The sequence below is a fragment of the Thiomonas sp. UBA7699 genome (assembly GCF_002482605.1).
Taxonomy (GTDB): Bacteria; Pseudomonadota; Gammaproteobacteria; order Burkholderiales; family Burkholderiaceae_C; genus Thiomonas; species Thiomonas arsenitoxydans.
Genome location: NZ_DLGH01000005.1, coordinates 168,674 through 216,018, shown reverse-complemented (window position 1 = coordinate 216,018; position 47,345 = coordinate 168,674). Strand labels below are relative to the sequence as shown.

The 47,345-nt window shown below is 63.6% G+C and carries 46 protein-coding genes, 1 tRNA gene, 1 pseudogene and 1 riboswitch (1 of these 49 cut by a window edge); of the genes and pseudogenes, 15 read left to right on the top strand and 33 right to left on the bottom strand.

What is annotated here, in order from left to right:
- Positions 1–19: 19 nt before the first annotated feature.
- Positions 20–610, bottom strand: a pseudogene (locus B3H47_RS02690) (MFS transporter); the annotation flags it as partial.
- 196 nt (positions 611–806) lie between these two features.
- Positions 807–1,835 (bottom strand): peptidoglycan-binding protein, encoded by a 1,029-nt coding sequence (locus tag B3H47_RS02685; RefSeq protein WP_041608707.1) that lies wholly within the window; start codon positions 1,833–1,835, stop codon positions 807–809.
- Between the two features lie 275 nt (positions 1,836–2,110).
- Between B3H47_RS02685 and B3H47_RS02680 the strand changes: the two genes are divergently transcribed.
- Both B3H47_RS02680 and B3H47_RS02675 read left to right on the top strand, forming a co-directional pair.
- On the top strand, positions 2,111–4,111 hold the full coding sequence (locus B3H47_RS02680; protein WP_286985904.1) for a DEAD/DEAH box helicase: 2,001 nt from the start codon (positions 2,111–2,113) through the stop codon (positions 4,109–4,111).
- Positions 4,112–4,159: 48 nt separating this feature from the next.
- Positions 4,160–5,392: a nucleoside recognition domain-containing protein gene (locus B3H47_RS02675; RefSeq protein ID WP_286985903.1), complete on the top strand. Its 1,233-nt coding sequence runs from the start codon at positions 4,160–4,162 to the stop codon at positions 5,390–5,392.
- Positions 5,393–5,404: 12 nt separating this feature from the next.
- Here B3H47_RS02675 and B3H47_RS02670 read toward each other — a convergent pair whose 3' ends face one another.
- From B3H47_RS02670 to B3H47_RS02650, 5 genes are all read right to left on the bottom strand, one after another.
- The gene (locus B3H47_RS02670; protein WP_286985902.1) at positions 5,405–5,926 is read right to left on the bottom strand and encodes a hypothetical protein; all 522 of its coding nucleotides are present in this window, start codon (positions 5,924–5,926) and stop codon (positions 5,405–5,407) included.
- An 81-nt stretch (positions 5,927–6,007) separates the two neighbouring features.
- Complete coding sequence (locus B3H47_RS02665) at positions 6,008–7,255, bottom strand: M20/M25/M40 family metallo-hydrolase (protein WP_286985901.1); 1,248 nt, start codon at positions 7,253–7,255, stop codon at positions 6,008–6,010.
- Positions 7,252–9,024 (bottom strand): 2-oxo-4-hydroxy-4-carboxy-5-ureidoimidazoline decarboxylase, encoded by a 1,773-nt coding sequence (gene uraD / locus B3H47_RS02660; protein ID WP_286985900.1) that lies wholly within the window; start codon positions 9,022–9,024, stop codon positions 7,252–7,254. Before uraD ends, B3H47_RS02665 begins: the two co-directional genes overlap by 4 nt.
- A 2-nt stretch (positions 9,025–9,026) precedes the next feature.
- Complete coding sequence (puuE, locus tag B3H47_RS02655; RefSeq protein WP_286985898.1) at positions 9,027–9,974, bottom strand: allantoinase PuuE; 948 nt, start codon at positions 9,972–9,974, stop codon at positions 9,027–9,029.
- Between the two features lie 9 nt (positions 9,975–9,983).
- On the bottom strand, positions 9,984–10,745 hold the full coding sequence (locus B3H47_RS02650; RefSeq protein WP_414718219.1) for a GntR family transcriptional regulator: 762 nt from the start codon (positions 10,743–10,745) through the stop codon (positions 9,984–9,986).
- 171 nt (positions 10,746–10,916) lie between these two features.
- On the opposite strand from B3H47_RS02650, the gene uraH reads away from it, so the two are divergent.
- The 3 genes from uraH (at position 10,917) to B3H47_RS02635 (ending at position 13,516) form a co-directional block, all read left to right on the top strand.
- A complete protein-coding gene (gene uraH / locus B3H47_RS02645) occupies positions 10,917–11,270 on the top strand; it encodes a hydroxyisourate hydrolase (RefSeq protein ID WP_156055311.1) in 354 nt (117 codons plus the stop codon).
- Between the two features lie 128 nt (positions 11,271–11,398).
- The gene (locus B3H47_RS02640) at positions 11,399–12,604 is read left to right on the top strand and encodes a urate hydroxylase PuuD (protein ID WP_156054706.1); all 1,206 of its coding nucleotides are present in this window, start codon (positions 11,399–11,401) and stop codon (positions 12,602–12,604) included.
- Positions 12,605–12,748: 144 nt separating this feature from the next.
- Positions 12,749–13,516: a type III pantothenate kinase gene (locus B3H47_RS02635; protein WP_156054707.1), complete on the top strand. Its 768-nt coding sequence runs from the start codon at positions 12,749–12,751 to the stop codon at positions 13,514–13,516.
- Here B3H47_RS02635 and hslU read toward each other — a convergent pair.
- The 11 genes from hslU to B3H47_RS02580 all read right to left on the bottom strand — a co-directional run bounded on the left by hslU (position 13,504) and on the right by B3H47_RS02580 (position 25,430).
- The gene (hslU, locus tag B3H47_RS02630) at positions 13,504–14,832 is read right to left on the bottom strand and encodes an ATP-dependent protease ATPase subunit HslU (RefSeq protein ID WP_172979004.1); all 1,329 of its coding nucleotides are present in this window, start codon (positions 14,830–14,832) and stop codon (positions 13,504–13,506) included. The two genes, B3H47_RS02635 and hslU, sit on opposite strands and share 13 nt — an antisense overlap.
- A gap of 4 nt (positions 14,833–14,836) precedes the next feature.
- Positions 14,837–15,376, bottom strand: coding sequence for an ATP-dependent protease subunit HslV (hslV, locus tag B3H47_RS02625; RefSeq protein ID WP_013106488.1), 540 nt, complete (start codon positions 15,374–15,376; stop codon positions 14,837–14,839).
- Positions 15,377–15,479: 103 nt separating this feature from the next.
- Positions 15,480–17,444 carry an STAS domain-containing protein gene (locus tag B3H47_RS02620; RefSeq protein WP_286985897.1) on the bottom strand — a complete coding sequence of 655 codons (1,965 nt, stop codon included), beginning with the start codon at positions 17,442–17,444 and terminating at the stop codon, positions 15,480–15,482.
- 52 nt (positions 17,445–17,496) lie between these two features.
- Positions 17,497–17,985, bottom strand: a complete 489-nt coding sequence (gene dksA, locus B3H47_RS02615; protein ID WP_013106486.1) for an RNA polymerase-binding protein DksA — start codon at positions 17,983–17,985, stop codon at positions 17,497–17,499.
- Positions 17,986–18,719: 734 nt separating this feature from the next.
- The gene (locus B3H47_RS02610) at positions 18,720–19,781 is read right to left on the bottom strand and encodes a CobW family GTP-binding protein (protein ID WP_013106485.1); all 1,062 of its coding nucleotides are present in this window, start codon (positions 19,779–19,781) and stop codon (positions 18,720–18,722) included.
- 68 nt (positions 19,782–19,849) lie between these two features.
- Complete coding sequence (locus B3H47_RS02605) at positions 19,850–21,031, bottom strand: class I SAM-dependent rRNA methyltransferase (RefSeq protein ID WP_286985896.1); 1,182 nt, start codon at positions 21,029–21,031, stop codon at positions 19,850–19,852.
- 9 nt (positions 21,032–21,040) lie between these two features.
- Positions 21,041–22,051, bottom strand: a complete 1,011-nt coding sequence (locus B3H47_RS02600; RefSeq protein ID WP_286985895.1) for a tyrosine recombinase XerC — start codon at positions 22,049–22,051, stop codon at positions 21,041–21,043.
- 49 nt (positions 22,052–22,100) lie between these two features.
- Complete coding sequence (locus B3H47_RS02595) at positions 22,101–22,772, bottom strand: DUF484 family protein (RefSeq protein WP_286985894.1); 672 nt, start codon at positions 22,770–22,772, stop codon at positions 22,101–22,103.
- Between the two features lie 13 nt (positions 22,773–22,785).
- Positions 22,786–23,649, bottom strand: a complete 864-nt coding sequence (gene dapF / locus B3H47_RS02590) for a diaminopimelate epimerase (protein WP_286985893.1) — start codon at positions 23,647–23,649, stop codon at positions 22,786–22,788.
- Between the two features lie 3 nt (positions 23,650–23,652).
- On the bottom strand, positions 23,653–24,558 hold the full coding sequence (locus B3H47_RS02585) for a lipid A biosynthesis acyltransferase (RefSeq protein ID WP_013106480.1): 906 nt from the start codon (positions 24,556–24,558) through the stop codon (positions 23,653–23,655).
- On the bottom strand, positions 24,555–25,430 hold the full coding sequence (locus tag B3H47_RS02580; protein WP_286985892.1) for a lysophospholipid acyltransferase family protein: 876 nt from the start codon (positions 25,428–25,430) through the stop codon (positions 24,555–24,557). The genes B3H47_RS02585 and B3H47_RS02580 overlap by 4 nt, the downstream gene beginning before the upstream one ends.
- A 219-nt stretch (positions 25,431–25,649) precedes the next feature.
- Between B3H47_RS02580 and metK the strand changes: the two genes are divergently transcribed.
- Positions 25,650–26,843 (top strand): methionine adenosyltransferase, encoded by a 1,194-nt coding sequence (gene metK / locus B3H47_RS02575; protein ID WP_286985891.1) that lies wholly within the window; start codon positions 25,650–25,652, stop codon positions 26,841–26,843.
- A gap of 35 nt (positions 26,844–26,878) precedes the next feature.
- Here the strand turns inward: metK and pip are convergent, their stop codons facing one another.
- Positions 26,879–27,829 carry a prolyl aminopeptidase gene (pip, locus tag B3H47_RS02570; protein ID WP_276705960.1) on the bottom strand — a complete coding sequence of 317 codons (951 nt, stop codon included), beginning with the start codon at positions 27,827–27,829 and terminating at the stop codon, positions 26,879–26,881.
- Between the two features lie 48 nt (positions 27,830–27,877).
- Between pip and B3H47_RS02565 the strand changes: the two genes are divergently transcribed.
- From B3H47_RS02565 to metF, 9 genes are all read left to right on the top strand, one after another.
- Positions 27,878–28,204 carry a pyrimidine/purine nucleoside phosphorylase gene (locus B3H47_RS02565; RefSeq protein ID WP_013123777.1) on the top strand — a complete coding sequence of 109 codons (327 nt, stop codon included), beginning with the start codon at positions 27,878–27,880 and terminating at the stop codon, positions 28,202–28,204.
- 16 nt (positions 28,205–28,220) lie between these two features.
- The gene (gene argG, locus B3H47_RS02560; protein WP_286985890.1) at positions 28,221–29,561 is read left to right on the top strand and encodes an argininosuccinate synthase; all 1,341 of its coding nucleotides are present in this window, start codon (positions 28,221–28,223) and stop codon (positions 29,559–29,561) included.
- Positions 29,562–29,655: 94 nt separating this feature from the next.
- Positions 29,656–30,432, top strand: coding sequence for an EAL domain-containing protein (locus B3H47_RS02555; RefSeq protein WP_013106473.1), 777 nt, complete (start codon positions 29,656–29,658; stop codon positions 30,430–30,432).
- A 228-nt stretch (positions 30,433–30,660) separates the two neighbouring features.
- The gene (locus B3H47_RS02550) at positions 30,661–30,912 is read left to right on the top strand and encodes a type II toxin-antitoxin system Phd/YefM family antitoxin (protein ID WP_156054721.1); all 252 of its coding nucleotides are present in this window, start codon (positions 30,661–30,663) and stop codon (positions 30,910–30,912) included.
- Entirely contained in the window at positions 30,902–31,345 is a 444-nt protein-coding gene (locus tag B3H47_RS02545) for a putative toxin-antitoxin system toxin component, PIN family (RefSeq protein WP_156054722.1), read from the top strand. The genes B3H47_RS02550 and B3H47_RS02545 overlap by 11 nt, the downstream gene beginning before the upstream one ends.
- A gap of 136 nt (positions 31,346–31,481) precedes the next feature.
- Positions 31,482–32,483 carry a magnesium/cobalt transporter CorA gene (corA, locus tag B3H47_RS02540; protein WP_286985889.1) on the top strand — a complete coding sequence of 334 codons (1,002 nt, stop codon included), beginning with the start codon at positions 31,482–31,484 and terminating at the stop codon, positions 32,481–32,483.
- A 61-nt stretch (positions 32,484–32,544) separates the two neighbouring features.
- Positions 32,545–33,174 carry a LysE family translocator gene (locus B3H47_RS02535; RefSeq protein ID WP_156054724.1) on the top strand — a complete coding sequence of 210 codons (630 nt, stop codon included), beginning with the start codon at positions 32,545–32,547 and terminating at the stop codon, positions 33,172–33,174.
- Between the two features lie 126 nt (positions 33,175–33,300).
- Positions 33,301–33,420, top strand: a riboswitch (S-adenosyl-L-homocysteine riboswitch).
- Between the two features lie 59 nt (positions 33,421–33,479).
- Entirely contained in the window at positions 33,480–34,898 is a 1,419-nt protein-coding gene (gene ahcY, locus B3H47_RS02530) for an adenosylhomocysteinase (RefSeq protein WP_286985888.1), read from the top strand.
- A 5-nt stretch (positions 34,899–34,903) separates the two neighbouring features.
- Entirely contained in the window at positions 34,904–35,755 is an 852-nt protein-coding gene (gene metF / locus B3H47_RS02525) for a methylenetetrahydrofolate reductase [NAD(P)H] (protein ID WP_414718218.1), read from the top strand.
- Here the strand turns inward: metF and B3H47_RS02520 are convergent.
- From B3H47_RS02520 to petA, 14 genes are all read right to left on the bottom strand, one after another.
- On the bottom strand, positions 35,752–36,987 hold the full coding sequence (locus B3H47_RS02520) for an MFS transporter (protein WP_286985886.1): 1,236 nt from the start codon (positions 36,985–36,987) through the stop codon (positions 35,752–35,754). The two genes, metF and B3H47_RS02520, sit on opposite strands and share 4 nt — an antisense overlap.
- A gap of 137 nt (positions 36,988–37,124) precedes the next feature.
- Positions 37,125–37,400 carry a DUF4404 family protein gene (locus B3H47_RS02515; RefSeq protein WP_013123769.1) on the bottom strand — a complete coding sequence of 92 codons (276 nt, stop codon included), beginning with the start codon at positions 37,398–37,400 and terminating at the stop codon, positions 37,125–37,127.
- Positions 37,401–37,479: 79 nt separating this feature from the next.
- Positions 37,480–38,340, bottom strand: a complete 861-nt coding sequence (locus tag B3H47_RS02510; RefSeq protein ID WP_286985885.1) for an aldo/keto reductase — start codon at positions 38,338–38,340, stop codon at positions 37,480–37,482.
- A 12-nt stretch (positions 38,341–38,352) separates the two neighbouring features.
- On the bottom strand, positions 38,353–39,924 hold the full coding sequence (ubiB, locus tag B3H47_RS02505) for a ubiquinone biosynthesis regulatory protein kinase UbiB (RefSeq protein WP_286985884.1): 1,572 nt from the start codon (positions 39,922–39,924) through the stop codon (positions 38,353–38,355).
- A gap of 7 nt (positions 39,925–39,931) precedes the next feature.
- On the bottom strand, positions 39,932–40,591 hold the full coding sequence (locus B3H47_RS02500) for a ubiquinone biosynthesis accessory factor UbiJ (protein ID WP_286985883.1): 660 nt from the start codon (positions 40,589–40,591) through the stop codon (positions 39,932–39,934).
- Positions 40,592–40,730: 139 nt separating this feature from the next.
- The gene (locus B3H47_RS02495) at positions 40,731–41,645 is read right to left on the bottom strand and encodes a Tim44 domain-containing protein (RefSeq protein WP_286729882.1); all 915 of its coding nucleotides are present in this window, start codon (positions 41,643–41,645) and stop codon (positions 40,731–40,733) included.
- 86 nt (positions 41,646–41,731) lie between these two features.
- Positions 41,732–42,481 carry a bifunctional demethylmenaquinone methyltransferase/2-methoxy-6-polyprenyl-1,4-benzoquinol methylase UbiE gene (gene ubiE, locus B3H47_RS02490; RefSeq protein ID WP_286985882.1) on the bottom strand — a complete coding sequence of 250 codons (750 nt, stop codon included), beginning with the start codon at positions 42,479–42,481 and terminating at the stop codon, positions 41,732–41,734.
- 29 nt (positions 42,482–42,510) lie between these two features.
- Positions 42,511–42,930 (bottom strand): DUF971 domain-containing protein, encoded by a 420-nt coding sequence (locus tag B3H47_RS02485; RefSeq protein ID WP_286985880.1) that lies wholly within the window; start codon positions 42,928–42,930, stop codon positions 42,511–42,513.
- 328 nt (positions 42,931–43,258) lie between these two features.
- Positions 43,259–43,334 (bottom strand) — tRNA-Thr (locus B3H47_RS02480).
- A gap of 62 nt (positions 43,335–43,396) precedes the next feature.
- Positions 43,397–43,918: a ClpXP protease specificity-enhancing factor gene (locus B3H47_RS02475; protein ID WP_286985879.1), complete on the bottom strand. Its 522-nt coding sequence runs from the start codon at positions 43,916–43,918 to the stop codon at positions 43,397–43,399.
- An 18-nt stretch (positions 43,919–43,936) separates the two neighbouring features.
- Positions 43,937–44,548 (bottom strand): glutathione S-transferase N-terminal domain-containing protein, encoded by a 612-nt coding sequence (locus B3H47_RS02470; protein ID WP_013106447.1) that lies wholly within the window; start codon positions 44,546–44,548, stop codon positions 43,937–43,939.
- A gap of 93 nt (positions 44,549–44,641) precedes the next feature.
- Positions 44,642–45,448 (bottom strand): cytochrome c1, encoded by an 807-nt coding sequence (locus B3H47_RS02465; protein WP_013123749.1) that lies wholly within the window; start codon positions 45,446–45,448, stop codon positions 44,642–44,644.
- Positions 45,448–46,851 carry a cytochrome b gene (locus B3H47_RS02460; protein ID WP_013106445.1) on the bottom strand — a complete coding sequence of 468 codons (1,404 nt, stop codon included), beginning with the start codon at positions 46,849–46,851 and terminating at the stop codon, positions 45,448–45,450. The genes B3H47_RS02465 and B3H47_RS02460 overlap by 1 nt, the downstream gene beginning before the upstream one ends.
- Before the next feature lie 68 nt (positions 46,852–46,919).
- Positions 46,920–47,345 carry the 3' portion of a ubiquinol-cytochrome c reductase iron-sulfur subunit gene (gene petA / locus B3H47_RS02455; protein ID WP_172979002.1) on the bottom strand. The gene runs 156 nt beyond the window's last position, so the window shows 426 of its 582 coding nt (coding positions 157–582); the start codon falls outside the window, past its right edge; its stop codon occupies positions 46,920–46,922.

Below are 47,345 nucleotides of genomic sequence, written 5' to 3'. Positions count from 1 at the left end.
CTCAAGTCCGACGGTCTCCTAGCGGTGCGCCGATCATCGCGCCACCGCCAAATCCCATGATGGCAAAGCCGGTGGCCAGACCGCGACGATCCGGGAACCATTTGATGAGGGTCGAGACGGGCGTGATATAGCCCAGCCCCAGACCAATGCCTCCCAGTACGCCGGCCCCGAGAATCACCAGCCAGAGCTGATGGATGTAAATGCCGATGCCGCCGAGCACCAGGCCGCCGCCCCAGCACAGCGCGGCGATGAAACCGGCCTTGCGCGGGCCCGCATGTTCCAGCCAGGCGCCCCAGATGGCGGCCGAAATACCCAGAAAGGCGATGAATACTTCAAAGATGTGCGTCACCGACGGCACCGTCCAGTTGCAAGTCGTGGTGGTGAGATGGCCCCAGAAACCCATCGAGCCGCATACGGCAGGATCGGTGCCTCCAAGCAGCTTGCTCATCGGCAGCCAGAACACGGAGAAGCCATAGGCCATGCCGATACACAGGTGAATCGCAAGCGCGGCGGTAGGCACCAGCCAGCGGTTGAAATTGGGACCTGCAACCGTGCTTTCGCGGTCGAGCAAGCCCGGTTTAGAGAGGGGTGTGCTAAGAGAAGATGCCATTCATGACTCCAAGTTTGTCGTTGTTCCCCGGGATGCGGCGGCAGGAACTTTTGCCGCTGCAGGCCGCTTTATAGTGAAGTTCCGTGACTTTGTTGGCAAAGTTTGTCTGACATGTTGCGTTTTGTGCATATTAAAAAAAGCCGACAAGCGTCGGCTTTTGGTGGAGGTCTGCCCTCACAGGCAGACTACCCTGAAATTACTGATTGAACGCCGCGATCGTGGCCTGGTCGAGCACGCCCGATTCAGGCAGGCCGCGCGAATTCTGGAAGCGCTTGAGCTCAGCGCGGGTTCGCGGTCCCATGACGCCGTCGGGCGTACCGACCGGAAAGCCCTGCGCGTTGAGCTTTTCCTGCGCCTGTTTGAGCGTCATGGTGGCGGGGGCGGTCTGCGTTGCGGCCACAGGCTGTGCGGCCGGGGTCGATCCGCCCTGCACGCCGAGCTGGCCGCCGGTGCCCAGTCCGCCTTTGACTTCCTGCGCTTTGTAGTTCTCGACGGCCTTGACGACACCGTTATACGAATCCATGAACGCCGCCACAATGACTTTGCCCTGCGCCGTGTTGGCATAACCGCCGCCGATGCCGCCCGCTGCGCCGCCAAACAAGCCGCCAATGGCGCCAAAATCCCAATTTTTCGCACTACCCTCGGCAGCAGCAAGCTGCACGCCTGAACGGTTGTCCACCAGCGTGAGCAGGGTGCTGGCTTCCTTGGCGCTGACGCTGCCGCCCACAATGGCCCCAACCGGGCCGAGCAGACCGCCCACTAAGCCGCCAATGCCGCCAGCGTTATTGTTCGAGAAGGTGATGGTCGGGCTCAGGGTGTAGTCCGCCGAAACCATTTGCCCCTTACCGAAGTTCGAGTTCTGCCGCAGCTCGCCCGATTGGGCCAGCGCGCGCTCTTGCATCATGTTGTTCATGGCGCGGCCACGATCGACCACCACAAAGCAGTTCGACTGCTGGATCATGAGCTTGAGCACCGGCGTGGTCGGGCCGAGCTGGTATTGGCTGGTGAGAATGCCGTACCAAGGTGTATTGGTGTCTTCCACCACGGCAATCGTGCCCAGCGGCGCGTTGCAGCGAGCGAGTTTGCTGTTCGCGTTCTGGCTGTTGGCGCCGCCAGCCGATCCTGTGGCTTCGGTTTTTGCAGCTTTTGATCCCATGTCCATGCTGGAACATGCGGCGAGGGAAAGGACCGCAGCTAGGGCTGTCAGGCGCTTGAATGGATGCATCATTGATCTGGACTCCAAGTTGTTATCGATGAAAAAGCGGGCCTGCCCGACTATCAGACGGCGCAGCCGCCAGATACTAGAAGTTTTTTATGGTGTTTTTCGGTCATAAACGCTTTCTGAGTGCGCAATCTTGACGAATTGTGGCTTTTTAAGCATTTCGATAGGCCGATATGCAAGGTTTGAGCCTGAAGCGACGCCATCGCATGAACGATGCGCATCAGGTTTCGGTGTCGCGCGCACAATAGAGGTTTAGCCGTCTTCAAGGCCCACAATCCATGACTTCACAACAAATCTCCCCCTTTGCCGAACTCGGCTTGCCCGAACCGTTGCTGCAAGCCCTGCGCGATGTGGGATATGAAACCCCGTCGCCCATTCAGGCGGCCACCATTCCGCCGCTGCTGGCTGGGCGCGACGTGCTCGGCCAGGCGCAGACCGGCACGGGCAAGACGGCGGCGTTTGCGCTGCCCATCCTGGCCAAGATCGATTGCAATGCACGCCACACCCAGGCGTTGGTGCTGGCGCCTACGCGCGAACTGGCCATTCAGGTGGCCGAAGCCTTTGCGCGCTATGCCGCGCATCTGCCGGGTTTCAACGTGCTGCCGATCTATGGCGGGCAAAGCTACGTGCCGCAGCTCGCCTCGCTCAAGCGGGGCGCGCATGTGGTGGTGGGCACGCCAGGGCGCATCATCGATCACCTGGAGCGGGGCACGCTCAAGCTCGACCAACTCGCGCACATGGTGCTCGACGAGGCCGATGAGATGCTGCGCATGGGCTTCATCGACGATGTCGAGTCCATCCTGAAAAAGACCCCGCCGCAGCGTCAGGTGGCGCTGTTTTCGGCCACCATGCCCTCGGCCATCCGCCGAATTGCACAAACCTATTTACGCGATCCGCAGGAGATCACCATCAAGGCGGCCACGACCACCGCCACGCACATTCAGCAGCGCTACTGGATGGTCAGCGGTCTGCACAAGCTCGATGCGCTCACCCGCATTCTGGAGGTCGAGCCGTTCGAAGGCATGATCATCTTCGCCCGCACCAAGCAGGCCACCGAGGAATTGGCCGAGAAGCTGGCAGCGCGTGGATTCACCGCAGCGGCGCTCAATGGCGACGTGCCGCAGGCGCTGCGCGAGCGCATGGTGCAGCGGCTCAAGGACGGGCAGCTCGACATCCTTGTCGCCACTGACGTGGCGGCGCGCGGGCTGGATGTGGAGCGCATCAGCCATGTGGTGAACTACGACATTCCGACGGATACCGAAAGCTACGTACACCGCATCGGCCGCACCGGTCGTGCGGGGCGCAGCGGCGACGCCATTCTGTTCGTTACCCCGCGCGAGCGGCATTTGCTGCGCGCCATCGAGCGGGCCACGCGCCAGCCCATCACGCAGATGCAGTTGCCCAGCACCGAAGCGGTGAATGACAGCCGCATCAGCCGCTTCATGGAGCGCATCACCGAGGCACGCGAGCAGGAAGGGTTGGAAGATTACCAGCGCCTGGTCGAGCGCTACGAGCAAGAGTTCGACATTCCGGCCATCGAGATTGCCGCCGCGCTGGCACGTATGGTGCAAGGCAACAAGCCGCTGCTCATGCGCCCGGGCAGTGAACCGTCCTACAACGCTGATACCCGCGAGGAGAGCCGCGCGCCACGCCGCGAGCGCGAACCGCGTGAGGGCCGCGAACCGCGCACGCCCCGCCCCGCGCGGGCCACACGCGAGGAGGGCCCTGCGGCGCGTGCGCCGCGTGAGCGCGCCAAGCCCCGCGATCTCGACGATTTCACCCAAACCCTGATGCAGGCGCGTGAAGCGGCCGATGCGGCGCCGCATTCGGCGCCGCGCGAGGCCGCGTCGGCCGAACATCCGGCGTACAGCGAGCGCACCGCGCGAGGCCCGCATACCGCCAGCGATGTGCGCTTCGAGACCTACCGGGTGGAAGTCGGACGCGATCATGGCGTGGAAGTGCGCAATCTGGTCGGCGCCATCGCAAACGAGGCCGGGCTTGAAAACAAGCACATCGGCAATATCGCCATTCGCGGCGACCACAGCTTTGTCGAGCTGCCCGAAGGCATGCCCAAGGATGTGTTCCGCACCCTGCAAAAAACCTGGGTGTGCGGGCGTCAACTGCAGCTCACCAAAGCCGAGCCGGTGCGCGATACCGCCCGGGAACGTCCGGCGGCCCGAGCGCCCGTACGACGTTTCGATTCGGGCGACACGTCGCCCGCGCCCAAGCGCCGCGCCGCGCCGATGCCCGGTGGCAAGTCGTTCAAGCGCAAGCCTTGACGCGGCGGGACGAAGCAGGGGTCTGAAAGCGCGGCGTCGGCAAAACGGATGCTCAACCGACTCTGGCTCGGCTTCTTTCTGGTGGCCGCCGTTGCGGCTCTGACGCGCTGGGCACTGGGCGATGCGGCGGTGTTCGCCGCGATCACCGACAGCCTGTTCGCCATGGCCAAGCTGTCGGTCGAGGTGATGGTGCTGCTGTTCGGCACGCTCACCTTGTGGCTGGGGCTGCTGCGCATCGCCGAGCGCGCGGGGCTGGTGGAGGTGCTGGCGCGGGCGCTGGGCCCGCTGTTCCGGCGGCTGATGCCGGAAGTGCCGCAAGGCCATCCGGCCATCGGCCTGATCACCCTGAACTTCGCCGCCAATGTGCTGGGGCTGGACAATGCCGCCACGCCCATCGGCCTGCGCGCCATGCGCGAATTGCAAACGCTCAACCCCAGTCAGGACACGGCGAGCAATGCGCAAATCCTGTTCCTGGTGCTCAATGCCTCGTCGCTGACGCTGCTGCCAGTGAGCATTTTCATGTACCGCGCGCAGCAGGGTGCGCCCGACCCGACGCTGGTGTTTCTGCCCATTCTCATCGCCACCAGCGCGTCTACGCTGACGGGGCTGCTCAGCGTGGCGTGGATGCAGCGGCTCAAACTCTGGGACCCGGTGGCGCTGGCCTATCTGGGCGGCGGTGCGCTGCTGTTGGGCGCGCTGCTCGCGGGGCTGGCGACGCTCAGCGCGGCGGCGCTGGCCAGCGTTTCGGCGCTGGTTGGCAACCTGGTGTTGTTCGGCGTCATCCTCGCCTTCCTGTTGGCGGGCGCGATCAAACGGGTGCCGGTGTACGAGGCCTTCATCGAAGGCGCCAAGGACGGCTTTGGTGTGGCGCGCGACCTGCTGCCCTATCTGGTAGCCATGCTGTGCGCTGTGGGGGTGTTGCGCGCCTCGGGCGCGCTGGGCTATGCGCTGGAGGGCATCCGCTGGGTGGTGCACGCGCTGGGCATGAACACCGACTTCGTCGCGGCGTTGCCCACGGCGCTGGTCAAGCCGTTTTCCGGCAGCGCCGCGCGCGCCATGCTGATCGAGACCATGCAGCATTACGGCGTGGACAGCTACCCGGCGCTGCTGGCCGCGACGATGCAGGGCAGCACCGAGACGACGTTCTACGTGGTGGCGGTGTACTTCGGCGCGGTGGGCATCAAACGCGTGCGCTACACCGTGGGTTGCGCACTGGCGGCCGATCTGGCCGGAGTGGTGGCCTCGATCGCGGTATGCGCGTGGTTCTTCGCGCCGCATTGATCGCTTGCAGCGCTACCGTCCGAGTTGGCGCAGCAGGTTGATGGCCTTGGGCTCTCCATGTTTGGCGACCAGTGCGGCCTTGATTTCCGGGAGCAAAGCGAGCAACTGGTCGGGCGTCTGGCATTGCTCGATCCTGAGTTGCAGTCCGTAGGCCTTGATCATGCCCAGATGGCTGCTCACCAGGCCGTTGATTTGCTCGTAAAGACTGGAAAAGTCGGCAGTGGTGTTGACCTTTGCGGACTGCACGTCGAGGGGCTCCAGCGCCAGTTCGGAGGGCAGTTCATCGTCATCGTGCAGAAATGAGTCTGCCTCATCCTCAACTTTGGGTGCTGCGATCAGTTCGAGGGCGAGCAGTTGCTCCAGCGCGTCTTCGGGAGCGGAGATGGCCTGCATCAACTCCCGCAGGGTTTGTACGTTGCGTTTGCAGTCCACCAGAAGCAGCACATTGCGCAACACACGCGATTGCAGAACCGCCCGCTTGGCGATCTCGTCCTGGCCCTTTTCGGTTTTGAATAACACGCTGTCTTGGCGCATGGCGGCGTCCTTCAGGCGAATACGAAACTACGCGGACTATATAGGGCTCGGCGTCGATTCGGTCGCCTGCGGCAGGCAGACTCAGTGCAGCAGATCGAACAAGGTGCGCGCTACCACTTTGGTCGCGCGGCGCAGATCTTCGAGCACGATGTGTTCGTCGGCGCGCTTGGCATTGCTCTCGCGCACGGTGCGCGGGCCCGCGCCGTAGATCACGGCGGGAATGCCGTGTTCGGCGTAAAGCCGCACATCGGTGTAGAGCGGGGTGCCGATGACCGGGACGGGTTCGCCGAACACGGTTTGCGCATGACGCTGCAGCGGCGTGGCCAGGCGCTCGAAACCGGGAATGGGTTTGAGCGCACGCGCCAGCAGCATGCGGCGAATGTTCACGGTGATGCCGGAAACCGTGGCGGCGGCCTGTTCGATCACGCGTCGCAACTCGGCTTCGACCATGGCCGGGTCTTCTTCGGGAATCATGCGGCGGTCAAGCTTGAGCACCACCTTGCCCGGCACCACGTTGGTGTTGGTGCCGCCTTCGATCAGCCCGACGTTGAGATACGGGTGGTCGATGCCTTGCACCTGCGAATGTACCTTGCGGTAGATCGCGTTTTGGGCATAGAGGGCATTCAGAATGGCCACCGCGCCCTGCAGTGCGTCTACGCCGGTATGCGCAATGGCGGCGTGCGCCATGACGCCGTGCACCGTCACTTCGAGTTGCAGGCAGCCGTTGTGGGCGTTGACCACCTGATAGCTGAAACCGGCGGCGATTTCCAGGTCGGGCTTGGTGAGGCCATGCCCCAGCAGCCAGCCGGGGCCGAGCGCGCCGCCGAATTCTTCGTCGTAAGTGAAGTGCAGTTCGACGCCACCCTTGAGCGGCACGCCCAGCGCTTCAAGGGCGCGCACGGCAAAGGTGTAGGTGGTGAAGTCGCATTTGCTTACGGCGGCGGCGCGGCCGTAGAGCTTGCCGTCTTCGATCTCGCCGCCGTAGGGGGGGTGCGTCCAGCCTTCGCCCGGTGGCACCACGTCGCCGTGGGCATTGAGCGCGATGACCGGGCCGCCCGCGCCATAGTTGCGCCGCACGATGAGGTTGGTGATGGACTCCAGGCCCTGTTCCTTGCAGGCTTCGGCGGGAATGGCGATTTTTTCGGCCATCAGGCCGAAGTCGGCAAGCAGCTCGGCGGTGCGTTCGGCGTGCGGGGCGTTGTTGCCCGGCGGGGTGTCGGTGGGCACGCGAACCAGTTCCTGCAGCATGCGGGTCTGTTCGTCGAAGTGGGTATCGACCCATCGGTCGAGGGCGGCGTAGGTCGTTGAGTCGCGAGTGGTGTCGGTCATGATGCGGCGAGGGTGTCGAGGAGATGTTGGAAGGCGGCGCAGGCGAGGTCGAGATCGTCGGCCGTGCTGGATTCGAGCGGGTTGTGGCTGATGCCGGCGTTTTCGCCGCGCACGAACAGCATGGCCTGCGGCATGACGGTGTGCAGCATCATGGCGTCGTGTCCGGCGCCGCTGGGCAGGTGATGCAGCGGCAGGCCGAGTGCGGCGACTGCGCGTTCCCAGTGTTGTTGCAGTGCCGGGTCGCTGGTGGCGGCCTGCTCGCGCATGGTTTGTTCGAGGGTGAAGCGCAGCTTGCGGCGGGCGCAAATGGCGGCCAGCTCGGTGCGGGTGTCGACCATTACGGCGTCGCGCTGGGTATTGTTGGGCGCGCGGATGTCGAGGCTGAAGCGGCAGCGGCCGGGCACCACATTGATCGACCCGCCGGGCACTTCAAGCAGGCCGACGGTGCCGACGCTGTTGCCATCGGCGGCGGCGCGGCGCTCAAGAAACAGCGCCAGTTCGGCGGCGGCGCAGGCGGCATCGCGGCGCGCGTTCATCGGCGTGGTGCCGGCGTGGCTGGCCATGCCGATGATCTCGCCGACGCAGCGTACGCTGGCGTTAATCGAGGTAACGATGCCCAGCGGCAGATCGAGCGCATTCAGCACCGGGCCCTGTTCGATGTGCACTTCGACGAAGCCGAGGTAACGCGCCGGATCGCGGCGCAGCGCCGCAATGGCGGGCAAGTCTGCGGGTAGCCCGGCGTGTCGCATGGCGTCGCGCATGGAGATGCCGTCGCGGTCTTGCTGGTCGAGCCAGGCCGGATTGAAAGCGCCGGTGAGCGCGCCCGATCCGAGGAAGGTGGCCTTGTAGCGCTGTCCTTCCTCTTCGGCGAAGGCCACGACTTCGAGGCCGAAGGGCAGGCGCCGACCCGCGCGGTGCATGGCGCGCACGCAGGCCATGGGAATGAAGTGACCGATGCGGCCGTCGTACTTGCCGGCGTTGCGCACGGTGTCGTAGTGGCTGCCGGTGAGCAGGCGCGGGGCTGCGGCGTTGCTGCCCTGGTAGACGCCGACCACATTGCCCACGGCGTCGATGTCTACCGTGTCGAAGCCGCATTCGCGCATGGTGGCGGCAATCTCGGCGGCCGCGGCGCGGTGCGCGTCGGTGAGGTAGGTGGTGGTGAGTTCGCCGCGTTCTTTCCACGCCGGTTCGCTGTGCGTGGCGAGGTGTTCACACCAGTCCCACACGCGGTTGCCTTGTTCCGGCACGAAGCCGAATTTATCGTTCAGTCGCAGTTCGGCAATGCGGTGGATCTGGCGCAGTGCTTCGGCAAACTCGAAGTCCGGCGGGTTGTCGGTGCGGCGCTCCAGCGTGGCGATGATCTGTGCCCGGCTCAGCCCGGCGCCGCGCGGACCGCGCACTGCGAGGATGAAGGGCCAGCCAAAGCGCGCGGTGTATTCGGTGTTGAGCGCGTTGATGCGGGCGAACTCATCGGGAGTGCAATGCGACAGCCCGGCGCGCGATTGTTCATCCGTGGACTCGGCTGTGAGCTGGCCCGCCACGGCCGCCTTGCCCGCCAGCTCGGGGTGAGCGCGAATCAGGCTGAGGTGTTCATCGCGGCTGGCCTGGTGCACCGTCTGCACCAGCGCCGCCTTGAGAGCGGCCAGGGTGGCAAAGGGGCGGGCCGCCCAGGTGCGCGCGGCAATCCAGGGCGAGTGTTCATAAACGCCGTCGAGCAGGTCGGTGAAAGCCGGCGCCGACGCGGCGTTGAGTTCAGCCAGAGTGGGCATGATCACTCCCAGACAAAAGCGGTGGCCGCATCGAAGGGATGCTCGGCCTGCCAGTGACGCGCTATGTCGATGCGGCGCGCGATCCACACCCGGTCGTGGCGCTGCACATGGTCGAGAAAGCGCTGCAGCGCGCGGATGCGGCCGGGCCTGCCGAGCAGGCGCGCGTGCATGCCGATGCTGAGCATTTTCGGCTGATCTTCACCCTCGGCGTAGAGCGCGTCGAAACTGTCGCGCAGGTAGATGTAGAAGTCTTCGGCCTGCGCGAAACCCTGGGGCAGCGCGAAGCGCATGTCGTTGCTGTCGAGGGTGTAGGGCACGACCAGATGGGGCGCAAGGCTGCCGTCGGTCTTGCGCACCTGCAGCCAGAAGGGCAGGTCGTCACCGTAATAGTCGCTGTCGTAGGCGAAGCCGCCGAAGTCGGCCACCAGACGCCGGGTGTTGGGGCTGTCGCGGCCGGTGTACCAGCCCAGCGGGCGCACGCCGCAGAGGGCTTCAATCGCCTCCATGCCCAGCCGCATGTGCTCGCGCTCGGTGGCTTCGTCGAGGTTTTGATAGTGAATCCAGCGCCAGCCGTGACAGGCGATTTCATGACCCAGTTCCACGCAGGCGCGGGCCAGATCGGGTGTGCGTTGCAAGGCCATGCCCACGCCGAAGACCGTGAGCGGCAAGCCGCGGCGCTCGAACTCGCGCAGGATGCGCCACACACCGGCGCGCGAGCCGTATTCATAAATGCTCTCCATGCTGAGGTGCCGCGCCGGGTAGGCGGCGGGATTGAACAGTTCGGAGAGGAACTGCTCGCTGCCCGCGTCGCCATGCAGCACGCAGTTCTCGCCGCCTTCTTCGACATTGAGCACGAACTGCAGCGCCACGCGGGCCTTGCCCAGCCAGTTGGCCTGTGGCGGGTTGCGGCCGTAGCCGACTAGGTCGCGGGGATAGGGATGGGTCGACATAGTTAACTCTCAGGCCGCGTAGCTGCCCAACGCCTGCGCGAGATCGGAGCTGCTGGTTCTCGGGTGATAGAGCAGACTGTTTTCGGTGGCCAGAAGATGGGCCTCCATCAAAGCCTTGGCCTTGGCAACGTCGCGTGCTTCCAGGGCTTTGAGGATGTCGACGTGTTCGTCTGACGAATGCTGCGCCGCGCGCGACGACTGGTACATCAGCGTAATGAGGGCGCAGCGCGAGATCAGTTCCGACAGAATCTGCGCCAGCACATGGTTGCCGATGCGCTCGGCCATCAGCACATGAAAATCGCCCAAGAGCCGCGTGCGGCCCGTCACATCCACCCGGCCGACCACGGCCTGCTCCTGCTTGAGGTGGGCACGCAGGGCGCGGAAATCGCTCGCCACGGCCTTGTCGCAAAACTCCTCGATCAGATGCTGCTCGAGCATGCGTCGCACCGCGAACACCTGCTGCGCTTCCTCCACCGAAGGCTGCGAGACAAAGGCGCCCCGCGCGGGCTCCAGCGTGACCAGATGATCGCGCGCGAGCTGAAACAAGGCTTGCCGCACGATGGTGCGCGATACCCCGTAGATCGCCGCAATCTTTTGCTCGGTGAGCTTGGCGCCGGGCGCCAGACGGTGTTCGATGATGGCTGCGGTGATGGCTGCGACGATGATCTGCGTCGAGTCAGGCAGCGAGCTTTCGGCAGCGGCCACCGCACTCACGATCGTTCCAGCTGGGGTTTGTTGGGCCTTCGAGGTTTTTTTGCGGCTTGCTGTCATGGTTTCACTCCTTGCGATGTTTTCCGGGACGGTGTTTGCTGTCTCCAGGGCGTGTTCACTTGCAGCGTCTGCATTGTTGTGATTCCGTTTGACATGCAATAGCATACAACTTAAATTGCGATTGTATGCAAAAAATGTAGACCGAAATCAACGAATGGATCGATGACCACAATGGGCGCCTTGACCACACACATTCTCGACACCGCGCATGGACGGCCGGCCGCTGCCGTGCAGATCGATCTGTATGCCGAGCAAGGCGCAGAGTGGGTGCTGTTGCGTTCGGTGCAGACCAATGCCGACGGTCGTTGCGATGGGCCGCTGCTGCAAGGTGCCGATCTGCAGCCCGGAAGATACCGGCTGGTGTTCCAGATCGGCGCCTATTTCAGGGCGCTCGGGCTGACCCTGCTAGAGCCGCCTTTTCTCGATCAGATTCCCCTGGAGTTCGGCGTGGCCGATGCGCAGCAGCACTATCACGTGCCCTTGCTGGTGTCGCCCTGGAGTTATTCGACTTATCGCGGCAGTTGAGACAGCTTGCCGCTTGAACCAGGATCGCCGCAGCGCGGTGCGCCATTGCAGATGGCACGCGATCCGACAGACTTTCGCAGAGCCTGCCGTGGCGGAAGTCGACTTCATATGACCTTTTAGGAGACGTCATGATGAGCGACTTGATGACCACCATCCTGCCCTACGCCATGAACTGGGCCGATCTGCTGCTGCGTTGGCTGCACGTCATTGTGGCGATTGCTTGGATTGGTTCTTCGTTTTATTTCGTCTGGCTCGACAACAGCCTTGAAAAACCTACCGACCCGGAGTTGAAGGCCAGGGGAGTGGATGGGGAACTGTGGGCGGTGCATGGCGGGGGTTTCTACAACCCGCAGAAATACAGGGTCGCGCCGAAGAACCTGCCGCAGCATCTGCACTGGTTTTATTGGGAGAGCTATTCCACCTGGCTGTCGGGATTTGCTCTGCTCTGCGTGCTGTACTTCTATCACGCTGGCATTTTCATCGTCGATCCGCGGGTGTTTGCCTGGAGTTCGCCGGGGTACGCGGTGGCGGCCATGCTGGGCTTTCTCGTCGTCGGCTGGTTGGTCTATGACGGCATCTGCCGCGTGTTCGGCCAAGGCAAGAAGGGCGACCTCACCGTGGGCATTCTGGTCGCGGTGTATGTGCTCATTGCGGCCTGGCTGGCCTGCCATTTGTTTGCCGGGCGGGCGGCGTTTCTGATCATCGGCGCCATGCTCGGTTCCTCGATGAGTGCCAATGTGTTTTTCTGGATCATCCCCGGTCAGCGCCGGGTAGTGGCGGCCATGCGCGCTGGCCAAACGCCCGACCCGATGGATGGCAAGCGCGGCAAGCAGCGCAGTGTGCACAACACCTACTTCACCCTGCCGGTGCTGTTCGCCATGCTGTCCAACCATTACAGCTTCGTGTATGACGCGCCGAACAACTGGCTGGTGCTGGTGCTGATGATGTTGGCCGGCGCGCTTATCCGCCAGTTCTTCGTGCTCAAACAAAAAGGCGCCTGGAAGTGGCAATACTGGATCGTGGGTGGCGGCCTCATTCTGGCCGTGGCCGTAGCGCTCGCGCCCAAGCCGCAGCCGGTTTTGGCATCGAGCAAACCCGTGACGTTCGCGCAGGTGCAGCACATCGTGCAGGAACGCTGCTTGCTCTGCCATGCCGGAGCCGCAGCTAGCAAAGGCGTGCGTCTGGATTCGGCGCCAGACATCGTCAGCCACGTGCAGGCGATTTATCAGCAGGTGGTGGTGCTCAAGGCCATGCCGCTGAACAACGCTACGCAGATGACCGATCTGGAGCGCGCCGAAATCGGGCAGTGGATCAAAGACGGCGCCAAGCCCTGATCGCTGGATGCGCATGGGACATACGCCCCGCCCAGGCGCCTGTCTGACTTGGCAAGCCTGCGAGGCAAAAAGACAGTGCGCAGCGCTCTTGCCAGGCCGGTCTGTTATGGTTCCCAGCCGATCAATCCATGACGTGAAACTCGCATGCCCCTTCTCGTTCTCGACGTTGGCAATACCCGGCTGAAATGGGGCCTCTATGCGCGCCCGCAACGCAACGCGGAGTTGCTCGCCGGCGGGGCCATGCTGCTGGAAGAGGTCGATCAACTCAGCCGTGTGCTGGCCGCACAGCCTCGTGCCGAGCGGGTGATCGGTTGTGCCGTGGCCGGTGCGGTGGTCACCGCGCGAGTGTGTGCCGAACTCGATGCGCTTGGGCTGCGCTGCAACTGGATCAGCGCGCAGGCCGCGCAATGCGGGCTGCGCAACAGCTATGCCGTGCCCTCATTGCTGGGTGCGGATCGATGGGCGGCGCAACTGGGCGCGCGTCAGCGCGTGCCCGATCAGGCAGCGATGGTCATCAGCGTGGGGACGGCCGTCACTGTCGATTGCCTCAGCCGCGAAGGGGTGTTCATCGGCGGCATCATCCTGCCCGGCTTTGGGTTGATGCTCAAGGCGCTGGAGATGGGCACGGCCGGGCTGCGCGTGCCCGAAGGCGACATCGCGGAATTTCCCACCAATACCAGCGATGCCTTGATGACCGGAGGCGCCTTGGCCATTGCGGGCGCGGCGCGGCAGATGCATGCGCGTCTGCAGGCGAAGGAAGCGGGCGAGGTGGTTGTGCTGCTGACCGGCGGCGCGGCGCCCAAGCTGCGCGACGCTCTGGGGCTGCCGCATCAGCATGTCGAACATCTGGTGTTCGAAGGCCTGCTGTGCATTGCGGGGAACGCGCAGCCGCAGACGGATCAAAGCACGTAGCGCGACAGGTCTTCGTCGCGGGCGATGTCGCCCAGACGTTCGTTGACCATCGCCGCATCGACTTTCACGGTGCTGTGCTGCGCGCCATCGGCATGAAACGACACCTCTTCGAGCAGCCGCTCCATCACCGTGTGCAGCCGCCGCGCGCCGATGTTCTCGGTCTTTTCGTTGACCTGAAAGGCCACTTCTGCCATGCGGCGAATACCGTCTGCGGTGAATTCGACTTGCACGCCGTCGGTGGCGAGCAACGCGGCGTACTGCTTGGTGAGGCTGGCGTCGGTGCTGGTGAGAATGGCCTCGAAATCCGCGACCGAGAGCGACTCCAGTTCCACCCGGATGGGAAAGCGCCCCTGTAGCTCGGGAATCAGGTCGGAAGGCTTGGCGACGTGAAACGCGCCGCTGGCGATGAACAGAATGTGATCGGTGCGCACCATGCCGTATTTGGTGCTGACCGTGGTGCCTTCCACCAGCGGCAGCAGATCGCGCTGCACGCCCTGGCGCGACACATCGGCGCCCTGGGTGTCGCTGCGCGAGGCGACCTTGTCGATCTCGTCGAGGAACACAATGCCGTTTTGCTCCACCGCGCGCAGCGCGCCGGCCTTGATCTCGTCTTCGTTCACCAGTTTGGCGGCCTCTTCGTCGATCAGCAGCTTCTGCGCTTCGCGCACCGTCACCTTGCGCGTCTTGCGGCGCGTTTGGCCCATATTGGCGAACATTGAGCGGATCTGCTCGGTCATGTCCTCCATACCGGGCGGGCCCATGATGTCCACGCTGGCCGGATGCACGGCGAGGTCGATCTCGATTTCCTTGTCATCGAGCTGGCCCTCGCGCAAGCGCTTGCGCAGCATTTGGCGCGTGGGATTGGTCTCGGTGACCGATGGGGTATGCCCGCTGGAGTCTGCCGGCGCGGGCAGCAGCACGTCGAGAATGCGGTCTTCCGCGCGGTCTTCGGCGCGGGTGCGTTGCTGGCGCATGGCGGTTTCGCGCGCCAGCTTCACGGCAGCCTCCATCAGGTCGCGGATGATGGTGTCCACATCGCGGCCGACGTAGCCCACTTCGGTGAACTTGGTGGCCTCGACCTTGATGAACGGCGCGTCGGCCAGCTTGGCCAGTCGGCGCGCAATCTCTGTTTTGCCCACGCCGGTGGGGCCGATCATCAGAATGTTTTTTGGGGTGATTTCGTGCCGCAGCGGCTCGGCGACCTGCTGACGGCGCCAGCGGTTGCGCAGGGCGATGGCCACCGCCTGCTTGGCCTTGGCCTGGCCGATGACAAAGCGGTCGAGCTCGGAGACGATTTCTCGGGGAGTCATATTCATGGTCTTACTCACCCAGGGTTTCGATGGTGTGCGACTGGTTGGTGTAGATGCAGATGTCGCCCGCAATCTTCAGCGATTGGGCGACGATCTCGCGCGGGCTCAGCGCGGTGTGTTCCAGCAGGGCTCGAGCGGCCGACTGGGCGTAGGCCCCGCCGGAGCCAATGGCGACGATGCCGTACTCGGGTTCGAGTACATCGCCATTGCCGGTGATGATGAGCGAGTGCTCGGCATCGGCCACCGAGAGCATCGCTTCCAGGCGGCGCAGCATGCGGTCGGTGCGCCAGTCCTTGGCCAGTTCGACCGCGCTGCGCAACAACTGTCCCTGGTGCTTCTCCAGCTTGGCTTCGAAGCGCTCGAACAGCGTAAAGGCATCGGCCGTTCCCCCGGCGAAGCCAGCCAGAATCTGGTTGTTGTAGAGCCTGCGCACCTTGCGCGCAGTGGATTTGACGACGATATTGCCAAGCGTCACTTGCCCGTCGCCGCCCAGGGCCACGGTAGCGCCGCGGCGCACGCTGAGGATGGTGGTGCCGTGATATTGATCCATGCCGGGATGTAAGGGTGGGAGTAGAAAACTCAAGAGGCGGCAGTGTGGCAACCCGGCAGTACAACCGCCGCTTTGCCGCAGCCGATCGGCGCCGAGCAGAACCTCAGTCGCGACGCAGCTGAATGAGGGCGTGCTCGTGCAGGCCGAGGATGCTGAACAGACCGGCGATCAGCCGGTGTACGCCGGTGAACTGCAGGGTCTTGCCCTGATCGTGTTGCATCATGGCCCAGTTGAGCAGGGCGCCTGCGCTCGAAAAATCGATACGGCGCAACTGACGCAGGGAAATGCTCATCTGTTCATGCGTTTTGGCCGCCTGCTCCAGCGGGTTCAGAAAGTCGCTTGAACTGCCGAGAATCTCGCCGCTGAGATGCAACTGTGCCGAGCGCGAGCCGCCATTGCCCAAAACGGAATTCGGGCTGATCCCCGAGTTCTGAAACGCAACTGGCTGTGTGGATGCCTCAGGCGCCGCGTTGCCGTCCACGCCGACGAGCTCGACTCTGGCGCGGCTGGCTTCCCAGGTCGGAGGAGAGATTTCGTAGGTCACGCAGTAGTCGAGCGCGATGGCGTCGAAATCGTCCTGCTGGTTGACCAAGCGCAGCAACTCCAGACGCAAGGCCCACCATTGCGGATCGGCCTCGCGCTGCATGGCGGGCGCCTGCACTTGGCAAAGAGACAGCAGGGTATTCGCGCCGTTCAGGGTGACGGTGCAGGCGGTGTTGTTGATCTTTTTCAGCGACTCAACCAGTGCGGACAAGGCGGTTGGCGTGATGGTGCGCACCTCCTCGAAGCTCAATTCAAGCGCCGACGGCGCATTGAGCAGCAGCTTGCGCAAACGCTCGGTCTGGACGGCATCGACCGATGCAGAAAAAACCAGCGAGGGCTTGAAGTGGTTTGACGCTGGCGCGGGCGCCGCAGCGGGCGCAGGCAGGCCGTCTTCGGCCATCGGCGCCGAGGTCTGGAAGCGGCTGACGAAATCGGTCACCAGGGCTTCGAACTTGTCGATCTGCCCCGAGGCGCGGAATAGGTCAAACAGCGCCAGCCAGAGCTCTTTCTCCGAATCCAGATCCTGCGAGTTGGAAATCGCGTCGCGCAAGGCCGACTCGGCGGCGACATCATCGCCATTGGCGAAGTCCATCACCGCCTGATCGAACAAGGGATTGGAGCTCAAAGCCTCGTGCACTTCCACGGCGAAGAAGGCGCTAGGCATGAAGTCATTGCTCGATCGCAGCCAACTGTCGCCCGAGGGCGCCGAGGTGTGCGGCGGCAGAGCGTCGGCGCTCAGGCGGGTGGCTGCCGCCAGCGTAGGCTGCTCGTCGAACGACACGGCAGCCGGTTGCGACTTGCGCACCTGCGCTGGCGGCGCGCTGGGCACGAAGGGGACGGTGGGGGCGTAGCCGACAGGCGGCAGCGTAGGCGGCTCACCCGGCGCCGTGGTCGGGCCGGACTGCGACGGCACACCGGTTGCGGGTTGCGTTGTCAGACCGCCCGGCTTAGTGATCAGAGTGGTATCGGCATAGGCCGTATTCACCTTGAAGTGCATCGTTCCAGTCGTCTGCGACTCGGGCGATAGCGTCCCCGCCGTCAGGGATGGGGGCGCGAAGGTGAGTGGCGGTTTGGCCTGTGATAGCTGGTGGCTTTGGGGGGGCAGACTTTGGGGAAGGGATCGGGTCGTGGGCGCAGGCATCTGCCGCGTGACCGGCGCGCGACTGCGGGTTGCGGCAGAGGCGTGATCACCCGCCATCGACTTTTCGATCTCGTTGATTTTTCGCAGGGTTTCGTCCCGATCGTGTACCGGGGTGGGCTGGGACGTCAGATCCGGAACATTGGTCTGCAGGCTGTCATCCATGCCCAGATCGGTGGCCTCGCGCCTGCGTAGCTTGCGCAGGCCGTCGAGTTCGCGCTTGCGGATGAAATCGTCCTGACGCTTCTGGTCCTCGCGGGCCTTGACCCGGGCGAGGTTTTCATGCTCCTGAAGGGCCTGTTCGTCGGTTAGCGACCAGTCGCGGGTCGGGTTCTTGACAAAAGAACCCACTCGCTTCCAGAAACCGCCTGAATCAGAACTGCTCATGCCTGAGTTGCCCGCAAATCGCGCCTGCCGCAGGGAGGCGACAGATCTTCAATCAATCGTTGAACATCTTCTGCTTGAGCTCGCGGCGTTGCTGCGCTTCGAGCGACAGGGTGGCCGTCGGCCGGGCCAGCAGACGGCCGATGCCAATGGGCTCGCCTGTTTCTTCGCACCAGCCATATTCGCCGCTTTCGATACGCTGCAGCGACTGGTCAATTTTTTTCAGCAGCTTGCGCTCACGGTCGCGGGTGCGCAACTCCAGCGCGTGCTCTTCTTCGATGGTGGCGCGATCGGCCGGGTCGGGGACCAGCAGCGTGTCTTCGCGCAGATGCTCGGTAGTTTCGCCCGCGCTCTTGATCAGATCGTCGCGCATGGTGCTGAGCAGACGCTTGAAGTAGTCGAGCTGGACTTCGTTCATGTATTCCGACTCGGGCATGGCCAGCAATTCTTGCTCGGTCAGTTCGGAGGCAGTCTTGTGCTTCCAGGCATTGGCATGCTTGGGATCGGATTTTCTGGGGGTGGGTTCGATGGTTGTGCTGCTCATGGAACTTCTGTCGAGTCGGATAGGTTCCGGCGACCCCATGGCCGCCGACAAGGGTTTTGAGGCGTGGAGTTTACTCACGCCAGACGAAGATGAGCGCCGAAGCGCCGGGGAAGCGGTGACTTTTTTGGCAGGTGCGGCAGAGACGGCTGGCGCGGTTTGCGCCGCTGTAGCTTTAGCGGCTGACTTGGCGGGCACAACTTTGTCGGGCACTACTGGCGTCGCCTGAACGGCTGGCGCCGCCTTGGTCTTGGCTGCAACTGGTTTGACTGCGGGTATTTTGTCTGCCGCCGCAGGCTTGCTCTTGCCTGGGGCTGCGACCGCTTTTTGAGACGACTTGACCACGAAAATCCTCCCGAACTTTCCCATCCGACGGCCCATTGCCGCCTGATTTGCTGCGTAGCCCGGCACGGACGAAGTGAATTCGTCGTGCGCTGACCGCGCGCTGATTTGAACGTGTGGAGCCGCCCATCGCTGGACTCGCCCCCGGACTTTCCACCCCTTGACTTTCCACCCCTCTTGACCGCGCTCTTTGCCGTACTCTTGGCATCATGCCTTTGCTGTGCCGAGGTGCAGGTCAGCCCCACTGCAACCCAACCCAACCCAACCCAACCGCTCCTCAATTCCACCATGACTGCGGTTTATCGGGCGAGCTGTCATTCTGGATAGCCTCTGCCCGGGCTGGCCACTGCCAAAACCGCCCGATTCTATTCATTTCGGGTGGCAAGGCAAATGCATCATCCGATCAAGCATTGCTGCAGGCCTTTTTCGAGGATGTCGCGCGGCAGATCGATGCCGATAAACACCATCTTGCTCTGCCGCTGCTCTTGCGGCCCCCAGGGGGCGGCGAGATCGCTGCCCATGAGCTGGTGTACGCCCTGGAACACCACTTTGCGGTCGATGCCCTGCATGTTCAGCACGCCCTTGTAGCGCAGCATGCGCGGGCCGTAGACCTGCACGATGGCGCCGAGAAAGTCTTCGAGCTTGGCCGGATCGAAGGGTTTGTCGGCGCGGTAAACGAAGGATTTCACATCATCGTCGTGGTGGTGATGGTGCGGGTGATTGCAGTGTTCGCCATGCTCGTGATCATGGTCATGGTGGTCGTGATCATGGTCGTGGTCGTGATGATCGTGATCATCGGCCTTGAGGAAGTCGGGGTCGATATCGAGCTTGGCGTTGAGGTTGAAACCCTTGAGGTCGAGCACCTGCGACAGCGGCACCTCGCCGAAATGCACCACGCTTTGCTTGGCGCGCGGATTCATGTGGGCGAGTCGGTGTTGCAGGGCGGCGAGTTCGTCGGCACTGACCAGATCGGCCTTGCTGATAAAAATCTGGTCGGCGAAACCCACCTGGCGGCGCGCTTCCTGCCGACTGTCGAGCTGCTGGTTGGCGTGTTTGGCATCGACCAGGGTGAGGATGGCGTCGAGCATGTACTGGCTGGCGACCTCGTCGTCCATGAAAAAGGTCTGCGCCACCGGGCCAGGGTCGGCGATGCCGGTGGTCTCGATGACCACGCGGTCGAACACCAGCTCGCCCTTGCGGCGCTTGGCGGCCAGATCGGCCAGCGTGGCGCGCAGATCGTCGCGAATGGTGCAGCAGATGCAGCCATTCGACATCTGCACGATCTGCTCTCCCGCTTCCTGCACCAGGATGTCGCTGTCGATGTTCTCTTCGCCGAACTCGTTTTCGATCACGGCAATCTTGGAGCCATGCGCTTCGTGCAGCACGCGCTTGAGCAAGGTGGTTTTGCCGCTGCCGAGAAAACCGGTGACGATGGTGGCGGGAATGAGGGAGGCCATGGTGGGATTCCTTGAAAGAAGCAACGCCCATTCAGATCGGGGCGATCAACGAAAAATCAACCGGAAGTTCAACTGCGGCGCAGCAGCAGCCCCTTGAGATACTCGCCTTCGGGGAAATGCAGGCTCAAGGGGTGGTCGAGCCCGGCGCCGGTGCGGGCGACGATCTGAGCGTCTGCGCCCGCGTCGAGGGCGGCGCCAGCGACGATTTTCTGGAACAGCTCGGCACTGACGCCGCCCGAGCACGAAAAGGTGAACAGCCAGCCGCCCGGTGGCAGCAGATGGAAGGCCAGGCGATTGATGTCTTTGTAGGCGCGCGCGGCGCGTTCGACCTGTTGCGGGCTGGCGGCGAATTTGGGCGGATCGAGCACGATGGCGTCGAACTGCGCGCCTTCTTCGCGCAGGCGGCGCAGAGTGGCGTTGACGTCGGCGTCGATGAATTGCGCTCGCGCCGGATCGAAGCCATTGAGCGCGACATGCTCGGCCGCTAGCGCCAGCGCGGGCGCGGAGGAATCGACCGAGGTGACTTGCGGCGCCCCGCCGGCCAGGGCGGCCAGGGAGAAGCCTCCGGTGTAGCTGAAGCAGTTGAGCACGCGCTGCAGGCCGTGCGCGCGCACCGTGTCGGCAAAGCGGGCGCGGGCGTCGCGCTGATCGAGGTAGAAGCCGGTCTTGTGGCCGGTGGCGACATCGACCTGCAGCCGCAGCCCGTTTTCATGGATCTCGACCTGCGTTTGCCCTTCGCCCAGCAGCCAGCCGGTGGCCGCGGGCAGGCCTTCGCGTTCGCGCAGCGTGGCGTCCGAGCGTTCGTAAACGCGGGTTTCGGGCGTGAGGGCGTGCAGGGCGCTGACGATCACCGATTTCCAGCGCTCAATCCCCGCGCTGCCCGCTTGCAGCACCACGATGTCGGCGTAGCGATCGACGATGCAACCGGGCAGACCATCGCTCTCGCCGTGTACCAGGCGGCAGGCGGTGAGATCCAGCCCGAGCGCTTGGCGGCGGGCGATGGCCGCGCGCAGTTGCTCGGTGAAAAAGCGGGCGTCGATGCGCTGCGTGGCCTCGAAGCTCCAGACCCGCAAGCGGATTTGCGAAGCGGGGCTGAACGCGGCCCAGGCGAGAAACTGGCCGTCGTGCGATTCCACGCGGACGGTCTCGCCGCTGTCGGCGCTGCCTTTGGCGATCGAGCTGGCGAACACCCAGGGGTGGCGGCGCAGCAAGGAGCGTTCCTTGCCCGGATGAAGGCGGATGGTTTTCATGGAGGGGCCTTAGGGTTTTTTGCGCGCCCGGGGATGGGCGGCGTCGTAGACCTTGGCCAAATGTTGGAAGTCCAGGCGGGTGTAGACCTGTGTAGTGGCAATGCTGGAGTGACCGAGCAATTCTTGCACCGCGCGCAAATCGCCGCTGGACTGCAGCACATGCGAGGCGAAGGAGTGGCGCAGCATATGCGGATGCACGCGGGCATCGAGCCCGGCAGCGCGGGCGTGCTCGCGCAGTTCCAGCCAGACGCGTTGCGGCGTGAGGCGTGCGCCGCGTGCGCCGAGAAACAGCGCGACCTGCGCGTCGGCGTCGGCATCGGGACGGAGCAGGGCGGGGCGCTGCTCCAGCCATTGCCGCAGCGCCAGTAGGGCGGGACGGCCGATGGGCACGCTGCGCCGCTTGTTGCCCTTGCCGGTGACGGTGGCTTCGGCGGCGTCCCAGTCGATCCAGCCGCGCGCGGTCTTGCTGGCGCGCAGGTCTAGCCCGGTGAGCTCGGACACGCGCAGCCCGCAGGAATAAAGCAGTTCGGCGATGGCATGCACCCGCGCGCTGCGGGTGGCGAAGGGTTCGGCCTGGTGCGGGCGTCGGTGCGGTTGCGATGCGGGCGCGGATTCTTGCGGGCTGTAGGCGGCCAGCGCCACGGCCTGATCGACCGAAAGCGCCTTGGGTAGCGGCTTGGCGGCCTTGGGCGCACGCACGTCCTGCACCGGGTTGGCGGCGACGAAGCCTAGCCGCCCCATCCAGCGGAAAAAGCTGCGCCAGGCCGATAGCCGCGCCGCGATGGCGCGCGGGCTCATGCCGCTGGCGTGAAGCTGCGCGGCCCAGCGGCGGATGTGCACCGACTCGATTGGCGCTGCGCCCAGCGTTTCGGCGCGCTGCAGCAGGTCATCGAGGTCGCGCCGATAGTTGACTAACGTACCGTCGGCCAGACGGCGTTCGGTTTGCGCGTGCGCGAGATAGTCTGCCGCCAACTGACGCAAGGTCGGGCTATTGAGCGGGAGTGAGCCGGACGCGGCCATAGGGTGAACTGCGTGGCAAACAGCGGGGCGGAGAATGGCCTGGGCGGGCTCAGCGCACGAGCAGGCCGACGAGCGCGGCGCTGGCCAACTGGCTGATGTGGTTGAGGAAGTCAGTGCCCATATCGGCGGTGAAACGCTGGCTGTCGGGGGAGGCCAGCACCAGCAGCCCCATGCACATGCTGGTGTGCGGGTTTTGCAGCGGAATGAGCGCGAGCGATTGCGCCATTTGCGCGTCCGGCAGCCAGTGCGCGGCCTCGAAGCCGGGGTTGGGGCCGACGAAGGGCGCGGCCAGGCTGGCGGCGAAGGTCTTGGCGTCTTCGCTCACCCCGGTGGCGAAGTCGAGCTCGGCGAACGCTTCGCGCACCGGCCAGAGCTTGAGCGCGGTCATGGGCAGGTCGAAAGCGGACTTGAGGGTGTCTTGCAGCGTTTGCGGCAACTGCTCCGGTGCGCCCTGTTGCGCCAGCATGACATCGCGGGCCCACAACAGCAGCTTGCCAGCCAGGGTTTCATTGTCCACCGCGTTGCGCATCATCGCGGCCAGGCGATGTTCCAGAGTGCGCATTTTGTCGCGCAGCATTTCCATCTGCCGCTCCTGCAGCGAGACGGCGCGGTTGCCGTGCGGGCTGAGCAGTTGCACGGTGGTAAGCAGTTCGGCGTGGCGCTCGAAGAATTCGGGGTTGGCGGCTAGGTAGGCGGCCAGATCGTGTTCGCTCAGTTCCATCGGGTGTTCTCCATCAGGGCAGATCGGGAAGGTCGATCGTGCCGTCAAAAACAAAAGCGGCGGGGCCGGTCATGCGCACGGGCTGGCCTGCTCCCGCCCATGAAATGGTCAGCTCGCCGCCATGGGTCTGCACGTCCACCGCGCCTTGCAGCCAGCCGTGGCGCAACCCGGCCACCACGGCGGCGCAGGCGCCAGTGCCGCAGGCCAGGGTTTCGCCCGCGCCGCGCTCCCAGACGCGCAGGCGGATGTGCTGGGCATCGACGATCTGCATGAAGCCGGCGTTGACCCGGCGCGGAAAACGAGGGTGATGCTCGATCAGCGGGCCGTCGCGCAAGACGGGCGCGGTGTCCACATCGTCCACCCGTTGCACCGCATGCGGGTTGCCCATCGACAGCACACTCACCCAGGCGGTGGCCCCTGCGAGGTCCAGCGGCCATTGCTCCCAGCCATCCACCTGCCGCGGCCTCAGGCCGTGGGCCTCGAAAGGCACGCGCGGCAGATCGAAAACCGGCGCGCCCATGTCCACGGTGACGCGGCCGTCGGGCTGCAGCTCGGGTTCTATGAGGCCGGAGAGCGTCTGCACCCGGATGCGTCTTTTGGCGGTGAGCCCCTTGCCGTGCACATAGGCGACGAAGCAGCGCGCGCCATTGCCGCATTGCTCCACCTCACCGCCGTCGGCGTTGAAAATGCGATAGCCGAAATCGACTTCGGGCGAGGGTGCGGCTTCGACCAGCAGAATCTGGTCAGCGCCCACGCCAAAGTGCCGGTCGGCCAGCAGGCGCAGTTGCGCCGCGCTGAGGGCCAGCGGGGCGCGGGTGGCGTCGAGCACGACAAAGTCGTTTCCGGCGCCGTGCATTTTGGTGAACGCGACTTGCATGGGTCAGTAAAGAGAGGGCTCGCCTTCGGGGCGGTTCTTGAAGCGCTTGTGCACCCAATGGTATTGCGCGGGCATGGTGCGCACCTGCTCTTCGATGAAACGGTTCATGCGTCGCAGATCGGCGTCGATGTCGGCGGGCTTGCCCCGGGCGTCCAGCGCGGGAAAATCGCCCCAGGCGGGATGCACGGTGATGGCGTAGCCGCGCGCACCGGGCAGGATGCGCGTGACCACGGCGTAGACCCGGGCGTCGGCGGAAGCCGCCAGCCGCGGGGCGACGTCGAGGGTGGCAGCGGGAACGCCGAAAAAGTCGATGAAGCGCGAGCTGCGCAGGCCGAAGTCCATGTCGGGTAGGGTGTAGAACGGCACCCCGGCTTTGAGTTGTCGCAACATGCCTGCCGCGCCGTCATGCCGCGAGACGATGGCGGCGGTGTGAAAGCGGCTGCGCCGCGCCACCACCCAATCGTCGAGTACCTTGTTTTTCTGCGGGGTGTACATGCCCGAAACCGGGCGCGGCGCCACCAAGCTGAGCGCCGTCCATCCCGCGTCCAGCCCCTCGAAGTGAAAACCCAGCAGCAGGGTGTTGCGGCTGCCGTTCAGCGCTTCCTCCACCGGGCCTTCGAGATGCAGCAGGCGCTGCAGGCGCTTCGGGCTGGCGTACCAGAGCACGCCGCGTTCGAGAAACGCCCGGGCGACAAAAACGAAATGCTGCCGCGCCACGGCGCGCTGCTGCGCAGCCGTCCAGTCGGGAAAACACAGTTGCAGATTGCGCAGGGTGATGCGCCGACGCGAGCGGGCCAGCGGCCACAGCAACCAGCCCACCGCCGTGCCCAGCGCAGCGAGCAGCGGGTAGGGCAGCAGATGCAGCAGCCAGACAAGGCCGATGCTCAGACGGGCGAACAGCGACTTCATGGCGCGCTTTCCTCGGCAAGATTCGGCGCGGGGGGCGGCGGTGCGCCCGAGGGGGTTTTGTAGCGGTTGTAGGCCCAGAGATATTGCTCGGGACGGCGCCGGATCAGACCTTCCAGCGCACGATTGATCTGCGTGGCGGCGCGTTGCGGATCGGCGTCCAGGGCTTCGGGAAACGGCTCCAGCGTCAGGGTGTAGCCGCGCCCGCCGGGCAGGCGCAGGGCCGAGGCCAGAATGATGCGGGCGTTGCCCAGTTGCACCAGGCGCGCGGGCAGGGTCATGGTGTAGGCCGGGCGGCCGAAAAAGTCGGCCCAGACGCCTTCGCCGCTGCCGGGCGCCTGATCGGGCAACAGACCGACGGACTCCCCCGCGCGCAGGGCGCGCAGCAATTGCCGCACCCCGGCGAGATTGGCCGGGGCGGTGGCCAGATTGTGGCGCTGGCGCGAGGCCAGGGCCAGCGGCAGCAGCACGGCCTTGCGCGGCGGGCGGAACATCACCGTGATCGGGCTCCAGAGCGCGGCCGCTTGCGCCGAGATTTCAAAGCATCCCAGGTGCGGCGTGAGATACAGCACGCCCATGCCCTGGGCGCGAACGGCATCGACATGCTCCTTGCCTATCACCTGCACCCGGTGCACGGGCGCCGCAGCGCCGCGCCGGAACCAGACCACGGGCAACTCGCCGACCATGCGTCCGGCCTGCGCGGCAGCCTTGCGCGCAAGCTGCTCCGGTGCATAGCCCGCCTGTTGCAGATGGGCGCGCAGACGCTGGCGATACACGCTTGAAGCGGCATAAACCAGCAGGCCGAGCGCCGCCCCGAGCGACTGGAGCAAACCCAGCGGCAAGACAGACAGCCAGCGGAACACGCGGAGCAGCACGATGAAGGATTTCCCTGAGGTGCAAAGGGTGCCATGTTACGAAGCGCCGCTGAACAAAGGGCGCGCATAGAATCCATGACATTGCCACCGAGTTAATGACAACTTGCGGGGTGGCAGGGGCAGGCGACCTTCGGGGCGGCTGCGTAGATGTCCGCTAAAGCGTCGCCGTGCGAGACCCAAACGGTGGCGTCGATCCAACCGTTCAAAGAAAGGTCCGTCATGGCAAACCACTTCCTGTTTACATCCGAGTCCGTTTCCGAAGGCCATCCCGACAAGGTGGCCGATCAGATTTCCGACGCCATTCTCGACGCCAATCTGGCGCAAGACCCGGCCTCCCGCGTTGCCGCCGAAACCCTGGCCAACACAGGCCTCATCGTGCTGGCGGGTGAGATCACCACCACGGCCGTGGTCGATTACATCCAGGTCGCGCGCGACACGCTCAAGCGCATCGGCTACGACGACGCCGATTTCGGCATCGACCACAAAAGCTGCGCGGTGCTCGTCGCCTACGACAAGCAAAGCCCCGACATCGCCCAGGGCGTGAACAAGGCGCACGACGACGAACTCGACATCGGCGCCGGCGACCAGGGGCTGATGTTCGGCTACGCCTGCGACGAAACCCCCGAGCTCATGCCCGCGCCGATCTACTACGCGCACCGCCTGGTCGAGCGCCAGAGCCAGTTGCGCCGTGACGGCCGTCTGCCCTGGCTGCGCCCGGATGCCAAGAGCCAGATCACCTTCCGCTACGAAAACGGCTATCCCGTGGCCATCGACACGGTGGTGCTGTCCACCCAGCACGCGCCCGACATCGCGCTGGCCGATCTGCGCGAAGCGGTCATCGAGCACATCATCAAACCCGTGCTGCCCGCGGAGTTCATGCGCGGCGAGGTGAAGTACCTCATCAACCCGACCGGCCGCTTCGTCGTCGGCGGCCCGCAGGGCGACTGCGGTCTCACGGGGCGTAAGATCATCGTCGATACCTACGGTGGGGCGGCCCCGCATGGCGGCGGTGCCTTCAGCGGCAAAGACCCGACCAAGGTCGACCGTTCGGCCGCCTACGCTGCGCGCCATGTGGCCAAGAACATTGTGGCTGCCGGGTTGGCCAAGAAATGCCTGGTGCAGATTTCCTACGCCATTGGCGTGGCCCAGCCCACCAGCATCATGGTGACGACGCAGGGCACCGGCGTGATCGACGACGCCAAGCTCGAACAACTGGTGCGCCGTCACTTCGATCTGCGGCCGCGCGGCATTATCGAAATGCTCGATCTGCGTCGCCCCATCTATTCCAAGACCGCCGCCTACGGCCACTTCGGCCGCGACGAACCCGAGTTCAGCTGGGAGGCCACCGACAAAGCCGCCAAGCTGCGCGACGACGCCGGGCTGGGCGCGCTGCAGGCCGCCACGACGGCGTAAAAGAGGGCGTGTCAGGGGCGGCGGGTTCGGTGACTTCAATAGCCGGAAAATCGGTCCGTCGCCTCGATCAGACGCGAGAGGATGCCCGGCTCGTTGTAGGCGTGCCCGGCGTCGGGCACGAGCTGAAAGTCGGCTTGCGGCCAAGCACGGTGCAAGTCCCAGGCGCTGCGTACCGGGGTGCACACGTCGTACCGGCCTTGCACGATGACGCCAGGCACCTCGGCCAGCTTGCCTGCGTCGCGGATCAACTGGCCTTGTTCCATCCAGCCTTCATGCACGAAGTAGTGGTTCTCGATGCGGGCGAAGGCCAGCGAGAACGCATCTTGCGCATGATGTACGGCGTTGACCGCATCGGGCAGCAGACGGATGGTCTGCCCCTCCCACACGCTCCAGGCGCGGGCGCAGGCCAGTTGCGCTGCCGGGTCGGCCCCCGTCAGCCGTTTGCGATAAGCGCCGATCAGATCGCCGCGCTCCGCTTCGGGAATGGGCGCCAGAAAGCCCTCCCACAGATCAGGAAACAGCCACGACGCACCCTCCTGGTAGAACCACAGCAGCTCCTCCCGCCGCAGGGTGAAGATGCCGCGCAGGATCAGCGCCGACACTCGCGCGGTGTGCGTCTGGGCATAGGCCAGGGCCAGGGTGCTGCCCCACGAGCCGCCGAACACCAGCCAGCGATCCACGCCCAGCAGGGTGCGCAGCCGCTCGATGTCGGCCACCAGATGCCAGGTGGTGTTGTTCTCCAGCGAGGCGTGCGGGGTCGATCGTCCACAGCCGCGTTGGTCGAACAGCAGCACGCAGTAGCGCTGCGGGTCGAACAGTCGGCGATGATCCGGCGAACAGCCCGAGCCCGGCCCGCCGTGCAGAAAGACGGCAGGCTGGCCTTGCGGATTGCCGCAGAGTTCCCAGTAGATCTGGTGGCCTTCGCCGGTGTCGAGCACGCCGGTTTTGAAGGGTTCGATGGGCGGGTAATAAGTGCGTAAGTTCATGGGAATGGCAGAATAGCGGGTCTCTTTTCCCCCTGCCCGAACCTATCCATGAGCACCACCCAGATCGGCGGCGTGACCGTCAACACGCAGGCCAATGTGTACTTCGACGGCAAATGCGTCAGCCACGGCATCACCCTGGCTGACGGTACGAAAAAATCAGTCGGTGTCATCCTGCCCGCCACGCTGACCTTCAACACCGGCGCGCCCGAAATCATGGAATGCGTGGCCGGGGCCTGCGAGTACAAACTGCCGGGCAGCGACGTCTGGGTGAAATCCGGGGTGGGCGAGCGTTTCAGCGTACCCGGCAATACCCGCTTCGAGATTCGCGTGCCGGAAGGCGAAACCGCCTATCACTACATCTGCCATTTCGGCTAACCCGCGCTCAAAACCCATGGCTACCATTTTGCAAAACCTGCCTACCGGGCAAAAAGTCGGCATCGCCTTCTCCGGCGGCCTCGACACCTCCGCCGCCCTGCTGTGGATGAAAAAAAAGGGCGCCCAGCCCTACGCCTACACCGCCAACCTCGGCCAGCCCGACGAGAGCGACTACGACGACATTCCGCGCAAGGCCATGGGCTTCGGCGCTGAAAAGGCCCGCCTGATCGACTGCCGCGTGCAACTTGCGCACGAAGGCATTGCCGCCATCCAGTGCGGCGCCTTCCACATCAGCACCGGCGGCGTCACCTACTTCAACACCACCCCGCTGGGCCGCGCCGTCACCGGCACCATGCTGGTGGCCGCTATGAAGGAAGACGACGTCAACATCTGGGGCGACGGCAGCACCTTCAAGGGCAACGACATCGAACGTTTCTACCGCTACGGCCTGCTCACCAACCCCAGCTTGAAAATCTACAAACCCTGGCTCGACCAGACCTTTATCGACGAACTCGGCGGCCGCAAGGAAATGAGCGAGTTTCTCATTGCCAACGGCTTCGATTACAAGATGTCGGTGGAAAAGGCCTACAGCACCGACAGCAATATGCTCGGCGCCACGCACGAAGCCAAAGACCTGGAGCAACTGAGCAGTGGCATCCGCATCGTCAATCCCATCATGGGCGTGGCGTTCTGGAAGCCCGAAGTGGAAGTCAAAGCCGAAGAAGTCACCATTCGTTTCGAGGAAGGCCAGCCGGTCGCCCTCAACGGCCAGACCTTCAGCGACGCGGTTGCGCTCTTCCTCAAAGCCAACGAAATCGGCGGCCGCCACGGCCTGGGCATGAGCGACCAGATCGAGAACCGCATCATCGAAGCCAAGAGCCGCGGCATCTACGAAGCCCCCGGCATGGCGCTGCTGCACATCGCCTACGAGCGCCTGGTTACCGGCATCCACAACGAAGACACCATCGAGCAGTACCGCATGGGCGGTCTCAAGCTCGGCCGCCTGCTCTACCAGGGCCGCTGGTTCGACCCGCAAACGATGATGCTGCGCGAATCCGCCCAGCGCTGGGTGGCCCGCGCCGTGACCGGCGAAGTGACGCTGGAACTGCGCCGTGGCAACGACTACTCCATCCTCAACACCGAGAGCCCCAACCTGACCTACGCCCCCGAGCGCCTGAGCATGGAAAAGGTGGAAGACGCCCCGTTCAGCCCGCTGGACCGCATCGGCCAGCTGACCCTGCGCAACCTCGACATCACCGACACCCGCGCCAAGCTCGGCATCTACGCCAAGACCGGGCTGATTTCGCTGGGCGAGGGCGCGAGTATGTTGCGGTTGGAAGGGGAGAAGGGGGAGTGAAGCCGCAGATGCATGTGTTCTTGGTCATGCATGACTCCTGATCTTCTCTCTCCCCTATCACCATGAGGTTGATTATCCCCCGAGGAGAACTATTTTGAATATCAATTCATTGGCGGCGACGGGCTGCAAGCTGTGTTTCGATTCGCCTCCACTGGATTTTGATTTCACCATGGCGTTTCAGCCCATTGTGGATTCACGCAGCGGTACAATTTTTGCACATGAAGCCTTGGCGCGTGGTTTGCAGGGTGAGCCCGCAAGCACCATTTTTGAGAAGGTGAACGACGATAATCGCTATCGATTCGATCAGACTTGCCGCGTCAAGGCGGTAGCGCTTGCCGCCCGGTTGGGATTGAAAGGCTATCTGAGCATCAATTTTCTTCCGAATGCGGTTTACAAACCTGAGCTCTGTATTCGCGCCACTTTGGCCGCGGCGGAACAGTACAGTTTTCCGCCAGACCGTCTGCTGTTTGAAGTGACCGAGAGCGAGCGTGTTGAAGATGTCGGGCACTTGAAGTCCATCATTAACGACTATAAAAGCAGAGGTTTTCTGACGGCGATTGATGATTTTGGTGCCGGTTTTGCAGGGCTGAATCTGCTTGCCGAATTGCAAACGGATATTGTCAAGCTGGATATGGCATTGGTGCGTAACGTTAACGAAGACCGCATCAAGGCCTCCATTATCCGTGGGGTTATTCAGACCTGCATAGATCTGAATATCCGGGTCATCGCGGAGGGCGTAGAAACGCGAGAGGAATATCTGTGCCTTGAGCGTATGGGAATCAATTTGTTTCAGGGGTTCTATTTTTCTCGACCGGTATTTGAGGGGTTGGGACAAATCGACCCGAATTTGTTCAGTCATGCACTGGGTTGATTATTTGTCAGGTTCCGCATGATTTCCGACTGTTTTTGAGAGCAGATCAGCGAGGACTCGGGTTTGGGACGAGGCTAAGCTCGCAGCGGCCCATGCTGGGGCGCAACCCTGATATGCGCGAACAGTGTTTGGGTGAGCGGACGAGCCATTCGCCCCACAGACCGCGCGAATCGAACGAATCGAGCGGTAGAATGGGGCATTCCCGCATTGATCGAAAAGGGGGTGCCTATGCAGACCTACACCGCGAATGAAGCCAAGACGCGCTTCGGCGAATTTCTCGACCGGGTGCAACGTGAGCCCGTGCGCGTCATGCGGCACGACCGCGTCGTGGGGGTGATGGTCAGCGCGCAAGACTTCGAGGCCATGCGCGCCTTCTATGCCAACCGCCTGCAGCACACGCTGGAAAGCAGTGCGGCGCTGGCACAGCAGGGCGGGCTGACCGAACAGGCATTGAACGATCTCTTGGCTGATGAAAGTTGAGCGCGATTCGCGGCGTTTCGTGATCGACACTAATGTCTGGATCAGCGCCGCGCTTTCACCGCCGGGTGCGCCCGCGCAAGTGGTGCGCCGCGTTCTGCAGCACGGTCTGGTCGTGCTGACGACGCACACCTTTGCCGAACTTGAGACTCGCTTGTGGAAGCCTAAGTTCGACCCGTATCTGTCCATCGAGGTCCGGCAGCAACTTCTACACGATCTGAGCGCCGCAGCGCTTTGGGTGGATGTTCCGCCCGGGTTGGCTGCACAGACGTTCAGCCGCGATCCCGACGACGACGCCTTCATTCACGCCGCCGAGGTGGCGCAAGCCTTATGGCTGGTCACCGGCGACCAAGACCTGTTGGGGGTGAATCCGCCTCCAATCGGGTTGCGCATCCTCACGCCTGCGCAGGCCTTGCAGCATCCCGAGTTTGCTTAGCTGGCAATGTGCTGCATGACGCCGGAAGGACGGGCGGTACTGTCGTTCCAGCATGTCGGCTCGTTCGGCAATGCAAAATCACGCGCATTTGTCCGCTGACGATTCGCCCCATTAGGCCAACGAATGAAACCATCCCATGCCTCTTTCTGACACCCCCAACGTCGAAAACCCCGTTCGCGCCTGTGTGGCCTATGACCGCAGCGGGAGGCGGGTGGGTGATATCGCGCTGGAGGCGATCAGCGACATGCTCGCCTTGCCCGACCGGTTTGTCTGGGTGGGGCTGTATGAGCCGGATGCGGCCTTGCTGGCGCAGATGCAGCACGAGTTTGGCCTGCACCCGCTGGCGGTGGAAGACGCCGCCAAGGCGCACCAGCGCCCCAAGTTGGAGGCTTATGGCGAATCGCTTTTTGTCGTGGCACGCACGGCCTCGCGCAGCGGCGTGCATGTGCGGTTCGGCGAGACGCATGTGTTCATGGGCCGCAACTACATTCTCACCATCCGGCATGGGGATTCGACCGGCTACGCGACGGTGCGTCGCAATGTCGAGCAGACGCCCGCGCTGCTCGCGCAGGGGCCGGGGTATGCGCTGTACGCGGTGCTCGATGCCATCGTTGACGGGTACCTGCCCATCGTCGAGGCCTATCGGGCCGAGCTGGAGGAGCTGGAAGGCGAGATCTTCGCGCGCCAATGGCGGCGCGGCACGCTCAAGCGGCTGTACGCCATGCAGCGCGAACTCACGCGCCTGCGACTGGCGGTGGCGCCTTTGCAGGATGTGCTGGCGCAGCTTCAGCGCCTGCCGGGCGACGTGATGCCTGAGGCCATGAGGCCTTACTTCCGCGACGTGAACGACCATGCCAACCGCATCAACGACACGGTGGGCGCGCTGCGCGAAATGCTCTCGGCGGCGATGAACGTCTCGGTCTCTCTTGTGACGCTGGAGCAAAACGAGGTGGTCAAGCGGCTGGCCGGCTGGGCCGCGCTGCTGGCCGTGCCCACGCTGCTCACCGGCTGGTTCGGCATGAACTTCCGGCACATGCCCGAGTTGGACTGGCGCTGGTCGTATCCGGCATTGCTCGTCTTCACACTGGGTTTGTGCGGCGGGCTGTACTACTGGCTCAAGCGCTCTCGCTGGTTGTAGCCAGGGTTCGCCCCACCCCAAACCCAAACTATTGCTCTTTTGCCACTAGAGCTTGCCGCCCATGCCCGACATCCACCACTTCGCCTTGTTCCTGCTCTCGGGCCTGCTGCTCAATATGACCCCCGGCGCGGATATGTTGTTCATCGTGTCGCGTAGTGCTGGGCAGGGGGTGAGGGCCGGGGCGATGGCGGCGCTGGGGGTTGGGGCGGGTTGTCTGGTGCATGTCACCGCGGCCGCAGTGGGGCTGTCGGCGCTGATTGCCGCGTCGGATCTGGCGTTCAACGTGGTCAAGTGGATGGGAGCGGCCTACCTGGTGTGGCTGGGGGTGGGTCTGCTGCGTGCAAGGACGCAGGCGCCAGCGGTTACAGCGCCGATGGCTGCCGCACCCTTGCGGGCGGTGTTCTGGCAAGGCGTGCTGACCAATGTGCTCAACCCGAAGATCGTGCTGTTTTTTCTGGCCTTTTTGCCGCAGTTCGTTGGCACCTCGACGCGCGGACAGGGCTGGGCGTTTCTGTTGCTCGGCGTGGTGTTCACCGTCAATGGCACGCTATTCAATCTGGGCGTGGCCTGGGTGGCGGCGCGGGCGCGCCATCTGGGGCGCATGCAGCGCCTGGCGCTTTGGGTGCGGCGGCTGACGGGCGTGGTGTTCGTCGGCTTGGGCCTGCGTCTGGCGTTGGCGTCGCGGGTGTAGAGCGGGACAAGTCAACGCGGCGCCGCAGTAATCCACTCCAGAATCAGGCGGTGCGCGGGTGGGAGCAGTCATTTCACGGCCTGCGGTGCGCGTGGCAAACCTGCGGCAAACCGATAGAATGTGTGGCTTCCCGAGGAGCGTTGCAACGCACGGGGCGAGTTGTTCGCCGCTGTCGCCAGGCTCGGGTCTTTGATCGCAGGCCGCTACACCTTGCTGGCGGCTTTCCTTCAACGGCGCTCACCCAACCCGTGCCGGGCGCGGGATGCGGTGCGCATCCGTTCCCGGCCACTTTGTTCGGAGTTTGTATGAACGCTGTGGTCGATATGAAAATTTCCCCTGATTATGTAATTGCCGACATCGGCCTGGCCGACTGGGGCCGTCGCGAGATTGCCATTGCCGAGAGCGAGATGCCCGCGCTCATGGCCATCCGCGAGGAATATGCCGCCCGCCAGCCGCTGCGCGGCGCGCGCATCACCGGCAGTCTGCACATGACCATACAGACGGCCGTGCTGATCGAAACCCTGCAGGTGCTGGGGGCGCAGGTGCGCTGGGCGTCGTGCAATATTTTCTCCACGCAAGACCATGCCGCCGCGGCCATTGCCGCTAACGGCACGCCGGTATTCGCGGTGAAGGGCGAGTCGCTCGAAGATTATTGGGAATACACCCACCGCATTTTCGAGTGGACCGATGGCGGCTACTCCAACATGATTCTGGACGACGGCGGCGATGCCACCCTGCTGCTGCATCTGGGCGCACGCGCCGAGACCGACGCTGCCGTGCTCAACCATCCCACCAGCGAAGAAGAGCGCGTGCTGTTTGCCGCCATCAAGGCCAAGCTGTCGAAGGACGGCAAGTGGTATTCCACCCGCCTGGCGCAGATCAAGGGTGTGACCGAGGAAACGACGACCGGGGTGCACCGCCTCTATCAGATGCACCAGCGCGGCGAGCTGAAGTTTCCTGCGATCAACGTCAATGACAGCGTGACCAAGAGCAAGTTCGACAACCTCTATGGCTGCCGCGAAAGTCTGGTGGACGGTATCAAGCGCGCCACCGATGTAATGGTCGCCGGCAAGATCGCCGTGGTCGCCGGTTACGGCGACGTGGGCAAAGGCTCGGCACAGGCGCTGCGCGCGCTGTCGGCCCAGGTGTGGGTGACCGAGATCGACCCGATCTGCGCCCTGCAGGCCGCGATGGAAGGCTATCGCGTGGTGACCATGGACTATGCCTGCGAGCACGCCGACATTTTCGTCACCGCCACCGGCAACTACCACGTCATCACCCACGATCACATGGCCCGCATGAAGAACCAGGCCATCGTCTGCAATATCGGTCACTTCGACAACGAGATCGACGTCGCGGGCATCGAGAAGTACCAGTGGGAAGAGATCAAGCCGCAGGTCGATCACATCATCTTCCCGGACGGAAAACGCATCATCCTGCTGGCCAAGGGCCGTCTGGTGAATCTGGGCTGCGGCACCGGCCATCCGAGCTACGTCATGAGCTCCAGCTTCGCCAATCAGACCCTGGCGCAGATCGAGCTGTTCACCAAGACCGGCGAATACCCTGTGGGCGTCTACACCCTGCCCAAGCACCTCGACGAGCATGTCGCGCGTCTGCAGCTCAGCACCCTCAATGTGCAGCTCACCACGCTGAGCGACCAGCAGACCGCCTACATCAATGTGCCCAAAGACGGTCCGTACAAGCCGGTCCACTACCGGTACTGATGCGCATGGCTTCCGCACAATCGGTATCTCCTCGGGTCAATCTCAGCTTCGAGTTCTTCCCGCCCAAGACGCCCGAGGGTGCGGACAAACTCCGGGCGGTGCGGCAGCGTCTGTACGCACGTCAGCCCGAGTTCTGTTCCGTGACCTTCGGGGCCGGCGGCTCCACGCAGGAAGGCACGCTGCAGACGGTGCGCGACATCCTCGCCGAAGGCGTGGACGCCGCGCCCCATCTGTCGTGCATCGGTGCCAGCCGTGATTCGGTGCGCGGGCATCTGCGCGACTTTCAGGCCGCGGGCGTCAAGCGTCTCGTGGCGTTGCGTGGCGACCTGCCTTCGGGCTACGGCATCGGCGGCGAGTTCCACCATGCCCGCGATCTGGTGGCGTTCATCCGCGACGAAATGGGCAGCGCGTTTCACATCGAAGTGGCTGCCTATCCCGAGATGCATCCGCAGGCCAGAAGCCCGCTCGATGATCTGCAGCATTTCGCCGACAAGGTACGCGCCGGGGCGAACTCGGCCATCACGCAGTACTTCTACAGCGCTGCGGCCTACCGCCGTTTTGTCGACGACGTGCGCGCGCTCGGTCTCGACGTGCCCGTGGTGCCGGGCATCATGCCCATCACCAATTCCAGCCAGTTGCTGCGCTTCTCTGAAGTTTGCGGCGCAGAGATTCCCCGCTGGATCAGACTGCGCCTGCAAAGCTATGGCGACGACCGAGAGAGTATCCGCGCCTTCGGCCGCGAGGTGGTCAGCAGCCTGTGCGAAGAACTCATCGCCAGCGGCGCGCCAGGGCTGCATTTCTACACCCTGAACCAGGCCGAAGCCACTCTGGCCGTGCTCGACGATCTCGGACGTTAAGCGTTTGAGGTTAAGCCGCGCTGGCGGCTTCCACTGGCGGCGTGCAGCAGCAACGCCGCCAGTGCGAAGCCTGCGCCCGCCAGCGTCACGGCGGGCCAGCCACCGGCCGTCCACGCATGGCTGGCGACGAATGAACCCACCGAGCCACCGATGAAATACAGCGTCATGTACACGGCGTTGATGCGACTGCGCGCGGCGGCGTCCAGGGCATAGATGCGGGTCTGGTTGGCGATCTGCGAACCCTGCACCCCGGCGTCGAGCACCAGCACCCCGGCGATCAGCCACCAAAGCCCGTGCGTGCCCGGCGCGAACAAGGCCCACGACAGCACGGTGAGCGCCAGCGCGACAAACAGCACGCGGCGCGGCCCGCCCGGCTTGTCGGAATAGCGACCGGAGATCGGCGCCACCGTCGCGCCCATGATGCCCAGAATGCCGAAGGCGCCTACCACCGCCGGGCCGAAGCCATAGGCCGGGCTCTGCAGCAGCGGCGTGAGACCCACCCAGAACACGCTGAAGCTGGCGAAAAACAGCCCGCCGGTGATGCCGGCAAAGCGCAAATCGCGATGCAGGGCGAACTGCTTCAGGGTGGAGCCGAGCAGGGCAGCATAGCTCTGGTCTGTGGCGTGGGCATCAACCGGCAGACGCGGCAGTACGCGCCAAAGCATGATCCACATCCCAATATTCACCAGCGTGGCGAAGGCGAACACCGCCTGCCAGTTCAGCAGCGCCGCAATGCCGCCGGCCAGCACCCGACCGCCCAGAATACCCACGAGCAGACCGCTCATCACTAGGCCGATGGCCTTGCCGCGCGCCTGCGGCGGCGCGAGGTGCGCCACCATGGGAATGATCTGCTGCGCAATGCTGGAGAGCATGCCGATGGCGAACGAGGCGGTGGCGAGCAGCAGCACGCTGGGCGCCAGCGCAGCGCCGATCAGCGCGGGCACGAGCAGCGCAGCCATGATGAGAATCACCTGGTGCCGCGCATGCCGGTCGCCCAGCGGGCCGAGGAACATCAGCCCCGCGGCGTAGCCGATCTGCGTGGCCGAGGGCACGGCCGCCACACCAGCCACGGTGGTGTGAAACTGCCGCGCGAACTGCTCCAGCAGGGGCTGGGCGTAGTAGATATTGGCGACCGACACCCCACAGGCCACCGCCATATAGGCAATGAAATGGCGCGATAGGGGCGGATGTGCGCAGAGCTGGGGGGCAGCGACGGAGACGTTTGCAGACATGGTGAATTTTGCGAATGCACCATTGTCGCGGCGCATCAAAAAGGCCGCTTGTCGGGGGACTTCACTCCGGCCCGCTCGCCCCTGCGTTTTCTCAAAAACGCCGTGCAAAGACTCAGCCCGGCGGCGGGTGCGAGTCTTTACAGCCCTAGGCCGAGCAGCAGGCTGCGCAGTTCGCGCAGGACCAGATCGACATTCGGGTGCTCGGCGGCGAAACGGGTGGCCAGGGTTTGCGCCTGTTCCGCGAGATCGTCGTTCGGCGCGGGAGCCGATTCAGTCTGCTTGCGTTCGAGTGCGGCCTGAATGTCGCGATCCAGGGTCTGCAGCAGGCTCTTGAGCTCGGGGTCGATGGCGGGCTGCGATTGCAGCACGGTGTGCAGGCGCTGCAGGGTGTCGCGGATTTGTGTATCAGACATGATGTAGTTGATTGCAGGAGACTAAGGCATTGTGCCCAGACGCGGCAGGCGCGGCAAGCAAATAGCTCAAACCTAGCTGTCAAATCATCGCCAGAGGCTGTTTATGGCTCGGCGGGGCAAAGGCGGCGTCCAGCGCTTGCAGATCGCTTGCCGAAAGTTGCAACTCGGCGGCGGCCAGATTGTCTTGCAGGTGCGCGGTACGCACGGCCTTGGGGATGGCAATGACCTCGGGTTGGCGCAGCACCCAGGCCAGCGCCACCTGAGCCGCGCTGACGCCGAGCCGCTGACCGATCCTCTGCAACGCGGGGTGGCCGCAGAGCGCGCCTTGATCAATAGGGCTGTAGGCCATGAGCGGCAGCCGGTGGCGCGCCTGCCAGGGCAGCAGGTCGAATTCCACGCCCCGCGCGCCCAGGCTGTAATAGACCTGATTGGCGGCGCAGGCCGATCCGCCTGGCAGCGCGAACAGCTCTTCCAGATCAGCCACATCGAAATTGCTCACACCCCAGTGACGGATCAAACCGCGGCTCTGGAGCTGGGCAAACCCGGCCAGCGTTTCAGCCAGCGCAAACTCGCCGCGCCAATGCAGCAGGTACAGATCGATGCGGTCGAGCTTCAAGCGCCGCAGGCTGCGTTCGCAGGCTTCGACCACCCCGCGGGTGCTGGCATGGTGCGGGTAAACCTTGCTGACGATGGTGAGGTCTTCGCGTTGCGCCTCGCCTGCGGCAAACGCCTGCCACAGCGCCTCGCCCAGCATGCTCTCGGCGCCGCCTTCGCCGTACATCTCGGCGGTGTCGATCAGGCGGTATCCCATGCGCAGCGCTTCGCGTACCGCAAGGATTTCAGCGGCACGCGCCTCGGCGCGTTCGCCCATACGCCAAGTGCCCAGACCCAGTGCGGGGATGGCGCTACCGTCGGGTAATGTGCGTTGTGGCATGAGCATGGCGGAGGAGCGTCAAAACAAGAGTTGTAGCCAGTGACTGTCCACCGCGGCGAGCAGCAGTACGGCCACGATGAAGCCGACGACAAACGCCATCAACGTCTGCAGCAGGGCATTAGTCCGCCGCTGTTCCTGCAGCAGCTCGCGCAGCACGGGGTCGTCGCGCTTTTCCTGCGCCAGCAGGGCCTGATGCAGCAGACGAGGGATTTCCGGCAGGTATTGTGCGTAGCGGGTCGATTCGTTCTTGAGCTTGTCGCGGAAGGCAGGCCAGCCCACCTGGCTTTTCATCCATTTTTCGAGAAAGGGCTGCGCTGTTGTCCAGAGATCGAGATCGGGGTCGAGCTGGCGACCCAGCCCCTCGACGTTCAACAGGGTTTTTTGCAGCAGTACGAGCTGGGGCTGGATTTCCACCTTGAAGCGGCGCGAAACCTGAAACAGCCGCAGCAGTACCTGGCCGAGTGAAATGTCTTTCAGGGGGCGGGCGAACTGCGGCTCGCAAACGCTGCGCACCGCCGCTTCGAGTTCGTCGATGCGGGCATCGGCCGGCACCCAGCCCGACTCCACATGCAGTTCGGCCACGCGCTTGTAATCGCGGCGGAAAAAGGCAATGAAGTTCTGCGCCAGATAGTCTTTATCGAAGTCGGACAGGGTGCCGACAATGCCGAAGTCCAGCGCGATGTAGCGGCCGAACGTCTCGGGCTGCAGGCTGACCATGATATTGCCCGGGTGCATGTCGGCATGAAAGAACCCGTCGCGGAACACCTGGGTGAAAAAGATATCCACCCCGGCCTTGGCCAGTTGCTTGAAATCGACGCCGGCAGCACGCAGCGCGTCGACACGGCCGATCGGCACGCCGTACATGCGCTGCATCACAATCACGTCGCTGCGGCACAGCTCCCAGTGCATTTCGGGAATCAGCAGCAGGTCGAGCGAGGCCATATTGCGCCGCAGTTGCGTGCCGTTGGCCGCCTCGCGGATCAGGTCGAGCTCGTCGTGCAGGTATTTGTCGAACTCGGCCACCACTTCGCGCGGTTTCAGTCGCTTGCCCTCACTCCACAGCCGGTCTACCCAGGCTGCCATGGTGTGCATCAGCGCGAGGTCTTCATCGATGACTTTGTGCATGCCCGGACGCAGCACCTTGACCGCCACCTCGGCACCGCCCTGTTGCAAGGGCAAGGTGGCGAAATGCACCTGCGCGATCGAGGCGCTGGCCACCGGCTTGCGCTCGAAGGTGGCGAACAAGGTTTCGATGGGTCTACCGAACGAACGCTCGATGATGGCCACGGCGACCTCGGAGTCGAACGGGGGCACGTTGTCCTGAAGCTTGGCGAGTTCGTCGGCGATGTCGGGCGGCAACAGGTCGCGGCGGGTTGAAAGCACTTGGCCGAATTTGACAAAAATCGGCCCCAGACTCTCCAGCGCCAGACGCAAACGCTCGCCGCGTGGACGATTGAGCGGACGCCCGAAGCTGAGCACCCGGGAGAGCCGACGCAGCCAGGGATGGCGAAAGCTCGACAGCGCCATTTCATCCAAGCCGTGGCGCAGGATGACGGAAACAATCTTCAGCAGGCGGAGCAGGCGGCGCATCGGTCGTTCAGTTCCCGCGGGCGCTCGATTGCTTGCGCAATAGGGCAAGACGCTTTTCCAGCCGTGCGGCTTGATCGCGCAATTCGCGCACTTGTTCTTGCATTTGCGCCAATTCGCCGCGGCTGACCAAAGCACGCGGGCTCGCGGCAAACCAGTCGCGCGCATCGTCGTGGGCACGCGTCCAGGCTTGCTGTCCCTGTGCCGCCAACTTTTGCCCGGCCCGGGAAATGCGGTGCGCAGGAATATCGCCGACGAGTTGCGCGAGATCGTCTTCAGCATCCCAGCGCACGTGGGTCATCAGCCATGACAGCGTCTGGGCCAGCTCGGCGTCCCCGGTAATGCGGGCGCCCGTCAAATTCAGCGGCGCGCGCTTGGCGATGGCCTCACGCAAGGCATCCAGATCGAGGGTGATGTGCAGGTCGGCCTCATCATTACCGAGCGCTGTAGGCGTTGCAGTGCGCAGCAAGCCTTGCGGTTCGATCTCCCACAGCAAATCAATACCCAGCGCAGTAAATACCACCGCCTTGCCTGCATGGGCGCCAAGCTTGCCCTGAGCGCGTGGGTCGGATGCGAGCAGATGATTGAGCGCTGGCAAAACCAGGTACTGCAGTCTGCGCACCAGCGAAGTGCGATCGGGAATCAGGGGCTGAAAGTCGGGAATGCGCATGAGGAATGGCGTTTAATGACGCATTCTAGGAGCCTGCCTCCGTTGAGAGGTTTGGTCGCGCAAGCGCTGCATGAAAAACGCCGCAGCGCTTGCGCGGCTGCGGCGTAGAGTGAAAGCGCAGCAGGGTAGATTCGGTGCGTCAATTCAACTGCTGAATACCGGCCAGTTGCCAACCGCTGGAGCCATCGCGAGGTTTCACCAGGTTCCACACCTCGCGCACCGGGCTCGCGCCACCCCAGGTTTCTTCGCGCACCAGACCGGAGAACTCGACACTGGCAACGTATTCAGTCGGGGTTTCTTCCAACGCGAGCAGCGAGGCTTCGAGGGTCACGATTTCCGTTTTGTTGGGCGTCATGCCGCGTTGTTGCAGATCGGCAGCCAGGGCGTCGTACATCTCGGCGGTGGTGAAGGTTTTCAGGCTGTTCAGATCAGCCGCATCCCAGGCTTGCTGCAAGCGGATGTAGTGCTGCTTGGCGCTTGCCAGAAACCCGTCGCGATCAAAATCGGCCGGAATGCTCGCCCCACTTGCGGTTTGCGAACCGGCACCAGGCGTCCACTGCGCCGGCATATGCGTTTCGACGCCCAGCGGAGCCTGCGCATAGCCCTGCGAAGCGCCTGCATATTGCATGGGCTGGGCGGACTTGTCAGTGCTGGACTTGCGACGCAGCAGATTGAAAATCCAGAACGCGGCCAGCGCGAGCAGACCGATCATCAGCGCCGAGCCGAGGAAGGAGCCCAGCGCGCCGCCGAAGCCGAGTGCGTGGAACAGCGCGGCAAGACCCAGACCGGCAGCCAGACCCCCCAGAATGCCACCCCAGCGGCTGGGCTGCTTGGCGGGCGGCGTGGCCGCGGCCTGCTGACGCGTGGCGGCGGGCGCGGCTTGTTGCGGCGGTGCCGCTTCGCGCTGCGTAACGGCATTGCTCTGCCGCCCCATGCTCTTGCCGCCGCCCATACGTTTGGCATGCGCATCGACAGCGCTCAGTGCAAGACCCAGAGCGAGAGTCAATGTCAGGCCGAAGGTCAGAAGGGTGCGAAGCAAGCCAGTCGTTTTCATGCAATTTCCAGAAAGTCGAGAAGAAGTGACATTTTGTTACCAGATCGGTGTAAAAGTTCAATGCGCGCGTTTTGCATTGCGTCAGCTCAAAATTTCTGTCCGATATGTAGCGCGACGACGCCAGCTGTCAGGTTGTGCCAATCGACATGACCGAAACCCGCTTCACGCATCATGCCAGCGAGGGTTTCCTGATCCGGGTGCATGCGGATGGATTCGGCCAGGTATTGGTAGCTCTGCGGGTCGCCCGCAACCATCTTGCCCAGGCGCGGCAAAACCTGGAAGGAGTAGAGGTCGTAGGCCCCGCGCAGCGGCGCCCAGGGCTTGGAAAACTCCAGCACGAGCAATTTGCCGCCCGGCTTGAGCACACGTTGCATCTCGCGCAGCGCCGCATCTTTGTGGGTCATGTTGCGCAGGCCGAATGCCACGCTCACCAGATCGAATTGCGCGTCCGGGAAGGGCAGCTTTTCGGCGTCGCACAAGACCGTCGGCACCAGCACGCCAGAGTCGATGAGCCGATCTCGGCCCGCCCGCAGCATGGAGCCATTGATGTCGCTCATCACCACCATGCCAGTGGGCCCGACCTTGCGGGCGAAAGCGCGCGACAGATCGCCGGTTCCCGCAGCGACATCCAGCACGCGCTGACCTGGGCGCACACCCGAGAGGGCAATCGTGAACGCCTTCCAGACGCGGTGCAGGCCGCCACTCATCAAATCGTTCATCACGTCGTAGCGCGACGCGACCGAATCGAACACACCCCGCACGCGCGCAGCTTTTTCATCTTCGGCGACCTGCTGGTAGCCGAAATGGGTGGTAGAGGTGGATTGGGTATCGGACATGGGAAGCTCGATGCGAGGGTCAGTAAGGCTCAGTGAGACGAGCAGTGGTGTGCGTTGGACGTAGCCTCGGGCATGGGCGCGTCGCGGTCGGCACCGGCAGCCTGTAGGCGGTTCAGATAGTCGGCCCAGAGCGACTCCTGGTTTTGCCCCAGGAAATGCAAATAGTCCCAACTGTAGATGCCGCTGTCATGGCCGTCAGAGAAGTGCGGCTGGATGGCGTAGTTTCCGACCTGCATCACACTATCGATCTCGACGAGACGCTTGCCAGTCTGCAAGGTTTCCTGCCCAGGCCCGTGCCCGCGCACCTCGGCAGACGGCGAATAGACCCGCATCAGCTCAAACGGCAGCAGGTATTGGGTTCCGTCGGCATAGGTGAGTTCGAGCACGCGAGATAACTTGTGCAGAACGATGGCCTGAGGCCAATCGGTGCGAGGGGTGGGAGAGGGCATGAGCAGATACCGAACCGAGATGAGTCTATTGTCTCTCAGAGTCGCTAACAGCATTTGCCCCCTGCGGCAGGCATGGGCGGTTTAGGTGAGGAAGAGATGAGAGAAAAAGAGAGAGACGAAAAACGGAGGCGAAAAAAAACCCAGGTCGATGTCGACCTGGGTGAATTGCACACTCCCTGAAAGAGCCAGTAAAGGCTCAGTCACCATTTGATACAAATTGAGACGAGTTGTCCAGATAATTTTTTATCCGACTTGTTCGTGCTGGAATTACGCGTGCATGCGCACTGCCTGGCATCAGGCAGCATGGACTGGAATCCCAAACAGAGATTGGTGCCGACTATCCGAATCGAACGGATGACCTACCGCTTACAAGGCGGTTGCTCTACCAGCTGAGCTAAGTCGGCGTAGGCGCTGTTGAGCGCCGGGTTGCGTGGGCCGGTTATCCGGTGACCTTGAGGTCGCTGGACTACTTCACGCGGGTCAGATGCGCTCCGCCGGGGCGGGGGGCGCCGGGGGGTGGTTCGGAGGAAGGTTCTTCCGATTCCGATGCTTTGGATTTTACCGGCTGCAGCCGCGTGGGCTTGCTGGCTTTAGCCGGTTCGCCCTGGTCTTCTGCGGCGGGTGCGTTGTTGGCTTCACCGATCTCGGCTGATTCGTCAGCGGTTTCGACCGGAAAGGCCATACCTTGGCTGTTTTCCCGCGCATAGATGGCTGAGACTTGACCGATGGGGACAAGAATGTCTCTGGCCACGCCGCCGAAACGCGCCTTGAAGCGAATTTCATCGTTGCCGATGTTCAGCGCGCTGGTGGCGTCAAAGCTGATGTTCAGCACGATTTCACCGTTTTTCACGAACTCCATCGGTACCCGCGCACCAGCTCCAACCTGTACGGCCAGGTAGGGGGTCAGGCCGTTATCCGTGCACCATTCGTACAGGGCGCGGATGAGGTAGGGCTTGGTTGAGCCGATGTTTTGCGAATCGCTGTTCATCACGGTGCACCGAACTGCTTACTTGCGCATGATTTTCTCGGAGGGTGTGAGCGCCTCGATGTAGGCGGGGCGCTGGAAAATGCGCTCGGCATACTTGGCCAGCGGCAGTGCCGACTTGGGCAGATCGATGCCGTAATGATCGAGGCGCCACAGCAGCGGGGCGATGGCCACGTCGAGCATGGAAAAGTCTTCGCCCAGCATGTATTTGTTTTTGAGGAATACGGGCGCGAGCTGCGTCAGGCGGTCGCGAATGGCGCTGCGGGCCTTTTCGAGCGCTTTTTCGTTGGACTTGGTGGCGCGCGATTCGAGTGTCGTCACGTGCACGAACAGTTCCTTCTCAAAATTGAACAGGAATAGCCGCACGCGGGCGCGGGCCACCGGATCGCCGGGCATGAGCTGCGGGTGCGGGAAGCGCTCGTCGATGTACTCGTTGATGATGTTGGATTCGTACAGGATGAGATCGCGCTCGACCAGGATGGGCACCTGTCCGTAGGGATTCATGACGCTGACGTCTTCGGGTTTGTTGAACAGGTCGACGTCACGGATTTCGAAATCCATGCCTTTTTCGAACAGCACGAAGCGGCAACGCTGCGAAAACGGGCAGGTCGTGCCGGAATAGAGCACCATCATGAATGCAGACTCCTGAAAGACGAAACGGGGTGGCAGTGCCACCCCGGCGATACGGATTGGGCTGCGCACCCGGGGTGCGGGCGCTAGCCAGAGTTAGGTGACATCTTTCCAGTATTCGGATTTCAGCTTCCAAGTAATGAAGCTGAACAATCCCAGGAAAATGAGCACGATGACGCCAAGGCGCTTGCGGAACAGTTGATCGGGTTCGGCCATCCACTGCATGTAGGCGACGAGGTCGGCAACCGTCGAATCATACTCGGTTGTCGATTCCGACCCTTTCGTCAGCTGCGTGTAGCCGACGAAAGTCTTGAGCTTGATGGCCGGATCGGCGGGGTCGGGGCCGACCTGGAAGTTGGCGGCGCGCTCGCCCTGCAACATCCACAGCGGGTTGGGCATGCCCACGCCGGGGAAGACCAGATTGTTCCAGCCGGTCGGCCGCGTATCGTCGCGGTAAAAAGTGCGCAGATAGGTGTAGAGGTAGTCGGTGCCGCTGCCGCGATGAGAGGCCAGCGCCTTGGTGATGATGGACAAATCGGGCGGATCGATGCCGAACCACTTCTCCGCCTGAACGGGTGTCATGGCCACACGCATGGTGTCGCCAATCTTCGCATCGCCGAACATCAGGTTGTGCTGAATCTGGTCGTCTGTCAGGCCGATGCCGCGCAGGCTTTCATACCGCATGTACTTGGCGGAATGGCAGCCGATGCAGTAATTGACGAACAAGCGGGCGCCGTTTTGCAGCGCCAGCACATTGTTGACCCGGTAAGGGGCATGATCGAGCGGAATTTCTTGCTCTTCCGAGGCGGCGCTGGCGGCGCCTTGCAGCATCAGCCCGAGTAGCAACCCCAGGCACAGACGTCGCAGAAGCGGGTGCAGGAAGGAGGTCATGGTGGCGGGCATCAGTGGGCTTTGTAGGTCAGGCGTTGCGGCACGGGTTTGAATTCCCCCAGGCGGCTCCACCACGGCATGAGGAAAAAGAAGCCGAAGTAAAGCAGGGTGCAGGTAAGCGCCACGGCGTAGGCCACGGGCGAGGGCGGCTGGATGCCGAAGTAGCCCAGCACTACGAAGTTGATGGCGAACAGGGTGTAAACAGCGCGGTGCCAGGTGGGGCGATAACGGATCGACTTGACGGGCGATTTGTCGAGCCAGGGCAGGAAGAAAAAGATGATCACGGCGCCGCCCATGCTGACCACCCCCCAGAACTTGGCGTCTACCGAGGCAAGCGCCCAGAACAGCAAGCCGCCGCCCACGGCAAACGAAACGGCGCGGCCGGGTTTGCCGCGGTTGCGCCACAGGGCAAACAGCGTGGCCACGACCACCACGCCCATCCAGATGTGCACGGTGTTGCTCGTCGTCGCGCGCAGGATGGAGTAGAACGGCGTGAAGTACCAGACCGGGGCGATGTGCGGCGGGGTTTTCAGCGGGTTGGCCGGAATGAAGTTGTTGTGCTCCAGGAAGTAGCCGCCGAACTGCGGCGCGAAGAACACCACGGCACAGAAAATCATCAGGAACACGGACAGCCCGAACAAATCGTGCACGGTGTAGTAGGGGTGGAACGCCACGCCGTCACGCGGAATGCCGCGGCCGTCTTTGTTGTCCTTGATTTCGACGCCGTCCGGGTTGTTCGAGCCGACCTGGTGCAAGGCGATGATGTGCGACCCCACCAGGCCGATGAGCAGCAACGGAATGGCGATGACGTGGAAGGCGAAAAAGCGGTTGAGCGTGACATCGCTCACCACGTAATCGCCACGAATCCACACCGCCAGATCGGGGCCGATGTAGGGGATGGCGGAGAACAGGTTGACGATGACCTGCGCGCCCCAGAACGACATCTGCCCCCACGGCAGCAGGTAGCCGAAAAAGGCCTCGGCCATCAGGCTCAGAAAGATCAGGCAGCCGAAAATCCAGATGAGTTCGCGCGGGGTGCGGTAGGAGCCGTAAATCAGGCCGCGGAACATGTGCAGATACACCACGATGAAAAACGCCGAGGCCCCGGTGGAGTGGATGTAGCGGATCAGCCAGCCCCAGTTGACATCGCGCATGATGTATTCGACCGAACCGAAGGCCAGCGCGGCGTCGGGCTTGTAGTTCATCACCAGGAAAATGCCGCTGATGATCTGAATGGCCAGCACCACGATGGACAGTGAGCCGAAGTAGTACCAGAAATTGAGGTTTTTCGGCGCGTAATACTCGGTCAGGTGCGCGCTCCACAGCGAGGAGAAGGGAAAGCGCTTGTCCACCCAGCCGCGCAGCCCGCCGTGTTCGGGGGCGGCGTGCGCGCCGTGCAGCGATTGATCGGCCATTGAGGTGTCTCCTGTTTGTTTTGTGGGGAGGGTGCAGCGGGAGGAAAATCGGGAGGAAGGGCGGGAGGTCAGGCTTTCTCGTGTTCGCCGATGCGCACCTTGGCGTCGGTCACATACATATACGGCGGCACGACCAGGTTGTCGGGGGCGGGCATGTTCTTGAACACGCGACCCGCCAGATCGAACATCGAGCCGTGGCAGGGGCAGAGAAAGCCGCCATCCCAGTCCGAGGGCAGGGAGGGTTGCGGCCCCGGCGTGAAGCGGTCGACCGGTGAGCAGCCCAGATGGGTGCAGATGCCCACGACCACGAGATATTCTTTTTTGATCGAGCGCCACTGCGTTTGCGCCCAAGCCGGAGTGGGGAAGGCGGTGCGCTTGGAGTCGGGATCGGCGACGAGGGGTTGGGTTTCGTTGAGCGACTCCAGCATGGCCGGGGTGCGGTGCAAAATCCACACGGGTTGGCCGCGCCACAGCACGGTCATTTTTTCACTCGG

Bases quoted from the DNA above. Each gene is read 5' to 3' on its own strand.
- B3H47_RS02685 (WP_041608707.1), bottom strand. From the start codon at position 1,835: ATGCATCCATTCAAGCGCCTGACAGCCCTAGCTGCGGTCCTTTCCCTC.
- B3H47_RS02680 (WP_286985904.1), top strand. From the start codon at position 2,111: ATGACTTCACAACAAATCTCCCCCTTTGCCGAACTCGGCTTGCCCGAA.
- B3H47_RS02675 (WP_286985903.1), top strand. From the start codon at position 4,160: ATGCTCAACCGACTCTGGCTCGGCTTCTTTCTGGTGGCCGCCGTTGCG.
- B3H47_RS02670 (WP_286985902.1), bottom strand. From the start codon at position 5,926: ATGCGCCAAGACAGCGTGTTATTCAAAACCGAAAAGGGCCAGGACGAG.
- B3H47_RS02665 (WP_286985901.1), bottom strand. From the start codon at position 7,255: ATGACCGACACCACTCGCGACTCAACGACCTACGCCGCCCTCGACCGA.
- uraD (WP_286985900.1), bottom strand. From the start codon at position 9,024: ATGCCCACTCTGGCTGAACTCAACGCCGCGTCGGCGCCGGCTTTCACC.
- puuE (WP_286985898.1), bottom strand. From the start codon at position 9,974: ATGTCGACCCATCCCTATCCCCGCGACCTAGTCGGCTACGGCCGCAAC.
- B3H47_RS02650 (WP_414718219.1), bottom strand. From the start codon at position 10,745: ATGACAGCAAGCCGCAAAAAAACCTCGAAGGCCCAACAAACCCCAGCT.
- uraH (WP_156055311.1), top strand. From the start codon at position 10,917: ATGGGCGCCTTGACCACACACATTCTCGACACCGCGCATGGACGGCCG.
- B3H47_RS02640 (WP_156054706.1), top strand. From the start codon at position 11,399: ATGATGAGCGACTTGATGACCACCATCCTGCCCTACGCCATGAACTGG.
- B3H47_RS02635 (WP_156054707.1), top strand. From the start codon at position 12,749: ATGCCCCTTCTCGTTCTCGACGTTGGCAATACCCGGCTGAAATGGGGC.
- hslU (WP_172979004.1), bottom strand. From the start codon at position 14,832: ATGAATATGACTCCCCGAGAAATCGTCTCCGAGCTCGACCGCTTTGTC.
- hslV (WP_013106488.1), bottom strand. From the start codon at position 15,376: ATGGATCAATATCACGGCACCACCATCCTCAGCGTGCGCCGCGGCGCT.
- B3H47_RS02620 (WP_286985897.1), bottom strand. From the start codon at position 17,444: ATGAGCAGTTCTGATTCAGGCGGTTTCTGGAAGCGAGTGGGTTCTTTT.
- dksA (WP_013106486.1), bottom strand. From the start codon at position 17,985: ATGAGCAGCACAACCATCGAACCCACCCCCAGAAAATCCGATCCCAAG.
- B3H47_RS02610 (WP_013106485.1), bottom strand. From the start codon at position 19,781: ATGGCCTCCCTCATTCCCGCCACCATCGTCACCGGTTTTCTCGGCAGC.
- B3H47_RS02605 (WP_286985896.1), bottom strand. From the start codon at position 21,031: ATGAAAACCATCCGCCTTCATCCGGGCAAGGAACGCTCCTTGCTGCGC.
- B3H47_RS02600 (WP_286985895.1), bottom strand. From the start codon at position 22,051: ATGGCCGCGTCCGGCTCACTCCCGCTCAATAGCCCGACCTTGCGTCAG.
- B3H47_RS02595 (WP_286985894.1), bottom strand. From the start codon at position 22,772: ATGGAACTGAGCGAACACGATCTGGCCGCCTACCTAGCCGCCAACCCC.
- dapF (WP_286985893.1), bottom strand. From the start codon at position 23,649: ATGCAAGTCGCGTTCACCAAAATGCACGGCGCCGGAAACGACTTTGTC.
- B3H47_RS02585 (WP_013106480.1), bottom strand. From the start codon at position 24,558: ATGAAGTCGCTGTTCGCCCGTCTGAGCATCGGCCTTGTCTGGCTGCTG.
- metK (WP_286985891.1), top strand. From the start codon at position 25,650: ATGGCAAACCACTTCCTGTTTACATCCGAGTCCGTTTCCGAAGGCCAT.
- pip (WP_276705960.1), bottom strand. From the start codon at position 27,829: ATGAACTTACGCACTTATTACCCGCCCATCGAACCCTTCAAAACCGGC.
- B3H47_RS02565 (WP_013123777.1), top strand. From the start codon at position 27,878: ATGAGCACCACCCAGATCGGCGGCGTGACCGTCAACACGCAGGCCAAT.
- argG (WP_286985890.1), top strand. From the start codon at position 28,221: ATGGCTACCATTTTGCAAAACCTGCCTACCGGGCAAAAAGTCGGCATC.
- B3H47_RS02550 (WP_156054721.1), top strand. From the start codon at position 30,661: ATGCAGACCTACACCGCGAATGAAGCCAAGACGCGCTTCGGCGAATTT.
- B3H47_RS02545 (WP_156054722.1), top strand. From the start codon at position 30,902: ATGAAAGTTGAGCGCGATTCGCGGCGTTTCGTGATCGACACTAATGTC.
- corA (WP_286985889.1), top strand. From the start codon at position 31,482: ATGCCTCTTTCTGACACCCCCAACGTCGAAAACCCCGTTCGCGCCTGT.
- B3H47_RS02535 (WP_156054724.1), top strand. From the start codon at position 32,545: ATGCCCGACATCCACCACTTCGCCTTGTTCCTGCTCTCGGGCCTGCTG.
- ahcY (WP_286985888.1), top strand. From the start codon at position 33,480: ATGAACGCTGTGGTCGATATGAAAATTTCCCCTGATTATGTAATTGCC.
- metF (WP_414718218.1), top strand. From the start codon at position 34,904: ATGGCTTCCGCACAATCGGTATCTCCTCGGGTCAATCTCAGCTTCGAG.
- B3H47_RS02520 (WP_286985886.1), bottom strand. From the start codon at position 36,987: ATGTCTGCAAACGTCTCCGTCGCTGCCCCCCAGCTCTGCGCACATCCG.
- B3H47_RS02515 (WP_013123769.1), bottom strand. From the start codon at position 37,400: ATGTCTGATACACAAATCCGCGACACCCTGCAGCGCCTGCACACCGTG.
- B3H47_RS02510 (WP_286985885.1), bottom strand. From the start codon at position 38,340: ATGCTCATGCCACAACGCACATTACCCGACGGTAGCGCCATCCCCGCA.
- ubiB (WP_286985884.1), bottom strand. From the start codon at position 39,924: ATGCGCCGCCTGCTCCGCCTGCTGAAGATTGTTTCCGTCATCCTGCGC.
- B3H47_RS02500 (WP_286985883.1), bottom strand. From the start codon at position 40,591: ATGCGCATTCCCGACTTTCAGCCCCTGATTCCCGATCGCACTTCGCTG.
- B3H47_RS02495 (WP_286729882.1), bottom strand. From the start codon at position 41,645: ATGAAAACGACTGGCTTGCTTCGCACCCTTCTGACCTTCGGCCTGACA.
- ubiE (WP_286985882.1), bottom strand. From the start codon at position 42,481: ATGTCCGATACCCAATCCACCTCTACCACCCATTTCGGCTACCAGCAG.
- B3H47_RS02485 (WP_286985880.1), bottom strand. From the start codon at position 42,930: ATGCCCTCTCCCACCCCTCGCACCGATTGGCCTCAGGCCATCGTTCTG.
- B3H47_RS02475 (WP_286985879.1), bottom strand. From the start codon at position 43,918: ATGAACAGCGATTCGCAAAACATCGGCTCAACCAAGCCCTACCTCATC.
- B3H47_RS02470 (WP_013106447.1), bottom strand. From the start codon at position 44,548: ATGATGGTGCTCTATTCCGGCACGACCTGCCCGTTTTCGCAGCGTTGC.
- B3H47_RS02465 (WP_013123749.1), bottom strand. From the start codon at position 45,448: ATGCCCGCCACCATGACCTCCTTCCTGCACCCGCTTCTGCGACGTCTG.
- B3H47_RS02460 (WP_013106445.1), bottom strand. From the start codon at position 46,851: ATGGCCGATCAATCGCTGCACGGCGCGCACGCCGCCCCCGAACACGGC.